This is a genomic window from Streptomyces sp. NBC_00358 (genome assembly GCF_036099295.1).
In the GTDB taxonomy this organism is placed as follows: domain Bacteria; phylum Actinomycetota; class Actinomycetes; order Streptomycetales; family Streptomycetaceae; genus Streptomyces.
In genome coordinates, this window is sequence record NZ_CP107976.1 from 3,680,501 (window position 1) to 3,738,050 (window position 57,550).

The window sequence follows — 57,550 nt, forward strand, 5'->3', positions numbered from 1 at the left end:
ATATCCACGGCATGGCCCGCTCAACACCGAATCTCCGAGATCATCTCACCGAAGGTGCGGGCGTGATCAACGGAGAGTAAGCCGGGTTCGAACAACTGAGGCTCCTTGCAAGGGCGTTGAAAACTCCACAGGTCTTGACAACCGGATTGGTCTGGACCAACTTGTATCCACCGGCGGTGGCCACCGTTCCGTTCCCCCTCCCCTCCCCCACCTCTCCCTGGAGGACCCAGTGGACCGCGTCACCCGTATGCCCGGACGGAGATGGGCGGGAGCCCTGGCCGCCGCCGTCACCGCGTCCGTCCTCTCCCTCACCGGTCTGGCCGGCCAGGCCCAGGCCGCCGACATCAACAACGCCAAGAACGGCGGCTTCGAGTCCGGCCTGAGCAACTGGACCTGTTCGGCGGGCAGTGGCACCACGGTCTCCTCACCGGTGCACAGCGGCTCGGCCGCCCTGAAGGCCACGCCCGCGGGGCAGGACTACGCCCAGTGCTCCCAGTCCGTCGCCGTCAAGCCCAACTCGACGTACACGCTGAGCGCCTGGGTGCAGGGCTCCTACACCTACCTCGGGGTGAGCGGCACGGGGACGACGGACGTGTCGACCTGGACGCCCAACACCACCTGGACGCAGCTCACGAACACCTTCACCACAGGCGCCTCGACGACGTCGGTGACGGTCTGGACGCACGGCTGGTACGGACAGCCCGCCTACTTCGCGGACGACGTCTCGGTGTTCGGCCCCGACGGCGGCGGTGGCGGCGACCCGGCCCCGACGGTCCCCGCCACCCCGGCGGGTCTCGCCGTGTCCGGCACGACCTCCTCGTCGGTCTCGCTGGCCTGGAACGCGGTGTCGGGCGCGACCGGCTACAACGTCTACCAGGGCGGCTCCAAGGTCCAGGCGGTGACCGGCTCCTCCGCGACCGTCTCGGGGCTCACCGCCTCCACCGCGTACTCCTTCCAGGTCACGGCGACCAACTCGGCGGGTGAGTCGGCGAAGTCGTCGGCGGTCACCGGCACGACGGCCGCCACCTCGGGCGGCGGGGGCGGCGGAACCGTGCCCGCGCACGCCGTGACGGGCTACTGGCAGAACTTCAACAACGGCGCGACCGTCCAGAAGATCTCCGCCGTGCAGTCCCAGTACGACATCATCGCCGTCGCCTTCGCCGACGCCACCAGCACGCCGGGCGCGGTGAGCTTCACGCTCGACTCCGCCGGGCTCGGCGGCTACACGGTCGACCAGTTCAAGGCCGACATCAAGGCCAAGCAGGCCGCGGGCAAGAAGGTCGTCATCTCGATCGGCGGCCAGAACGGCACGATCTCGGTGAGCGACTCGACGTCGGCCACGAACTTCGCCAACTCCGTCTACTCCCTGATGCAGACGTACGGCTTCGACGGCGTCGACATCGACCTGGAGAACGGCCTCAACGCGACCTACATGTCGCAGGCGCTGCGCTCCCTGTCCGCGAAGGCGGGCTCGTCGCTGGTCATCACGATGGCCCCGCAGACGATCGACATGCAGTCCACGTCGAACTCGTACTTCCAGACGGCCCTGAACATCAAGGACATCCTCACCGTCGTCAACATGCAGTACTACAACAGCGGTTCGATGCTCGGCTGCGACGGCAAGGTCTACTCGCAGGGTTCGGTCGACTTCCTGACCGCGCTCGCCTGCATCCAGCTCCAGGGCGGTCTCGACGCGTCCCAGGTCGGCCTCGGCCTCCCCGCCTCCACCAGCGGCGCGGGCAGCGGCTACGTCTCCCCGACGATCGTGAACAACGCCCTCGACTGCCTGACCAAGCTCACCAACTGCGGTTCCTTCAAGCCCTCCAAGGCCTACCCGGGCCTGCGCGGCGCGATGACCTGGTCGACCAACTGGGACGCCTCGGCCGGCAACGCCTGGTCGAACGCGGTGGGCCCGCACGTGCACGCGCTGTAGTTCGGCCCGCACTCCCTCGCCACCCCCTTCCAGACACTCCCCCTCGGGCCCCGTCCGTCGCAGTCGCGGCGGACGGGGCCCGAGCCGTTTCCACGGCCGATTCACGCCACCGGCCCTTTGTCGTCTCTTGACCTGCTCATGCCATGACCTTCACCATGAGCGCCACACCCGCACCAGGCACGTCGCCATGAGCCCACCCCCCGCTCCACTCCCCACCTTCCGGAGATCCCGGAAGTCCCGGAGAAACAAGGAGACTTCATGCGACTTCGCATCCGCGGCAGCGGCAGTACCGACGGCAGGGGCCGAGGCGGTCGGCGCACCGCCGCCCTCGCCGTCCTCGCGGCCCTCGCCCTCGCGGCTCCGCTCACCGCGACCGCAACCGACGCCACGGCGAGCGGCGCCAAGGCCCTCGCCCCGTCGTCCGACGACGTCAAGCAGTACGAGATCCACCAGAGCTCGACCCCCGTGTCCCGTACGGAGATCCAGCGGTCCGGGGTCACCGTGGACGAGTCCGACGAGGAGACCGTCGTCGTCTCGGGCCGCGCGGACCAGATCGCCACCCTTCGCCGACAGGGCTACGACGTCTCGCTGTTGGGCTCCGCGCCCGACCGTGCCGCCTCCGCCGGCGACGTCCGCCTCTTCGACTTCCCGACCGCGGACTCGAAGTACCACAACTACGCGGAGATGAACGCGGAGATCGACCAGCGGCTCGCGGCCTACCCGGGCATCATGAGCAAGAAGGTGATCGGCAAGTCCTACCAGGGCCGGGACATCGTCGCCATCAAGGTCAGCGACAACGTCGCGACCGACGAGAACGAGCCCGAGGTACTGCTCACCTTCCACCAGCACGCCCGCGAGCACCTCACGGTGGAGATGGCCCTGTATCTGCTGCGCGAACTCGGGGCCGGCTACGGCAGCGACTCCCGCGTCACCAGCATGGTGGACAACCGCGAGATCTGGATCGTCCCGGACCTCAACCCGGACGGCGGCGAGTACGACATCGCGAGCGGCTCCTACCGCTCGTGGCGCAAGAACCGTCAGCCCAACTCCGGTTCCTCGTACGTCGGTACGGACCTGAACCGCAACTGGAACTACAAGTTCGGCTGCTGCGGCGGCTCTTCGGGCTCCACGTCGTCCGAGACCTACCGGGGCGCGTCGGCCGAGTCGGCGCCCGAGGTGAAGGTGGTCGCCGACTTCGTGCGCGGCCGGGTCGTCGGCGGCAAGCAGCAGATCACCGCCGGGATCGACTTCCACACCTACAGCGAGCTGGTGCTGTGGCCGTTCGGGTACACCACCTCCGACACGGCGACGGGGATGACGGCGGACGACGCGAACGCCTTCAAGGCCGTCGGCCGGAAGATGGCCGCGAGCAACGGCTACACGGCCGAGCAGTCCAGTGATCTGTACATCACGGACGGCTCGATCGACGACTACCTCTGGGGCACCCAGAAGATCTTCGACTTCACCTTCGAGATGTATCCGACGTCCAGCTCCGGCGGCGGCTTCTACCCGCCCGACGAGGTCATCGAGCGCGAGACGTCCCGCAACCGGGACGCGGTGCTCCAACTCCTGGAGAACGCCGACTGCATGTACCGGTCCATCGGCAAGGCGGCCCAGTACTGCGCCTAGCGGGTGAGGGACCGGCCGCACCGGCCGGTGAGCGGGGATCCGCGCGCCCTTGGTGACCGGGCGCGTGGATCCCCGTACCGTTTACGGCTGTTCGGCCTTCTTCTCGTCCGGCTTCCCGGCTTCGTCCCGGTCCGCCTTCTCGGCGGCCTCGGACGTGACGGGCGCGTCGGATGCCTCCGCCGTGTCGGCCGACTCGGACTCCTCCGCCGTCTCCACCGCGTCCGACGCCTCGGACGTGCCGTCGTCGGCGCCCTCGGCGGACTCCGTGGCCTCCGTGACGTCGGTGGCCTCCGTGGCCTCGGCGTCCTCACCGTCCTCGAAGTAGGCGTCCAGGACGGCGTCGAGCTGCTCCTCCCACTCCTTGAAGCGTGCCCGGGCCGTCGCCTCGATCTCTATCGGATACCAGCGGCGCTCCGGCGTGTGCACCGTGATGGTGAACCGCTTGCCGAAGCGCGGCGACTCCGTCTCGACGGCGCTGATCTCGTCCCAGCGGAACTCCGCCTCCTGGTCGTCCAGGCGCAGCCGGACGCCGCTGAGGTCGGCCGTGATCGAGGCACGCCGGTCGGAGGCCTCGAAGACGGGGCCGTCGGGGGCGGGGCCGGATTCCGGAACGGTCCCGGATTCCGGTTCCGTCCCGGAGTCGGTCTCCTCCTCGGACACGGACTCCTTCGGGGTCCCGGCGGCGGGCGCCTCCTCGGACGCCGCGTCGTCGGAGACCGTCCCGCCGGAGACGGTGCCTTCGGCGGCTGCCTCCTCGGACTCCTCGACCGCGTCCTTCGGCTCCGCCGGCACGGGTGACGTAAGCCCGGGGATGTACGCCGGGTTCACCGCGGCGGCGTCCAGGGGCTGGCTCTTCGAACCTATGCGCTGCTCCACAGCGGGAAGTATGGTCGAAGATCCTGTGTCGGACACAGCCAGCCCCTACTTAGCTATGCCTCTGTTACACGAACAGAGGCATCCCGGCGGTACGAAGGCCCGCGGCGGTACGAGAACACCGGTGGCGCCTAGACGAAGACGCTGACCACGGCGGCCACGGCGAACCCCGTCACGGACAGCACCGATTCCAGGACGGTCCAGGTCCTGAGGGTGTCGCGCTCGCTGATCCCGAAGTACTTGGCCACCATCCAGAAGCCGCCGTCGTTGACGTGCGAGGCGAAGATGGAACCCGCCGAGATCGCCATGATGACCAGGGCGACGAAGGCCTGCGAGTGATGGCCCTCGACGAGCAGCGGCGCGACGATGCCGGCCGTGGTGACGATCGCGACCGTCGCCGAGCCCTGGGCGACCCGCAGGACCAGGGAGATCAGATAGGCCAGCACGATCACCGGGAGGCCGACGTCGTTGAAGGTGTCCGAGAGTGCCTGGGCGACTCCGCTCGCCTTCAGCACGGCGCCGAAGACACCGCCCGCGCCGACCACCAGCAGGATGTTGCCGACCGGCTTCAGCGACGAAGTCGACACCGTCTCCAGGGACTTGCGGGACCAGCCGCGCCGGATGCCGAGCAGGTAGTAGGCGAGGAGCAGCGCGATCGTGAGGGCGACGAAGGGGCTGCCGAAGAACTCGATGACCGAGCGCGGGGTGGAGGGGTCGAGGGCGATCGAGGAGAAGGTGGCGGCGAGGATCAGCACCAGGGGCGTACCGATGATGCCGAGGACCGTGCCGAGCGGTACGGGCTTCTCGTCCGGGTCCGCCACGTCCTGCGGGCCCTCGGCCCCGCTCGTCGAGAGGGCGCCCGTGCCCCGCTGTTCCTCGATGACGGCCCGCTTGGCCTCGGCCGCGGCCTCCACCATGTCCTGCGGTACGGGGACGAAGATCCGCTTCCCGATCCAGGCGGCGTAGACCCAGGCGGCCAGCACGGCGGGGATGCCGCAGACGATGCCCATGAGGATGACCCAGCCGAGCTGGACGTGCAGCAGGCCCGCCGCGGCGACCGGACCGGGGTGCGGCGGCAGGAAGGCGTGGGTCATCGACAGGCCGGCGAGCAGCGGCAGGCAGTAGAGCAGGATCGACTTGCCGGACCGCTTGGCGGCGGCGTAGACGAGCGGCGCGAGGACGAAGATGCCGACGTCGAAGAAGACCGGTATGCCGAAGATCAGGCCGGTCAGGCCCATGGCGAGCGGGGCCCGCTTCTCTCCGAAGAGGGTGAGCAGCCGGGAGGCCAACACCTCGGCGCCGCCGCTGACTTCGAGGATCGCGCCGAGCATCGTGCCGAGACCGATGATGATCGCGACATGGCCGAGGATGCCGCCCATGCCGGTCTCGACGACCGACACCGCGGTGGACCGCTGGACCGTGCCGAACAGCTCCGTGACCGAGAGTCCGGCGGCGAGGCCGACGGCTATGGAGACGGCGAGCAGGGCGACGAACGGCTGGAGCCTGACCTTGATGATCAGGACCAGGAGGAGCGCTATGCCGAGGGCGGCGACCGTGAGCAGTCCGGCCGTGCCGTCGATCAGGAGCAGGAGACCACCGGTGTGCGGTGGTGTCTCCGGGGCCGGGGCAGTGGCGGCGAGCGGATACGACGACATGGAGGGGGGCCTCGTTCTCGTGGGTCCACGGAGCATTCGGGCAGGGCGGATCGCGGTGCGGCACCCCGGGTTCTGCGGGTGCCGCACCGTGACGTCGTACGCGGTGCGGGAGTTGCGCGGGAGCTGTGCCGAGTCGCGCGGGAACCGGCCGGGCGCCGGTCCTGAGGAGGACGCCCGGAGGCAGGACGTCAGCCGAGAACGGCGAGGACGTCGATCTCGACGAGGAGTCCGGCCGGCAGGCCGACGTAGACCGTCGTGCGGGCGGCGGGAGGCGCGGTGAGGCCCTGCTCCTCGAAGTACTGGTTGTAGATGTCGTTCATCTCGGCGAAGTGGCCGGTGTCCGTGAGGTAGACGCGGATCATCATCGCGTCGTCCCAGCCGGAGCCGCCCTCTTCGAGGATGGCCTTGACGTTGGCGAGGGTCTGGAGCGTCTGCTCGCGCAGGGTCGGTCCCGCGGGCGTCGGGGGCCTGCCCTCCTCGGCGGGCAGGAAGCCGACCTGGCCGGCGACCTGGAGGATGTTCCCCTTCCGCACACCGTGCGAGAACTTCGCGGGCGGGGTGGTGTGGGTCGTGGGGGTGAGGGCGATCTTGTCGGTCATGCGGTGATCATTCCTTTGCGTCTTCCTTCGTGGGGGCTTTGCCGGAGTAGTCGCGGCTGATGGCGTCCGCCGTACGGCGTACCAGCGGGAGCAGGGTCAGCAGTTCCTCGGCGGTCACGACGACGTTGGGCGCGGAGACCGACATGGCGGCGGCGACGCGTCCGTCGGCGCCTCGGACGGGGGCGGCCACGCAGTTGATGGATTCCTCGTGGCCGCCGAGGTCGGTGGCCCAGCCCTGTTCGCGTACCGCCGCCAGTTCCTTCAGGAAGGCGGGGGCGTTGGGGGTCGAACGGGCCGTGTACATGGGGTAGTCGAGCCTGTCGGCGACGGCGCGGCGCTCGGTCTCGGGCAGGTCGGCGAGGAGGAGTTTGGCCACCGCCGCGACGGTGATGGCGACGGGTTTGCCGATCCGCGAGTACATGCGCACCGGGTAGCGGCTCTCCACCTTGTCGATGTAGAGCACCTCGTGCTCCTCGTACACGGCGAGGTGGACGGTGTGCCCGCAGTTCTCGTTGAGGCGGACGAGGTGGGGGTGGGCGATCTCGCGGACGTCGAGGTTCTCGACGGCCTCCTGGGCGAGGGCGAAGAGCCGGGCGCCGAGGCGGTAGCGCTGGTCGGACTGGCGGTACACCAGGCCGTGTTCGTTCAGGGTGCGCAGCAGGCGCAGCGCCGTGGACTTGTGGACGCCGAGGCGGTCGGCGACCTGTCCGAGGTCGGCGGGGCCCTCGGCGAGCAGCGGCAGGATGCTCAGCGCTCGGTCGACGGTCTGGCTCATGGCGTACGTACCTCCTCGGCGGCCCGTGCGTCGGCTGCGGTCCAGCCGGGGCCGAGACGAAGTGTCTCCCAGGCACGGTCGTCGAGAGCGGCCAGCCGGTCGGCGTGCCCCCGGGCGGGCGGCTCGGCGAGGTCGCCGGGCATGGTGAGGGCGGCGGCGGCCATCAGGTGGCCGTGGCGCAGCCGGTCGCGGACGGGAAGGCCGCGCAGGGTGGCGGAGAGGAACCCGGCGGCGAAGGCGTCACCGGCGCCGACGGCCGCGACGACGTCGACCCGCAGGGCTCGGGCGAAGGTGGCGGTGCCGGTGGCGTCCTCGGTCCTCTCGGGAACGTCGTCGTCGAACGCGACGGCTCCGCCCTTGCCGTACTTGACGACCAGGACGTCCGGTTCGGGCAGCGCGTCGCGGATCGCGCGCGCCCCGCGCAGCCCCCAGGCCTCGGCGGCCTCGTCGGCCCCGACGAAGACGATGTCGGCGCCGCGCGCGAGGTCGAGCAGGACGCGGGGTCCTTCGGGGTCGCGCCACAGCCCGGGGCGGTGGTTGACGTCGAAGGAGACGAGGGGGCGACCGGGGCGCGGGGCGGTCAGTTCACGCATCAGGGCCAGGCAGCCCTCGGACAGGGCGGCGGTGATGCCGGACAGGTGCAGCACGCGGCCGGACCGGGCGGCGGCCAGGTCCACGTTGTGCGCGGTCATCGCGGAAGCGGCCGATCCGGCCCGGTAGTAGGCGACTTCGTGGGCGTCGGTGGCCCGGTCGCCCGCGGTGCGGAAGTAGACGCCGGTCGGGCGGTCGGGGTCGCGGCGCACGGCGGAGGTGTCGACGCCGTACCCGGTGATCGCCTCCACCAGGTGGTCGCCGAACCCGTCGGCGCCGACCCTGCCGACCCAGCGGGCGGAGTGACCGGCGCGGGCGAGCACGCACGCCACGTTCGACTCGGCGCCGCCGATGCCCCGCTCGAACGAGGGCACGTCGGCGAGGCGTCCGGGCCTGCTGGGCAGAAAGGTGACCATGGACTCGCCGAGCGCCACCACGTCGACGGGGACGGCACCGATACCGATACCCGCGTCGGCGTCGGCGTCGGCGTCGGCGTCGAGGGACGCGGCACCTGCGGGTCCGTTGCTGGTCACGGTTGTCGGGGCTCCTCGCTCTGGCGGCCGACGGCGGTGAACGGCACCGTTGACCCTGCGTTGGCTGGGATGTTAGACAGCAGTAAGCGACATACGCAATGAGCGTTGCACATCATGCAACGCGGCACCGCAGCAGACAGATCAAGGAGGCCCCATGAGCGCCGACACCGCCGCCGCACCGCTGGCCGCTCTCGCGGCGGAACGCGTCGACCACCGTTTCAAGGGCCTGCCTCCGGACGTGGACGGCCTGAGCGTCGGCGAGTTGGCCGGCCGGCGCCTCAACCTCTTCACGGACGGCTTCACCACCCCCGTCCTCGCCCTCTCCGCCGAGCGCCTGACGCACAACCTCGAACTCATGGAGACGTACGCCACCCGGCACGGCCTCGCCTTCGCCCCGCACGGCAAGACGTCCATGGCGCCACGGCTGTTCTGGCGGCAGATCGAGCACGGCGCCTGGGGCATCACCCTCGCGGTCCCCCACCAGGTGCGGGTGGCACGGGAGTTCGGCATCGACCGGATCTTCCTCGCGAACGAACTCGTCGACCCGGCGGCCCTGCGCTGGATCGCCGCCGAGCTGGCCGCGGACCCGGACTTCCGGTTCGTCTGCTACGTCGACTCCGTGCGCGGTGTGGAGTTGATGGACGCCGCGCTGCGCGGGTGCGCCCGCCCGGTGGACGTCGTCGTCGAACTCGCCGCGGGCGCGGGCGCCCGTACCGGAGTGCGCACGGAGGCGGAGTGCGAGGCGGTCGCGGACGCGGTGGCGGCGACGGCGACGCTCCGGCTGGCCGGTGTCGCGGGCTACGAGGGCGAGGTCCCGGACGCGAACCCCGAGCGGGTGCACGCCTGGCTGCGGCGGCTGACCTCGCTCGCGGCGGCCTTCGACGGCGCCGGACGGTTCAAGGGCCTGGACACGATCGTCGTCAGCGCGGGAGGCAGCGCCTGGTTCGACGCGGTCGCCGACGTCTTCGCGGAGATCCCCGAACTCTCGCTGCCTGTCCTGAAGTTGCTGCGTTCGGGTGCGTACGTCTCGCACGACGACGGCCACTACCGGAAGCTGACCCCCTTCACCCGTGTCCCGGAGGAGGGCGCCCTGCACCCGGCGTTCCGCCTCTGGTCGCAGGTCGTCTCCCGGCCCTCTCCCGAGCAGGCCTTCACCAACGCGGGCAAGCGGGACGCGGCCTACGACCTCGGCCTGCCGTTCGCCCAGGTGGTGCGCCGGGACGGCGCGGAGCGCCCCGCGACCGGCATCGAGGTCAGCGGGCTCTCCGACCAGCACGCGTGGCTGCGTACGGCCCCGGGGGCGGATCTGGAGGTCGGCGACTGGGTCGGCATGGGCCTGTCCCATCCGTGCACGTCCTTCGACAAGTGGAAGCTGATCCCGCTGGTCGAGTCGGACGGCACGGTCGTCGACTACATCCGCACGTTCTTCTAGAGGCGGGAGACGCCCCATGGACCACGCCGATCTCGTCATCCAGGACGTGGACGTCGCCGACGGCAGCGGTGCCCCCGCGTACCGCGCCGACGTGGCCGTCAAGGGCGGCCGGATCGTCGCGATCGTCCAGGAGGCCGCGGCGGCCGGCTGCCAACGGCCGCGCGGGACAAGGGAGCTGGACGCCGAGGGTCTCGTCCTGGCCCCCGGCTTCATCGACATGCACGCGCACAGCGACCTCGCGCTGCTGCGGGACCCGGACCACAGCGCGAAGGCCGCCCAGGGCGTCACCCTCGAAGTCATCGGCCAGGACGGCCTGTCGTACGCCCCGGTCGACGACCGAACGCTCGCCGAGGTCCGGCGGACGATCACGGGCTGGAACGGCCACGGCGACGACATCGACTTCACCTGGCGTTCCGTGGGCGAGTATCTGGACCGGCTCGACCACGGCTTCGACGGCGAGGGCATCGCGGTGAACGCGGCCTACCTCGTCCCCCAGGGCACCGTCCGCATGCTCGCCGTCGGCTGGGAGGACCGCGAGGCGACCCCCCAGGAGCTGGACCGGATGCGGCAGTCGGTGGCGGACGGCCTGCGCGAGGGCGCGGTGGGGATGTCCTCCGGACTGACGTACACCCCCGGGATGTACGCCCGCGACGGCGAACTCACCGCACTGTGCCGGGTGGTGGCGCGGTACGGCGGCTACTACTGCCCGCACCACCGCTCGTACGGGGCGGGCGCCCTGGCGGCGTACGAGGAGATGGTGACCCTCGCCCGCGAGGCGGACTGCCCGCTCCATCTCGCCCACGCCACCATGAACTTCGGCGTGAACGAGGGGAAGGCGCCGGAACTCCTCGCCCTGCTGGACAAGGCGCTCGCGGACGGCGCGGACATCTCCCTCGACACGTATCCGTACACGCCCGGCTGCACCACTCTCGTGGCGATGCTGCCGAGTTGGGCGGGCGAGGGCGGACCGGAGGCGGTTCTCGCCCGGCTGCGGGACGACACGACGGCCGAGCGCGTCCGGCACCACATGGAGGTCGTGGGCGCGGACGGCTGCCACGGCGTGCCCATCGCGTGGGACACGATCGAGATCTCGGGGGTGAGCGACCCGGAGCTCGGCTCGTACGTCGGCCGCACCGTCCAGGAGTCCGCCGACCTGCGCGGCGAGGCCCCCTGGACCACCGCCCGGCGGCTGCTGGTGGAGGACCGGCTCGGCCCGACGATCCTGCAGCACGTCGGCCACGAGGAGAACGTCCGGGCGATCATGCGGCACCGGGTGCACACCGGCGGCTCCGACGGCATCCTGCGGGGCGACAAACCGCACCCGCGCGCGTACGGCACCTTCCCGCACTATCTCGGCCGCTACGTAAGGGAGTTGGGCGTCCTCTCACTGGAGGAGTGCGTCGCCCACCTGACCGGCCGCCCGGCCGCCCGGCTGCGGCTGCCCGACCGCGGTCTGGTCCGTGAGGGGTACCGCGCCGACCTGGTCCTCTTCGACCCGGCGACGGTCGCGGCGGGGTCGACGTTCGCGGCGCCGCGCACGCTGCCGACGGGTGTCCCGCACGTCCTGATCGACGGCCGGTTCGTCGTGGAGGACGGGCGCAGGACGGATGTCCTGGCGGGACGGGCGGTCCGCCGCACGGCGTGACCGCCCGCCCTCCCGCGCACTACGGCTTGGGCAGGACGCACCCGCTCGCGCTCAGGTTCAGCTTGTTTCCGGTCGTGAAGCAGGCCGGGATCTGGTAGGTCTCCTCGGCGTAGTTGGTGCCCTCGTGCACGGTGACGTTGCCGTTCGCGTCGACCTCGCACGGGTTGTCCACCGTGCAGGTCTCACCGTCCTCGTTGCCGGTGTTGTTGACGGCGACGACCTTGCCGGTGGACTGGTCGATGACCGGCGAGCCCGAGGTGCCGCCGATGGTCTGGCAGGCGGAGGTGTAGCGGACCGAGTCCTTCCAGGTCCAGTCGCCCTCCTTGAGGCGGTACACGAACCCGTCGATGCTGCAGTTGTAGAGGCGCTTCCAGTATCCGGAGGCCACCGTGATGGCGGTGCCGGCGGTCGGATGCGTGTCCTGCACGGTCAGCGCGCTGATGCCGTACGAGCTCTTGATGGTCGCGTACGTGCTGGTGAGCTGGTAGATCGTGATGTCCGTGTCGGTCATCGTCGAGTACGCGACCTTGCTCGCGCGCAGGGTCGCGACCTTGGTGCCGGCCGAGTTCAGCAGGCTGAAGGTCCGGCTGGACGACTGCCCGACGATCACCTCACCGGGGTCCGGGAAGCCGGTCTCCAGGCAGTGGCCGTTGGAGAGCACGAGCGCCGGGTCGGTGTCCGCCGAGTTGGGGAAGCGGATGACCGAGCCGGAGCAGTTGCTGAGCGCGACGGTCCCGGCGAGGCCGACGGCCTGGAGGGTGGGCGCCGACTTGGTGTCCGCCGTGTCGGCCGCGGCCGACACGTGCGCGGGGGCGGACTCGGGCGCGGGTGCCGCGACGGCGGGTGCCGCGCCCGCCCCGGCTATCACCAGGGCGAACAGAGCGGCGACGAGAGGCATTCTCATGTGGGGGTCCCCTCTTGCGACGTGGGGCGGCCGAAGGTCGTCCGGTCGCCTTCTGCTGACCGGAGGTCTTCCGGTCATCTTCTTGTCATGTGCATTCTGAGGGGGGAGGGAAAGGGGGACAAGGAGCCGTTTCCGGCCTAACGGGCGGCCGGTTCGTTGGCCTCCTCGGCGTAGCGGAAGAGCAGCGCGCCACTCGTGGCGACCCGCGCCCCGAGCGCCGCCGCCCGGGCCTCGCGGTTCGGCGTGGTGCGGCTGGTGAAGAAGACGGCGGGACCCGCGTACCGCCCGCTCTCCCGCCAGCGGCCCAGATCGTCGAGCCCCGCCTCCCGGTCGAGTCCGCGCTGCACGTCGGAGACGAGCAGGTCGATCCGGGTGGCGTCGAGGACCTGCTCGGCGCGGTCCCGGTCCGTGGCCACCTGGACGCGGGCGCCCTGCGCCTCCAGCAGCTCGACGAACCGGGTGTTGCGCTCGGGGTGGTCGTCGGTCCAGAGCACCTGCATGCCGGCGTACGGCATCCCGGCGTACGACGGGCCGGAGTACGCCGGGCCGGCGCCGCCCGGCCGCGCGGACGAACCGGGCTCCGGTGCCCCGTCCGCCGGATCCACCGCGAGCCGGGGTGCCCCCTGCTGCAACTGCCCCACCAGGTCGTCCACCTCGGCGAGCTCCATCAGCTCGTCGATGAGCCGGACGAAGTTCTGGTCCAGCGCCAACTCCGGGAATCCGGTGGGCAGATGCTCCTCCAGCCGGGCGAGCAGTACGCCCCGGTCCCCGGGCCGGTCCGGCTCCGGCGCGACCAGGCCGTACGCGAGCAGACAGTGCACCGCGCCCGGCCAGTCCTCGTCCGCGGGCTGGGCGAAGGGCTGACTCAGCACCCGCCGGGTCGCGCGGTAGCGGACGAACTCGCGGGCCGCGTGCACATCGGCGCCGTCGCGGGCGAGCAGCACCCGGTAGAAGTCGGGGTACAGCTGCTGGAGCAGCAGGACCCGGATGACCGCCTCCGCGCTGAACGACTCCCAGACGGGATTGAGCGCGCACTCCAGGCCGAAGCCGTTGATGAGCCGCTTGATCCGGCGCGGGTTGCGGGCGGAGCGCAGGGCGATCAGCTCGGCGAGGTGGTCGCCGAGCAGATCCTGGATGCCGGAGCGTTCCGCGCACCGGTCGACGTACGCGCGGACGTCGGCGACCGCCGGGACCGGCACCCGGTAGCTCGTCTGGAAGATCTTCTCCATGAACGCCGAGCCGGCCGGCGACAGATCCCGCAGCAGTCCGCTGGGGCCCAGCGCGGAGCGGTCGCACCCGATGACGAAGGCGAGCCCCGGCACGTCCAGGTACACCTTCACCGCCTCGCACACGGCGAGCACGGTCTCCTCGGAGCAGCGGTCGAGGTCGTCGACGAACACGACGAGCAGGCGCCGGGTGTCGAACGACGTGGACTGCGTCCACTCAGCGGCCAGTTGGCGCAGTGCGTCCCGCATGGCGTTGCGGGACCGGGCGTCGAGGGACAGGTCCCGCCAGAGCCGGTCGACGAGGGCGGCGACCCCGAACGGCGCGGCCCCGAGCGTCAGGACCGCCCGGACGAAACGGATGAGCGCGGGCTGCTCCGACACCCGGCGCAGCGCCCTGCGCAGTACCCGCCGGTCGAACCGCATCAGGACGGACTTGATCAGGCCTTCGAGGGCGTCCGCGCCCGTCGAGGTCCAGGCGTTGTACCAGACGGTGTGGACGCCGTCCCTGGTCCGCAACTCGGCGTCCACCAGCCGCATCAGGCTGCTCTTGCCCATCCCCCACCCGGCGTCCACCGCGAGGGTGAGCGGGGTGGCGGCACGCGAGTCGTGGAGCAGTTTGGCGAGTTCGCGGGCGGCCCGGCCGGTGCCCAGCAGATCGTCGCGCGGCCCGGCCACCGGCTCGTCGTTCAACAGCGAGAATTCCATGCCCTGCCTCCCCCTTGCGGCAGGGCCAACCTACTGGGGCCGGGACCTAGTTGGGCCCGTAGCCGCCGTGGCCGTGGCCGTGGTGGTGTCCGCCGCCGGAGCCGCTCGTCGCCGAGGCGGTCGGGGTCGGGGCCGCCGCCGAGGTCGTGGGGGCGGCGGAGGCGGTGGACGCGGTCGGGGCGGAGGGCGTGGGAGTGGGGGAAGCGCCCGCCGACGGGGCGGTGCCCGCGGTCGTGGTGGCACCCGGGGAGGCGGCGTCCACGCCGCCCGACGGGTCGGCCGGGGCGGCGGACGCCGAGGACGCCGAGGCGGTGGCCGGCGGGGCGGCCAGCGGCTGTGCGGAGGAGACCGCGGTGGACCCGGCGGCCGGCTTCGCGGATCCGGTGGCGAGGCGCACGGGACCGTTCGTCCGCAGGGGCGTGCCGTCCGGTACCCCGGCCGTGCCGGAGTCGAAGACCCCCGCGACGGCTATGCCGAGGACGACGACGCCCGCCGCACCCCCGGCGACGGCCAGCCGCCGGGTCAGCCTGGCCCTCCGGTGGCGTACCAGCCGCTCGCGCCGCCCCTCCGGGACGCCGGGCACGACGGCCAGGACCGTGGTGTCGTCACCGTCCGTGTACGCCTTCCGCCAGCCGTGCGCCTCGGCCGGATCGGCGTACGTCTCGTAGGCCAAAGGCGTCGACCCGTCGCTCTGCGGGAGGTACACCTTCGGCCGGGCTTCGGGATCTCCGGACTGCCAGGACATGATCGCGCATTGTAGGGACCACCAGGGCTTTCGTCGTAGTGGGCGGACAAAGGCGCTGGAACCGACACGTCTCACGTGGTGGAAAACACGCCCCGGCGCGCGTTACGCGGCCGTAAGCTCACGGACATGCAGGTGATCCAGTCCACGAAGCTCGCCAACGTCTGCTACGAGATCCGGGGTCCGGTTCTTGAGGAGGCGATGCGGCTCGAAGCGGCCGGTCACCGCATCCTCAAGCTCAACACGGGCAACCCGGCCGCCTTCGGGTTCGAGTGTCCGCCGGAGATCCTGGAGGACATCCTCCGCAACGTCTCCTCGGCGCACGGCTACGGCGACGCCAAGGGTCTGCTCGCCGCCCGCCGCGCGGTCGTGATGCACAACCAGACGCTCGGCATCGAGACGGACGTCGACCACGTCTTCGTCGGCAACGGCGTCTCCGAGCTCATCGTGATGGCGATGCAGGGCCTGCTGGACGACGGCGACGAGGTCCTCGTACCGGCCCCGGACTACCCCCTGTGGACCGCCGCGGTCTCCCTGTCCGGCGGCACGGCCGTGCACTACCGCTGCGACGAGCAGTCCGACTGGATGCCGGACCTCGCGGACGTGGAGCGGAAGGTCACCGACCGCACCAAGGCGATCGTCATCATCAACCCGAACAACCCGACCGGCGCGGTCTACGACGACGAGATGCTCCGGGGGCTCACCGACATCGCCCGGCGCCACAACCTGCTGGTCTGCTCCGACGAGATCTACGACAAGATCCTCTACGACGGTGCCACGCACACCGCGACCGCCAAGATCGCCCCCGATCTGCTCACCCTCACCTTCAACGGCATGTCGAAGGCGTACCGGGTGGCGGGCTACCGCGTCGGATGGATGTCCGTCTCGGGACCGCGCGCGCACGCCTCCTCCTACATCGAGGGACTGACGATCCTCGCGAACATGCGGCTGTGCGCGAACATGCCGGGGCAGCACGGCGTGGTGGCGGCGCTCAGCGGGCGGCAGACGATCAACGACCTGGTCCTGCCGGGCGGGCGGCTGAAGGAGCAGCGGGACGTCGCGCACGAGCTGCTGACGCAGATCCCGGGTGTGACCTGCGTGAAGCCGAAGGGGGCGCTGTATCTCTTCCCGCGCCTCGACCCCAAGGTCTTCAAGATCAAGGACGACCGGCAGATGGTGCTCGACCTGCTGCGCCGCGAGAAGATCATGGTCGTCCAGGGGACGGGCTTCAACTGGCCCGAGGCGGACCACTTCCGGGTGGTCACGCTGCCGACGGTCGCGGATCTGACCGACGCCGTGACCCGGATCGGCACGTTCCTGGACGGCTACGGCCAGCCGTGACGCCCGCGGGTGACAGGCGGTGCGCTCACCCTGCGTACGCGTCGGGCCCCATTCCGCGAACCGGCTCAACTTTAGACGAAATCCAAGCTAGGATGGCTTCCTGTCAGGCACAGGAGGCCATCCCCATGTACGAACCGATCCGCACGAAGTCGGTCCACACGATGGCCGGCACCCCCTCCCCCGACTTTCCGCACCGGTCGCGCGAGGAGGAGCTGGACATCCAGCTCGCCGGTCACCTCGCGGCCCTGCTCGCCGTCACCGACGAGATCCGCGCGCTCGCCCCGTCCGCCGACCTGGACGCCGGCGCCGAGCGGCTCACCGAACAGGTGACCCGGCTGCGCGGCGGCTCCGCCCCGGTCCGCGCCCCGGCCGTCGCGGCACCCCCCGCGCCCCGTCTCGTCACACTCCACCGGCGTGCCCACGCCCTCGCGGGCCGCGCCCTGGTCGTCGCGGCCTCCCGCGCCGACACGGCCGCGGCGATCCTGTCCGCCGAGCGCATGGACGCCCACGCACAGGCCGTCGAGCCCCGGGAGCTGGCCGCCCGCTGATCCCCCGGGCCCCTCGGGCCCGAGGCCCCGCACGGCCCCGGTCCGCGCGCTTCCGAAGCGACGCGCGGACCGGGTGCCACATCCGTCGCGTCCGCCCCGCACCCGGCTCCGCACTCCAGGGGCCGCACGACACCGCCCGGGGGCCGCTGCCGCTCGCGGTGACCGCGGCTCACGCGTTCGCGACGATCACCACCAGGATCACGACCACCAGGATCGCCAGCGCCACCTTCAGTCCCACGGGCCACGGCTCGCCCGGCACCGGTGGCTGCGCGGGCACGCCGGGCACGGGGGCGGCGACCGGGCTGTTGAACACGTCGTGCCCGGTGAGCGCCGCCCTGGTGCACCACGGGCACGAGGTCAGATGCGAGCCGAACGCGTGCAGCGGACGGGCCGGACACACCCGTACCAGCGCGCGCTCCTTGTCCAGGGCGCGCAGCCAGGCCTCCGCCGGGGGCCGGGTGGCGGGATCCTCCACTCCGGGGCCGAAGGCGGAGCGGGCCAGCGCGAGGAGTTCGGGCGGGAGCACGGAGGGGTCGATGGTGCCGCGCGGGATGACGACCCGCTCGGGGCGCACGACGTAGGAGCAGCTCGCGGCGATGTTGTCCTTGACCGTCGACTCGGAGTCGCTGTCGTGCGGGACACCGCCGAAGGGGTGGTTGCCCGCGGTCAGCAACTGGTAGACGAGGACGGCGAGGGCGAATTCGTCGGTGGCGCGGGTGGCGGGACCCCCGGCCTGCCGCTCGGGCGACGAGTAGTCGGTGGTGTGCATCAGGCAGGGGAACAGCTCCCCCGTCACCGGGTCGTTGAAGGCGATGGAGTCGCAGTCGAGGAAGGTGACGAAGCCGTTGGCGTCGACGACGACGTTGCTGCTGGAGAAGTCGCCGATGACGAGGTTGTCGTAGTGCATGCGTGCGGTCATGAAGGCCAGGTTCCACGCGACCCCGAGCAGGAAGCGCCAGTCGGCCCGGTCGGCGAAGAGCTTGAGGCGCTGGGCGCGGGTGAACAGGCCGATCAGCTGCACGTGCTGGGGCTCGCCGAAGCGGCGCATGGCGTAGCCCAGGAACTCGCCCTGCGAGCCACGGGCGAGCGCGGTCGGCCAGGCCAGCTCGGGCGGCTGGGAGGCGTCGGTGGGCCGGGTCACGAGCGGGGACATGGTCAGCATCCGCATCAGCCGCCGCTCCTGTTCGGGGCCCGGCGGTTCGCGGTACAGCTTGACGACGATGCCGGCGTCGCCGACGACCGGGAAGACGGCCGCCTGGCCGCCGCCCTTGAGGGGCAGTTCGGCGAGGGTGACCGGCTTGCCGTCCAGGAACACGGTCAGGCCGCTCATGGCCGCGCCTTGAGCACGGCCCGCAGCAGGGTCTTGTCGTCGGCGTTGAGAGCGGTGAGCCGGTCCGACCTGAGCAGGGTGCCCAGGCCCTCGTGGGCGCTCGCGGTCACCGGACCGGGAACGTCGAGGGAACGGAAGACGGCCTCGGCGAACGACGTGTTCGGGGACAGCGTGCCGCCCCCGGAACGGTTGAGGGCCGCCTGCGCCAGTCCGTCGGTGGACAGCAGCACCCCGTCGATCCCGTCGTCGGACACACAGTCGGTGTGCACCCAGCGCGCCGCTTCCGGCGAGGTGATGAACACCGTCTCGTTGCTGTACTCGCTGGCAGCCTTGGGCTGCGGCAGCAGATGGAACTGCCGCTCACCGTCCTCCGTACCGGCGCGCAGGACGACGAAGCCGTCGCCCACGGTCAGATGACCGAGCCAGCCCCGCGCGAGCACGACCACGGTGAGTGTGGTCGCGAAGTCCGCCGCGTCGGCGCCGGTGCGGTCCAGGAACACCTTGCAGACGTCGTGGAAGGCGTCCTCCAGCAGTTCGTGCACGGCCTGGCCGGGACGGTGGTCCGCCGCGTTGGCGGCCCGGCGCGCGAAGTGCTCGGTGGCCAGCTCCACCGCCAGCCGCGAACCCTCCTCGGAGCGCGGTCTGCTGCCCGCGCCGTCCGCCACGGCGAGGACCGCCACGGACGCCGACACCGTGTAGGCGCAGGCGTCCTGGCAGGGCAGCCCCTGCCGGCGGTGCCGGTATCCCTCGACACTCATTCCGTGGACGCGCCACGGCGTCTCCCGCTCGTCGACTCCGGTCATCAGTCAGGAACCCCATCCGGTCATCGGTCACGATTCCCAGGCCGGGCGCTGTGTCTTGAACTGGCTGAAGATCTTCTCGAAGACCTCGTCGCCCGCGCCCTTCTGTTCGGCGTTGGCACTCGCGGACATCATCTGGAGCAGCTCGCGGAACGGGAATCCCTGCAGTCGGGCGTTGAACTTCGGCGCGAACGACTGGAGCACCTGCTCGCCCCGGTCCGTGATGCCTCCGACGCCGATCGCGTACAGCCGGAAGCGGCGCGCCCGCTGCTCGTCGGCGAGCACCGGGATCAACCGATGCCAGGAGTCGGTGAGATGGCCCGTGGCGTCGGTCGGCAGTCCGTCGGTGACGAGGCAGATCTGCGGCCGGTAGTACTGGAGTCCCGAGGCGCGCAGCTCGGCCTTGCGGGCGGCGACGATGTGCATCGACAGTTCGAGGGCCTCGGTCATCAGGGTGACCCCGGCGGCGGCGAGCTGCGGCGGCTGGAACATGTGGGCGGGCACGAAGGGGCTCACCGGGGCGCGGGGGGCGAGGAGTTGGGGCCCGCGCCAGGCGGCGACGCCCTGGCCGCCGAAGGTGACCACGGCGACCTCGACGCTGTAGCTGAGGCTGACGTCGTCGTGCAGTTCCCGGGTCCACTCCGCGAGCGCGTTGTTGAGCGTCTGGATGGGCTGACCCGCCATGGAGCTGGAGATGTCGAGGCAGAGCACGAGCGGCAGCCGCTGCGCGTTGTTCTCGAACTCGATGTCGGCGTACTCCGCCGGCAGGGTGGGCGGGTATTCGCTGTGCATGGGGATCTCTCCTGGTCTCAGGGCCGGGTGGCCTTGGCATGGCGTCCGGCTGTCGGAGGGAAGGCGTAGAGGACGTCGGAGTCCCGCTCCCCCGCCTCGGTGACGTCGACGAGTCCGCCGGGCGCCGGCGGCGGGCGGCCCGGCTCGGCCCACACCGCCCGGTACAGCACATGACCGATCTCGACATAGCCCTGCGGTTGCAGTTCGGTGCGTACGACGGCGGGCCGGGCGGGGCCGGGTACGTTGCCCACGCGCCGCCCGTGGACGCGGGACGGCGGCGGGACCCTGAGGCGGGTGGTGGCCTCGTCGGGTGCCCGGGTGCGCGGGCGGGGCGCCGTGGCGCCGGGTACGGCGCCGATGCCGGGCGCGGCGAGCGTCCGCCGGGACAGGGTGCCGACGGCGACGGCACGGGCGGAGCGGCGGATCAGGAGGAGGAGCAGTCCGAGGAGGAGGACGAGCACCACGCAGAGGACGGCGAGCACCTGGGTGGCGGTGTCCCAGCCGGAGCCGGCGTCCGGGCCGGGACCGGTTCCCGGGTCGGGGGTGGCGATCTTCCCGGTGTCGCTGTTCCGGCCGTCCTTGCCGTCCTTGCCGTCCTTGCCGGAGGCGGAGGTGTCCGTGGGGGGCGGCGTGCCCCGTGAGGTGCCCGTGAGAGTGCTGGCGGCGTACGTGTGACCGGAGAGGTCGACCGCCAGACCGGAGGCGGAGAGGTCCGCGCCTTTGAGGGGGTGGCCCGCACGGAGCGGGGCGCAGAGGTCCTCGCCGTCCTTGTTCTTGCAGGCACCGGCGTCGTCCAGCTCGGACAGGACGTCCCGCGGCAGCGGGTCGATCGTGGCGTCCTTGGCGACGAGTCTCGCCTTCGGGTCCGCCAGCATGAGCAGTGCCGCTCCGCCCCGTCCGGTGTGGACACCCTTCGGGACCTCGACCACGAGTCTCGGGCGCTGGTCCAGCAGTTTCCGCTCGGAGTCCGTGCGGTGCTCGGTGCTGCCGTCGAACGGCAGCGCCTCGTCGAGGGTGATGCGCACCGTCCCTTTGCCGATCGAGTCGGACCAGCACCTGAGGTGCTCCCCGAAGGTCTCGCCGCACGGCTCGCCGGCCGCCGAGGGTCCCGCCGGCGCGAGCGCGACCAGGAGTCCGGAAAGCATGAGGAAGGAAAGCCGAAGCCGCATGAAGACCCCCCGTGGCCCTAAGAAAACACCCCCGTGGCCCTGAAAGGCACTCGCCCATAGTGGCGGAAAACGGCTGGCGTCCGAAAGGGTTTGAGAAACGCGGCGATTATCACTTCTACAACTCGAACACCTGATGGCATCGGGTGAACATCTGTCTCGCCCGCTCCACCCAATCACTGGCCAAAGCATCGAAATCTGTTTGCGTCATACGACAGGTCAGCGGAAGGTCGCACACCCCCGCGAGACAGGGGCGCGGCCCCCGTACGTCCCAGACGGACAGCATGGGGTGCAGTTGTTCGGTGTTCCACGCGTTCGCGGCGGCCGCCGCGACGGCCAGTTGGTCCTGGCGCAGGAAATGCCCGTCGGTCGCGAAAGCGACCATCAGTCTCTTGGTCGTCATGAAGCGCACGGTGACCATCCGACCCGTTTCCTCCAGGTCGAATCGCATGGAGACGGAAACGGTGTCGGTCGCCGTGTGGAAATTCCGCCTGGCCACCCAGTTCTGCACCAACCGCCGCCAGTGCGTGCCGATTTCGAGGATCTCGTGACCGCGGCCGGGAAAGGAGTCAGGCGTCGCCACGGCCCACCGCCTCGGCGACCATCGCGTCGGTCAGTCCGGCGTCGAGCAGTGCCTGGGCGTGCGACAGCAGACAGGAGGGTACGGACACGCTGGTGCTCTCCTTGCGGCGCTTCATCAGATCCTGGGTGCGCACCTCGATGGTGCGGGCCACCGTGGGCGGCGGCCAGGCGGCCTGCCGGGGTTCCTCCTCCAGCAACCCGGCCAGGAGCGCGCCCAGTCGAGGCCGGTCCTCGGGCCGCTTCGCCAGACAGCGAGCGACCAGTTCCCGCATCGGCCCGTGGATGCCGTCGAGTTCGGGTTCGGCGAGGACGACCCGGTAGCGCACCGCCTCTCCGCTGCCGTGCGGCGGCCGTCCGGTGAGCGCGTACACCAGGACCCCGCCGAGGGAGAAGACATCGCTCGGCGGGCCCACCGCGGCTCCCTTGATCTGCTCGGGCGACATGAACGGCGGGGTGCCGACGACGACACCGACCTGGGTGAGGCCCGGGGCACCGTCCACCCGGGAGATCCCGAAGTCGATGACCCGCGGCCCGTCGGAGGCGAGGAGAACGTTCGCCGGTTTGAGGTCCCGGTGCACCACACGTGCGCCATGGATGGCCTGGAGCGCCTCGACCAGGCCCGCTCCGAGCCGTCGCACCTGCGGCTCGGGCAGCGGCCCGTCGGCGTGGACCGCCTCGGCGAGCGAGGGGCCGGGCACGTACAGCGTTGCCAGCCAGGGCAGTTCGGCCTCGGGGTCGGCGTCGACGACGGCCGCGGTGTAGGCGCCGCTGACCACACGGGCCGCCGCGACCTCGCGCGCGAAGCGCTCCCGGAACTCGCTCTCCGCGGCCAGTTCGGGCCGCACCACCTTCACCGCGACCTCGCGGCCCGCGGGCGAGCGGCCGAGATACACCCATCCCATGCCGCCGGAGCCGAGCCGGCCCACGATGCGGTACGGGCCGATCTTCATGGGGTCGCTGACAGGCGTACGCACCCCGCCCACCTCATTTCGGGGTCCACTGCTGGATGTCAGGAGTGTCCCTCGAAATCCGCGCTTTTTCAGCCGTTCCGGTACGGGCGGGACGGAGCGGACGAAAAAAGCCGGGGCTCCGCACAGATGTGCGCGAGCCCCGGCTGGGTGCTGTCACCGCGGCCGACCTCCGCAACGGTCGCAGGTCAGGGCAACTCGGGTCGGCCGCGGAGCAACGAGGGGCCTCAGCCCAGGCGCTGCACCAGCGCGCGGTACTCGTCCCACAGTTCCGCCGGCGTGTGCTCACCGAAGGTGTTGAGGTGCTCGGGGACCAGTGCGGCCTCTTCGCGCCAGACCTCCTTGTCGACCGTGAGCAGGAAGTCGAGGTCGGCGTCGGCCAGTTCGAGACCGTCGGTGTCGAGGGCCTCCCTGGTCGGCAGGATGCCGATCGGGGTCTCGACGCCCTCGGCCTTGCCGTCGAGGCGCTCGACGATCCACTTCAGGACACGGCTGTTCTCGCCGAAGCCGGGCCACACGAACTTGCCCGCGTCGTTCTTGCGGAACCAGTTCACGTAGTAGATCTTCGGGAGCTTCGCCTGGTCCTTGTCCTTGGCGACGTCGACCCAGTGCCCCATGTAGTCGCCCATGTTGTAGCCGCAGAACGGCAGCATGGCGAAGGGGTCGCGGCGCAGCTCGCCGACCTTGCCCTCGGCGGCGGCGGTCTTCTCGGAGGCGACGTTCGCGCCGAGGAAGACACCGTGGTTCCAGTCGAAGGACTCCGTCACCAGCGGCACGGCGGACGCGCGGCGGCCGCCGAAGAGGATCGCCGAGATCGGCACACCCTTGGGGTCCTCCCACTCGGGCGCGATGATCGGGCACTGCGCGGCGGGCGTCGTGAAGCGGGCGTTGGGGTGCGCGGCGGGCGTCGCGGACTCCGGCGTCCAGTCGTTGCCCTTCCAGTCGGTCAGGTGTGCCGGAGTCTCCTCCGTCATGCCCTCCCACCAGATGTCGTTGTCGTCGGTGAGCGCGACGTTGGTGAAGACGGAGTTGCCCCACAGCGTCTTCATCGCGTTGGCGTTGGTGTGCTCACCGGTACCGGGCGCGACACCGAAGAAGCCGGCCTCGGGGTTGATCGCGTAGAGCTGGCCGTCCTCGCCGAACCGCATCCAGGCGATGTCGTCACCGATGGTCTCGACGGTCCAGCCCGAGATCGTGGGCTCCAGCATCGCGAGGTTGGTCTTGCCGCAGGCGCTCGGGAAGGCGGCGGCGACGTACCTGGACTCGCCGTGCGGCGGGGTCAGCTTCAGGATGAGCATGTGCTCGGCGAGCCAGCCCTCGTCGCGCGCCATCACGGACGCGATGCGCAGGGCGTAGCACTTCTTGCCGAGGAGCGCGTTGCCGCCGTAGCCCGAGCCGTACGACCAGATCTCGCGGGTCTCGGGGAAGTGCGAGATGTACTTCGTGGAGTTGCACGGCCACGGCACGTCCGCCTCGCCCTCGGCCAGCGGTGCTCCGAGCGTGTGCACTGCACGCACGAAGAATCCGTCGGTGCCGAGTTCGTCCAGGACGGGCTGTCCCATACGGGTCATGGTGCGCATGGAGACGGCGACGTAGGCGGAGTCGGTGATCTCGACGCCGATCGCGGAGAGGTCCGAGCCGAGCGGGCCCATGCAGAACGGGACGACGTACATCGTCCGGCCGCGCATCGAGCCGCGGAAGACGCCCTGCTCACCGGAGAAGATGTCCCGCATCTCGGAGGGCGCCTTCCAGTGGTTGGTCGGGCCCGCGTCCTCCTCCTTCTCGGAGCAGATGAACGTCCGGTCCTCGACCCGCGCGACATCGGTCGGGTCGGAAGCGGCGTAGTACGAGTTGGGGCGCTTGATCGGGTCGAGCTTCTTGAAGGTGCCCTTGCGGACGAGCTCCTCGCTCAGTCGCTCGTACTCGGCCTCGGATCCGTCACACCAGACCACACTGTCCGGCTCGGTCAGTTCGGCGATCTCGTTGACCCACGAGATCAGTTCTTTGTGGTTGGTCGGGACGGGAGCCGCGATGTCGCGCGCCACGATTGCTCCTAAATGAGGGGTTTTGTTGTCATGCCCCGTGGGGGCTGCGACCCGGATGCTTCATGGGAATTGGACCCCTGGCGCTCATCCGGTGCCGACCGCACTCATTTGATGATCCGACCGAGTCGCGCATATGTCCAGAGGGCCTCACACCTGAGCGGAGTGAGGATCACCACTCGCCGGAAGGTTTTCCCCCGCTCGCTCCGGGTTCACCGCGAGTACCCCCGACCCTCGGACCACTCGCGTGAGATCATGGCCACTATTGCGGTTCGCTTACGGTGTACTGACGCGTAACTTACGGTTCCGTAGGTACGATTCGGCGCATGACTGCGTCCGTCCCCGACGCGCCCACGGACTCGCCGACCGCCGGCTCCGTCTCTGTGGCGCACTCCCTGTCGGAAGAGATCAAGCCCAAGCTCCGCGGCTGGCTGCACCTCGGCATGTTCCCGGCCGCCCTCGTCTCCGGACTGGTCCTCACCGCCCTGGCGGACTCGACCCGCGGCCGTATCGCCTGCGGAGTCTTCGCCCTGACGGCCTGCCTCCTGTTCGGCGTGAGCGCCCTCTACCACCGCGGCGACTGGAGTCCGCGGATGGACGGCATCCTGCGCAGACTCGACCACGCGAACATCTTCCTGATCATCGCGGGCACCTACACGCCGCTGACCATGCTGCTGCTGCCGGAGGCCAAGGGGCAGTGGCTCCTGTGGAGCATCTGGGCCGCCGCGGCGGCGGGCATCGTCTTCCGGGTGTTCTGGGTCGGCGCGCCGCGCTGGCTCTACACGCCCTGCTACATCGCGATGGGCTGGGCGGCCGTCTTCTTCCTGCCCGACTTCATGCGCACGGGCGGCATCGCCGTCCTCGTCCTGGTGATCGTCGGCGGGCTGCTCTACAGCGCGGGCGGGGTGATCTACGGGATCAAGCGGCCCAACCCGTCACCGCGCTGGTTCGGATTCCACGAGGTCTTCCACTCCCTGACCCTGGCCGCGTTCATCGTGCACTACGTCGGCATCTCCCTGGTGGCCTACCAGCACGGCTGACACCTCCCCCGACTCCCCTTCTTCAGTGGCCGCGGCTCCCAAGCCGCGGCCACTGCGCGTTTCCCGGCACGACGACGGTCTGAAAGTCCCACTGAATTGACAGCAACCATCTTTTGAGAGTTACTCTCATTTCATGGCGACTCCCACGCAAGACAGCGCCGTTCGGCGCGACCCCCGCCGCTGGTGGGCCCTCGGGGCCCTGGTCGCGAGCATGCTCGTGCTCGGCTTCGACATGACGATCCTGAACGTGGCGCTGCCGACGATGGCCCGGGACCTCGGCGCGTCCACCGGTCAGCAGCAGTGGATGGCGGACGCCTACGTCGTCGTCTTCGCCTCGCTGATGCTCCCGGCGGGCCTGCTCGGCGACCGCTTCGGACGGCGCCGGATGCTCATCACGGGCCTCGGCGTATTCCTCGCCGGCTCGCTGGCCGGCTCCCTCGTCGACGACGTCACCTGGGTGATCGTCGCCCGAGCCCTGATGGGTGTCGGCGGCGCGCTGGTGATGCCGCTCGCGCTCGCCGTACTGCCCTCGCTGTTCGGACCCGACGAGCGCACCAAGGCGGTCGGGGCCGTCTCCGCCGCCTCGGCTCTCGGACTGCCCCTCGGCCCGATCATCGGCGGCTGGCTGCTGAACCACTTCTGGTGGGGCTCGGTCTTCCTGGTCAACGTGCCGATGGCCGCCATCGGCATCACCGCCTGCGTCCTCCTGCTCCCCGAGACCCGGGACCCCGCCTCTCCCCGGGTCGACGCCGTCTCCACCGCGCTCACCGCGGTCGGCCTCAGCGTCCTGGTCTACGCCATCATCGAGGCCCCGGCCCGCGGCTGGGGCGACCCGCTCGTCCTCGGCTGCTTCGCCGCCGCCGCCGTCCTGATCGCCCTGCTCGTCGTCCGCGAACGCCGCAGCCCCCGCCCGATGCTGGATCTGTCCCTGCTCGCCCAGCGCGGCTTCCTGCTCAACACGCTCGCCGCGACGCTCGTCATGTTCGTGCTGTCCGGTCTGATGTTCGTGCTGCCGCAGTACCTCCAGGCGGTACTCGGACACGACGCCCTCGCGACCGGCGTGCGGATGCTGCCGATGATGGGCGGGCTGCTGGTCGCCTCCCGGGGCGCTCAGCCGCTGGTCACCCGCTTCGGGGCGCGTGCGGTGATCAGCGCGGGTCTCGTCGTCCTCGCCTTCGCCGCGTTCCTCGGCAGCCGTACGAGCGTCGACGACGGGTACGGCGCCACCGCCCTGTGGCTGTCGGTCGCCGGGCTCGGCTTCGGCTTCGCCGTGGTGCCCGCGATGTCCACCGCCCTCGGCGCGCTCCCCCGCGACCGGGCCGGCAGCGGCTCCGGGCTGCTGATGACGGTGCGCCAGGTGGGCGGCGCGATCGGTATCGCCCTGCTCGGCTCCCTGCTGGCGAGCACGTACGCCGACCGCCTCGACACCTCCGCGCTGCCCCGCGCCGCCGCCGAGGTCGCCGGTGACTCGCTGGTCGGCGCGCATGTGGTCGCCGACCGGCTCGGCGACCACGCGCTCGCCGCCTCCGCGAACGCCGCGTACATCCACGGAATGGACCTGGTCCTGCTGGTCAGCGGGATCGCGGCCCTGGTCACCGCCCTGCTGGCGGCGGCGCTGCTGCCGAGCCCCCGGCGGGCCGCCCCGGTGCCGGAGGAGGACACCGCCATGGCCCCGGCCCCGGCGGATGCCGGACAATAGGAACCATGGCCGCCACCACACAGAGTTCCCCTCCCGCCGCGGAGCCCCAGCCGGGGCTCCGCGAACGGAAGAAGATCAAGACCCGCATCGCGATCCGCGAGGCGACGTACCGGCTGATCGAGGAGCAGGGGTACGACGCGACGACGATCGAGCAGATCGCGGAGGCGGCCGAGGTCTCCCCGTCCACGGTGTTCCGCTACTTCCCGACCAAGGAGGACATCGTCCTCACGGACGAGTACGACCCGCTCCTGGAGCAGGAACTGCGCGAGCGCCCCGCGGACGAGCCGTGGTTCGAGTCCCTGCGTCATGTGCTCAGGAGGGCCGTCAGCGTCGGCAACTCCGAGGACCCCGAGATCTCCCGGCTCCGGACACGGCTGATGGCCGAGGTCCCCGCGGTGCGTTCCCGGATGCTGGAGAGCCTGTCCGTCACCGGGCGGCTGCTGAGCCGGGCGATCGGGCAGCGCTCCGGCCTGGACCCGGACAGCCTGGAGGTCCGGGTCTTCGCGATGTCGCTCATCGGCGGCCTGGTGGAGACCTCCCTGTACTGGGCCGAGACCGGCCAGGGGGACGACCTGGCCGATCTGTTCGAGCGCACCATGAACGTCCTGGAGCACGGTCTGCCACCGCGAAACCCGGAGGACCGGGGCACACCCCGCATGACATCCTGACCGCGTGAACGGACCGGAGATCCACATCGAATTCGCCCCCGAACTGGGGCTGTTCGTCCCGCACGCCCGCCGCGCCGAAGCCACCCCCGTCGGCACCGACGGCACCTCCACCCTCGGTCATGTCGTCGAGTCGCTCGGCGTCCCGCTGACGGAGGTCGGCGCCCTGGTCGTGGACGGGCGCGAGGTGCCCTTCTCGCACATCCCGGCGGCGGACGAGTCCGTGCGGGTCCTCGCGGTCGAACGCCCGCAGCGAATCCCCGGCGCGCCCCTGCGCTTCCTCCTCGACGTGCACCTCGGCACCCTCGCCCGACGGATGCGACTGCTCGGCGTCGACACGGCGTACGAGTCCACCGACATCGGCGACCCGGCCCTCGCCGCCCGTTCGGCGGCCGAGCGGCGGGTGCTCCTCAGCCGCGACCGCGGACTGCTGCGGCGCCGCGAGCTGTGGGCGGGCGGCTTCGTCTACAGCACCCGGCCCGACGACCAACTCCGCGACGTCCTCGGCCGGTTCGCTCCCGAGCTGAAACCCTGGACGCGCTGCACCGCGTGCAACGGCCTGCTCCGGACAGCCACCAAGGAGCAGGTCGCGGACCAGTTGGAGAGCGGCACCGAGCGGTCGTACGACGTCTTCGCCCAGTGCGTCGAATGCGGGCGCGCCTACTGGAAGGGCGCGCACCACGACCGGCTGGAGACCGTCGTGGAGCGCGCCCTGGCGGAGTTCGGGACCTGAGACTTCTCGGGCCGACGAGTCGGCCCCGGATGGCGTCCGGGGCTCGACCGCGTACTTCTAACGCCTGATCAGATCCCTTGCCCCGCAGGCCAGTCCATCCCCGCTGGGGTCGAGTCCCAGAGGATCGTCCTTGCCGTTGATCCTGAGCCGTCCGTAGTCGTTCTTCTTCAGCCAGGCGCAGCGGGAGGCCGTCGTCCTCTTCACGCCGTCCGGGAAGACCGTCGGCACGCAGACGTTGATCGTGCCGTAGTGGCGGTCGCAGCCGGAGATGGTGGTGGACACCTTCTGCGAGGTCCGCTTCCTGCCCGCCCCGGTCACGGTTCCCGTCAGGGAGTCGGCGAAGGAGTGGACGTGCGCCGAGGCGGTGTCGGTGGCGAGCGCGGACGGGCCCTGGAGATGCACCCATTTGGCCACCGAGGGAACGCCGTTGGCGTCGACCGCGAAGAGCATGTACCAGCCGGGCGGCGCCATGTTGGGGTTGCTCGTCACATTGAGGTCGACGTTGTCGCCGTCCACGCTCAGCGGCAGGTCCACGAACCGCTGGTTGGGATCGGAGGAGTGCGTCACCGCGGCGGGCCGGATCAACTCCGCCTTCACGATGGGCCGGTCGACGGTGATGCGCTGGGTGTCCCCGTACACCCACTCGTCGTCGATCACCGAAGTGATCGCCGGGCGGGTGCCCTTGAGGAGGTACGGCGGGGTGTAGACGGACACGTCGTGGTTCCAGGTGCCGTTGCCCGGGTTGTCGCCGGTGGCCATCACCCGGCCGTCGGGCAGCAGGAACGCGGAGGAGTGGTAGCCGCGGGCCTCCGGGTCGGCGGCCACCGGGTCGAAGGTCGTGGTCGCGGGGTCGAAGATCGACGCCTCGTAGACGGGGTTGGCGCGGTTGTGCAGTGCTCCGCCCGTCTCCAGGACCTTGCCGTCGGGCAGCAGGACGGCGGAGACGTACATCTTGCCCTGGGCGCCGGTCTCGGCCACCTTGCCGTTGCCGAGGTCCACCGTGCCCTGCGGGATCTGCGGGCCGACCGTGTACGCCGGGTTGGCGGCCTTGAGGTCGATGATGTCGGTGAGCCGGTTGGCGTCGGGGTTCGAGTCGATGTTGCCGCCGCCGACGGTCAGGACCTTCTGGTCCTGCGCGGGAGGCAGCAGCACGCTCGCGGACTGGTCGCGCTGGTCCTTGTTCTGCAGGCCCGGGACCGCGGTCGTGGTGTTGGCGTCGTAGTCGTAGACCGCCGAGCCGGTGCCCGGGGTGCCGTTGCCGAAGACGTGGCTGCCCGAGTAGAAGAGTCGGCCGTCCTGCATCAGGATCATCGACGGGTACAGGCCCCAGAACGACCACGTCTGGTTGACCTGCCACAGCGGCAGCCACTGCTGCTGGGAGTTCGAGAAGCGCTCGGCGGTCACCGAACCCGACGAGTCCTCGCGCAGCCCGCCGAACGAGATGATGTCACCGTTGCCCAGCTCGGTGGCGGACGGATACCAGTGGCCGTCGTTGAGGTCGTTCGTCCTGCTGTACGTCTCGGTGGCCGGGTCGAAGATGTACGAGTCCTTGTACCCCTCGTACCCGTGGCCTCCCGCGACCGGGAACGCCTTGTTGCCGCTGAGCACCAGGACCCGCCCGTCGGCGAGCTGGACGTGCCCGGAGCAGAACATGTCCTTCGGCGTGGGGATCACCGTGTACGAGCCGGTCGCCGGGTCGTACACCGCCGACGTGAACGTGCCCGCGTCGAAGTTCTCCTCACTGTTCCCGGAGCCCGCGATCAAGAGCACCTTGCCGTTGTTCAGCACGACGGAGTGCATGGAGCGGACCGGGTTCTGCGTGGGCAGGACCGTCCACTTCCCGTTCGCGCACTCGTCGGCCGTTCCCGTGCAGGTGGCCGGCGGAATCGGGTCGGAGACCTGTTCCATCGTGTAGTCGTCGGTGGTCGCCGAACCCGTCCCGTACACGGAGACGCCCCAGGTGATGCGGTCGGTGCCCGCCGGGACGGCCGGGGTGCGCACCGTCGCCTGCGTCCAGGCCGCCGCCATGTCCAGGGTCTTGAGGTCGGTCCAGTACTGCCAGCCCGCCGTGGTGTCGTGCCGGAAGAGCGTGATCGCCGCGTCGGGCGTCGTCGTCCTGTAGTACAGCCCGAGGTCGTACTGTTTGCCCGCGGTGACCACCGGCGCGCACGCGGTGGACTCGGTGATCAGCGCCTTGCGGTCGCCGTCGACCCGGCGGGTCAGCGTGACCTTCATGGCCTTGGAGCCCGAGTGGGCGTCGGTCACGGTCGCGAAGCCGAAGTCGTTGTCGCCCCAGCCGGACTTCTCCCAGCAGGACGGCATGCCGTCCGTACCGGCGGTCTCGAAGCCCGGGTTCGTGACGAGGTTGGCGGCGGACGCGGGCTGCGGCGACACGAGCAGCAGCCCGGCGGCGAGGCCCGTCACGGCCAGCAGGGCGGTTCTCCGCCGTGGTCTCACCCGGATTCTCACGCGGTTCTCCTTGCGGTACGGCTCCCACGCCGGCCCTCGCTGCCGCGGCGCGGCAGATAGACCAGCGCTTCGGTCCCCACGAAGCGCAGGACGAAGGTCGTCACCAGGGCCAGTGCCGTGGCGGACAGGACACCCATGCCGAAGTGGTGGACGAAGAACGCGATCAGCGGGATGCGCAGCACCAGATCGGCGTTGGCCAGCAGCGCGAACCGGCCCACCCGGTCCCAGCGGCCCCGGTGCCTGCGGCGCTCACGGAACAGCAGCTGTTCGATGAGCAGGAAGTTCCAGGCCACGCCGAGCTGGTTGGCGAGGATCTCCGCCGGTACGTAGTGCAGTCCGGCGGCGGTGAGCGCGTACAGCCCGAGCAGGTTCGGCAGGAAGCCGGTGGCGCCGATCAGCCCGAAGACCACCATGCGGGCGACCGGCGAGGCGGTGCGCAGCCCGACGAGATGGCGCAGGAACCGGAACCCCTCCCGCGCACTCGACTTGGACTCGCCCGCGAAGCGGTCCTGGAAGACGAAGGGCACCTCGGTGACCTGGCGGGGACGGCTGCGCACGGCCAGTTCGAGGAGGATCTTGTAGCCGAGGGGCTGGAGGATGTCGGCGGTGACCGCGCTGCGGCGGATCGCGAAGAAGCCGCTCATCGGGTCGCTGATGCCCCGCAGCTTGCGCGGGAAGAGCGTCTTGGTCAGCCAGGTCGCGCCGCGCGACACGGCGATCCGGTAGCCGCCCGCGAGCCCCTCCCGGCTGCCGCCCTTGATGTACCGGCTGGCGACCACGAGGCCCGCGTTCACGCGCTCCCCCGAGGCGACCAACTCCGGTACGAGGGACGGCGGATGCTGGCAGTCGCCGTCCATGACGACGATCCACTGGGAGCTCGCCGCCTTCAGCCCCTCGACGACCGCGCCGCCGAGGCCGCCCTCGGGCACCTCGCGGTGCAGCAGGGTCACCGGGAACGGGCAGTCCCGCGCGGCCTCGGTGATCACCTCGGGGGTGTCGTCCGTGGAGTCGTCCACGAAGACGACCTCGCAGGGCAGCCGCGCCGGCACCGACTCGCTGATCTGGTGCAGCAACTCCCTTATGTTCGCGGACTCGTTGAAGGTCGGGACGACGATGGTGACGGCACCGGGTTCCGGTACCTCGACGGCGCGTACCGCCGGATCGCCCAGTTCGTCCGGGACAGTGCTCTCGAAGCTGCTCATCGACTGCCTCCGGAACGGGCTGTGTTGGTGGTGTAGGCGCCGGCGGTACCGGTGGTCGTGTCGTCGATCCGCCGGATCTCGATGCGGTCCGCGCCCGTTCCGAACGTGGCGACGGCCTTGGAGTGCTCGATCGCGGCCTTCACGTTGGGCAGGTCGACCGCGTCGCGCCGCACGGTCGGCGACGCGACGACGTAGTCGAGGTCCTTCCAGCCGCGCGGCAGCGTCTTGGTGACCGCGGGGTCGAGATCGGCCTTGTAGAACCAGATGGCGCCGAGGCCCGGCCGGTAGCCGTCGTGCACCAGGTCGAGCCAGAGCGCGTCGTCGACCAGGACCCGGGTGTCCTCGGGGTCCCGGACCTCGGTCCGCAGCCATGAAGAGGCCGCCCGGTAGGGGGCGTTGGCGTCGGCGGTCACGGCCGTGCGATCACCGTCGTACCACCGGGGCACGACCCAGGCACCGGCGGCCACCACCAGCACCACCGCCAGCCCGCGGCGCCCCCACGTCACATACGAGCGCTCCTCCTCGGTCCGCCGTCTGCGCAGCACGGCGTGGGCGACACTCGCGGTGCCTCCGGCGAGGACGAGAGCGAGGAAGGGAAGCGCCTGGATGACGTACATCGCGGGCAGGTAGCCGTTGGGACGCATGGCCACCAGGGCGAGGATCGCCACCGTGAGGGCGGGTCCGGCCAGGGCGCGCGCGGTCACCGACCAGCGGAAGGTGACCAGGAGCAGCAGGGCTCCCGCGAGTCCGCCGAGCGGCAGGACCCGGTCGTAGTACAGCCAGGAGTGGAGCACCCCGTACGAGCCGGTGCCCCGCTCCAGGATGAAGCCGGAGCCGGGGCGGCTCATCTGGTAGGTGATGCCCTCCCAGAGCGAGACATGGCCGCCGCCCGGCAGCAACTCGCCCTTGAGCAGGGCGAAGAGCGGGTAACCGGCGCCGATCAGCACGCAGGCCGTGACGGCTCCGGTCAGCGCGAACTTGCGGGTGTCGCGATGGCTGTGCCGCCACATCGTGACGAACAGCGCGGGCAGGACGACCAGCATCGTCTCCTTGGTCAGCACCGCGGTGGCGGCCGCGAGGCCCGCGGCGAAGTGGTGCCACAGGTGGCGGCTCGGCGACGCGGCCAGGCAGAACGCGAGCAGCGTCCACATCACCGCGATGTTGTCGAGGAAGATCTCCCGCTGGAGCACGACCGAGAGCGGGGACAGCCCGAAGAGGAGCATCGCGAGACCGGCGGCCCATCGCGGCAGCGACAGCCGGCGCGCGAGGACGTACAGCAGGACCGAGCTCACCGCGCTGACCACGAGCATCGCGAAGCGCATCGAGCCGACGGTCATCAGCGACGGTCTGACGTGCGCGGGGATCCAGGTCAGACCGGCTATCTGGATCCAGCCGAGCGGCGGATGGTCGTACCAGTAGGTGTAGTGGGCCAGGCCCTTGCCCTGCTGGACGGCCCAGGCCTGGGCGAGGTAGGTGCCCTCGTCGTCGCTGAGGGTCGGGTAGGCGGTGATGTTCCAGCCCTGCACGACGAGGATCGCCGCGAGCAGTACCGCGCACAGGATCAGGTCGGAGCGCGAGCCGCGAAAACGCGGTGCCGGAAGGGATGTCGGGATGATTTTGGGCGCACGAGGCCGCTGCGCGGGGACCGTGGGTGTGGTCGCCGCGGGAAGGGTGGAGGTCACGCAGGAACGTCCTCTCGGATCACGTCGGTGAGATGCGCGCCGACATGACTGGTCAACTCCCAGTCGTTGCGCCCCCGTTGTTCGCGCCATACGGCGCGCACGGCGGCACCCGCGAGCAGCACCTGATAGAAGGGACCGCCGACGACGAGCTTCAGGTAGTGCACGGGCCGAACGCGAAGCCCGTACTGCTTGCCGAAGTCGTGCAGTCCGACCAGCTCGAAGACGAAGGTGACCAGGGCGGTCACGGCCGGCAGGAACGTGATGAACGCGATCCCGACGGGGACGTCCAAGAAGAGCGCGACCGCCACGTTGAGCGGAATGATCACCCCGGAGATCGCCTGGAGATACGGCGTCATCAGTGTGTAGCGGGCGAGCAACCGCTGCCCGAAGCGCGGCAGTTGCTTCCAGTCGCGCTTGCGGTAGACCTGAAGGAAGCCCTGGTTCCACCGGGTGCGCTGCTTGAGCAGCGACATCAGGGAGCCGGGCGTCTCCTCCTTGGTCACCATGTCGGAGTCGTACGCGACGACGACCTTCTTGCCGGCGCTGGACAGCCGGACGCCCAGGTCGCAGTCCTCCGCCAGGCAGTCGGGATCCCAGCCGTCGGCCTCCCGCAGGACCGTCGTCCGTACGAAGACGGTGTTGCCGCCGAGCGGGATGAACCCCTTCAGCGCGTGCAGATGAAGGCGCGAGCGGAACCAGAAGAAGTACTCCAGGCAGTTGCGCAGGCTGTACCAGCTGGACTGGAAGTTGATGAGCTGCACCCCGCCCTGGACGACGTCCGCCCCGGTCGTGCGGAACGCGTGGTCGACGTGGGCGAGCAGCTCCGGATGGACCTGGTCCTCGGCGTCGAAGACCCCGACCACATCGCCGCGGCAGTGCGGCAGGGCCGTGTTCATGGCCTTCGGCTTGTTCTTCTTCTCGTGGTGGTCGACGACGACCCGGACGCGCGGATCGCGTGCCTCGGCACTCCGGGCCACCTCGGTGGTCTCCGGGTCGTCGTGCCCCACGATGACGATGATCTCGAAGTCGGCGTGGCTGGATTCCAGCAGCCGCTGAATGGTGCGGTCGAGCACGGCCTGTTCGTGCCGCGCGGGCAGCAGGAGCGAGAAGGACAGACCCTCACCCCCGTCCGGTCTGCTGAACCGGGTGGAGGCCAGCACTTCGGGCGTACGCCACGCGTGCATCTGCCACCACAGGGTGAAGGCAGCCATCCAGAAGAGCGCCAGAGAAACGGCAGCGATAAAGACAGACGTGAGCAACAGATCCCCCCAGATCCCAAAACCCCCAGTCGCGACAGGGTGTTACCCCCGTCGCGTCACCGGGGCGAGACTATGGGCGGTCTGTGAAGCGCACAGGTTCTTCCGGTGAAGGTCGTGTTTCGTCCCACTCTGCCGACTTGCTGAACAATCAGCGCTCTAGGGGTGTTTGAACCGGTTGGTAGTCACGGGTTTCGGCCGTTCAGAGCCGTGCGAAGTCGGCCGGGATCGGTCGTCGGGACATCGCACGCGAAGTTACGGCAGACGTACGCGGCCGGTTTGCCGTCCACCAGGGAGCGTCCGGACAGCAGCGGCAGCTCGTCACTCTCCGGAGCTCCCACCGCCACGACGGCACCCGGCGCGGTACCCAGAAGTGCCGCTCGCCGCAAGGCCGTTGTGGCCGGATCGGTCCCCTCCCCCACCACCGCGACCTCCCGGGGACCGTCGAGCAGCGCCTCGGTCACCGCGAGCCCCCACCCGATGAAACGGGGCGCGCGCGGCCCGAGGGTCTTCACGACGCCCAACGCCCGTTCGGCGGCGGTGCGATGGGGCTCCGCACCGGTCTGCGCGGCGTACGACAGCAGCGCCCCGGCCGCCGCGCTCCACCCCGAGGGCGTGGCGTTGTCGGTGGGATCCTGCGGCCGGCGGATCAGCCGCTCGGCGTCGGCCGCCGTGTCGTACAGGGCACCCGACCCGTCGTCCGTGAACTGCGCGAGGACATGGTCGAGCAGGAATCCGGCGAACTCCAGCCAGACGCCTTCCCCGGTCACGGACGTCAGCGCGAGGAAGCCCTCGGCGACGTCCGCGTAGTCCTCCAGCACCCCCGCGTGGGCGCCGACCCGGCCGTCCTTGCTGGTACGGGCGAGGCGCGCCCGGTCGTCCATGTGCAGCCGTACGAGGAGGTCGGCGGCACCGATCGCGGCCTCCACCAGATCGGGGCGGTCGAAGTAGGCGCCGGTCTCCGCGAGGGCGGCCACCGCGAGCCCGTTCCAGGCGGCGACGACCTTGTCGTCCCGCCCGGGGGCGGGCCGCCCCGCGCGCGCCGCGAGCAGCCGCGTCCGCACGGAGGCGATCTTCTCGGCGTCGAACACCTCTTCCTGCTGCGGAAGTTGGAGCACGGAGGCACCTTCCTCGAAGGTGCCCTCCTCGGTGACCCCGAAGTACCGGGCGGCGAGTTCCGCGTCCGCGTCCCCGAGCACCTCACGCAACTGCTCGGGAGTCCACACGTAGTACGCGCCCTCGACATGCCTGCCGGTGCCGTCGTCGCTGTCGGCGTCCAGAGCGGAGGCGAAACCGCCCTCGCTCGTGCGCAGTTCGCGCACCAGGAAGTCCGCGGTCTCCAGAGCGACCCGCCGGGCGAGCTCGGAGCCGGTGGAACGCCAGAGATGTGCGTAGACCCGGCAGAGGAGCGCGTTGTCGTAGAGCATCTTTTCGAAGTGCGGGATCACCCACTCCCGGTCGACGGAGTAGCGGGCGAAGCCGCCGCCGAGCTGGTCGTAGAGGCCACCGCGCGCCATGCGCTCGCAGGTGTCGACGGCCATCTGCAGAGCGCCCTCGGAGCCGGTCCGCGCGTGGTGGCGCAGCAGGAACTCGATCACCATGGACGGCGGGAACTTGGGAGCCCCGCCGAATCCGCCGCGCGCCGCGTCGTAGTCCCGGGTGAGTCCGAGCAGCGCGCCGGCCAGCTCCTCCTCGCCCGGCACCTGGCTGTCCCCGAAGGACAGCTCGCGCTCGGCGAGATCCCGCGTGATCTTCCCGGCGACCTCGGCGACCTCGTCCCGCCGGTCGGTCCAGGCGCCGGACACGCCCTCCAGCACCTGCCGGAAGGACGCCATGCCGTGGCGGGGCTCGGGCGGGAAGTAGGTGCCGAAGTAGAAGGGCTCGGCGTCCGGCGTGAGGAACACGGTCATCGGCCAGCCGCCCTGCCCGGTCGCCGCCTGCACCGCCTCCATGTAGACGGCGTCGACATCGGGCCGTTCCTCGCGGTCGACCTTGACGCTGACGAAGCGCTCGTTCAGATAGGCGGCCGTCGCCTCGTCCTCGAAGGACTCGTGGGCCATGACATGACACCAGTGGCAACTGCTGTACCCGACGCTCAGCAGAACGGGCCGGTTGCTTCTGCGGGCCTCGTCGAAGGCCTCGGCCGACCACGGCCACCAGTCGACGGGGTTGTCGGCGTGCTGGAGCAGATACGGGGACGTCTCATGGGCCAGTCGGTTCACCCTGCCACTCTCCCACGGTGTCCGGGACGGCGGAGAAGCGCGGGTACGCCGGGCGTGGCCCGGCCGGGGACAACTTCACGAGGTCGGCGTACCGGTCCGCGGGCGCCCGGTGTCCGCGCGCCAGGTACCGGAGCCGGAACCCGGGCCGCCGCCGGGGAGGGCTCCGGCACCGGGCACCCGCGATCACGGCCAATGATCGACGCCCCCTCGCGCTCGCGTCCTCCCCGAAGGACACTCATAGGCCAGGGAGTTGCTGCCGGAGGGGGACGTCACATGCGGGACAGCCATCGGGCGGAGGCCGAGCGGCTGTTGGTCCGGGCCGTCGAGGAGGAGGTACGACGCTCCGGGGGGCGCGTGGACGGGAGCGCGCTGCTGTCGCGGGCGCGGTCCGCGCTCGACGCGATGGCGGAGACGGCCGCCGAGGAGTACACGGCGTACACCCGGGCGCTGGACGAGTCGGAGGCGGGGCGGCAGACCTTCGGGCAGCGGTTCGCCCGCGAGGGATCCGGAACTCCCTTGCTGGTGGCGGCTGTCGGCGCCCTCGCGGCCGTCGTCGCCGACCTCGCCCTCGGTACCGGCGCGGGCACGGCCGTCGGCACCGGCGCGACGGTCGCGGTGGCGGGCGCCACCGCGACCGTCCTGAAGGTGACGGCCTCGCACGTGCCCGCCGCGAGCCGCCGGGCCGGGGCGCTGGGGCAGCCGGGCGGTCCCGAGCAACTGCGCCTGCAATGGCTCACCGCCCTTGAGGTGCGGGGCGTCCGCCCGTTCCTCGATCAGCAGCGGGTGCTCAACGCCTCCACCGGCGCCAAGAAGGGCGCGCCCCAGTTGCGGCGCACCGACAAGAGCGCGGCGGCCCGCCGGCGCAGCGTGCTGGAGCAGTCCTTCGGTCAACTGCCCGAGCAGGAAGGCCCGTTCACCGGCCGTCGGACCGAGCTGGCGCGGGTCGCGCAGTGGGTGCACGCGGCTCGGGCGAGTACGGAGACGAAACCGACGGTCGTGGTGCTGCACGGCGCGCCCGGCTCCGGCCGCAGCACGCTCGCGATCCGGGCGGCGCACGCGCTCAAGGACCAGTTCCGCGGCGCGTGCGTGGTCGACCTGCGGGGCGACAGCCCCGACGATCCGCCGCTCCCCACCCGCGACGCGCTGCTCCACCTGCTGAACCGGCTCGGCGCCCCGCGCGAACAGCTCCTCTTCCGTGAGCGCTCCTCGCAGGACCAGCAGGTCAGACGGTTGAGCGAGTTGTATCACCAGCACCTGACGGGTCTGCCCGTGACGATCGTGCTGGACGACGCGAGCGACGCCGAGCAGGTGCGCACGCTGGTACCCGAGCGCTCGGAGAGCCTGGTCCTGGTGACCGCGCGGGAGCCCCTCGACCTGCCCGCCGACCTCCCCGCCTGGGTGCACCAACTCCCCGTCGAGGCGCTGGACGCGGCGGGCTCCGAGGAACTGCTGACCGCGGCCGCTCAGGACGCCTCCGGTCCCTACGACGCCGAATCCACCGACCGGATAAGGGAGTTGTGCGGCGGTCTGCCGCTGGCCCTGCGTGTCGCGGGCTCCTCGCTCGGCCCGCGCACCCCGCGCGCGCTCGCCACCGACCTCTCGGCCTACGGCCCCGTGGGACCCGTCGAGCGGGTGCTGTGGCTGCGCTACACGGACCAGTCGGACATGGCGCGCCGGCTGCTACGCCGACTGGCCCTCGCCGGTCGGGCCTCACTGGGCGCGGCAGCGGCGGCGTCCCTCCTCGCGACGGACGAACCGGAGGCCGTCCGTCATCTGACCGCCCTGTCCCGGGCGGGCCTGATCGACCATGTGCGCGGCAGCCGATATCGCCTGCACGATCTCGTGCGGACCTTCGCCACGGCCCGTCTCCTCGACGAGGAGGAGCCCTCCGAGCGCACGGCGGCGCAGGAGCGCCTGATCGTGAACTACGCGGAGCTCGCCGACTCGGTGATCCGGCTGGTGGACGGCAAGACGTCGACGCGCGCCGACCAGTTCGGGCCGCACGGCTTCACCTCCCTGGACGCGGCGCTGCGCTGGCTGGACGACGAGTCGAGCTTCATCACGGCGGCCCTGCGGCACGCGGAGGGGGTGAACCAGGCGGCGGTGCTCAACCTGCTGGGCGCCCTGTGCGACTACTGCCTGCTGCGCGGCGACCTCTACCGGCTGGGCGAGATCAGCGAGCTGACCCAGGCCGTCGACCAGGGGCTCCTCGTCCGCTCGGTGCAGTGGCGCACCGGTATCGCGGCCCGCCAACTGGGCGAGCTGGACAAGGCACGGACGACGCTGGCCGCGGTCGTGGACCTCTATTTCGAGGCCCACCACGACGCCGGGGCCGCCAGGGCGCTGTGCTCGCTCGGCATCACGCTGCACCACCAGGGCAACCTGATCGAGGCGGCGGCCAAGCTCCAGGAGGCCATGGACCTCCAGGCCGCCCCCGAGCTGGCGGCCGACCGCGCCTGGACGATGCACGCGCTGGCGGCGGTGGAACGCGACCGGTCCCGGCTGGCGCAGGCTCTCGACCTCCTCACCGAGGCCCTGGTCCTGCACCTCGAGAGCGGCTCGGTGCACGGCGAGGCCTGGGCCCACTTCCAGCTCGGCCAGCTGGGGCTGCGCATGGGTGACGTGCCGCGCGCCGAGCGTGAACTGCGCGAGGCGCTCGATCTGTACGGCCGGACGCGCGACTCCCGTGGCGAGGCCTGGGCGCTCACCCAGCTGGCCCGCGCCCGGCTCGTCGAGGGCGACCCGTCCGCGGCGGTCGACGGGCTGCGCCAGGCGGTCTCCCGGCACCGCGAGAACGAGGACGCGCGCGGCGAGGCCTGGACGGTGTACTACCTGGGCCAGTCCCTGGAGGAGACCGGCGACCTGGACCAGGCGGTGCGTGAGCTGGAGCGCTCCCGGACGATGTTCTCCCGGATGCGGGACGTCTACGGTCTGGCGTGCGCCCGTCACCACTCGGCGAGGGTGACCCGTGACCAGCGGGCCGCGCAGACGGGCTCGCTGCGGAACTCGGGCTTCGCCCGCCAGCTCCTCGTCGACGCCCGCGCGGACTTCCTGCGCATCGGGGTGGCGCACGGCGAGGCGTGGACGTGTCTGGAGCTCGCCGTCGTCGACGCGGGCAACGCCCGCACCCAGCAGGCTCTGGCCCTGTGCGAGGAGGCCCTCGGGCTGTTCGTCTCCTACGGCGACCGTCGCGGGGAGGACTGGGCCCGTTTTCTGCGCTGCACCCTGCTGCCGTACGCGGCCCCGGGCGGCCACGAGGTGGGCGCGGCGGTGGCTCAGGAGGAGCTGTCGCAGCTCGCGCGCGCCGGCCACCCCACGCGGGACGGCAGGCTGGACGACTTCATCGAGGCGTACCAGCTGCTGCTGGAGCGGGGAGTGGACCTGGACGCCGGCTGGCAGGCCTGGCGCCTGGGCATGGTCCCGGGACGTCACGCCCGCGATGTGATGGGCGTGCCGGTGACGACGTGACAATGCCGACGTGACGGCACGGGGGCCGGAACGCCGACGGGCCCGGTGCCCCCGCGGGGCCCGGGCTTGCGTGGGTGCCCGGTCAGCCCTTCGCGGGCGCGGCCTTCCCGCCGGAGCCGGTGCCGGCCTTGGGTGTACCGGAGGCGGACCGTTCGGCGCGGCCGGAGCCCGCCGCCTTGTCCTCGGGGTCCTGCTCGAAGGTGACCTTGCCCATGTGGCGGTTCATGGACTTCATCAGGCCCCAGACGGCCAGGGCCATCACCGCGAAGACGATGAAGCCGAGGACGCCGGGGGTGACCTTGTTCTCGTCGACCTCCTTGGCGAGGGGGACGAGGTGCGTCAGTGCCAGGCTTGCGCTCATGTCAGGCATTGTCGCGGATGCCCGCAAAGAGGTCGTCCTCGGGGAGGGATGTATCGACGAGGGACTTCGCGAGCTCGTACTCCTCGGTCGGCCAGACCGACCGCTGGATCTCCATCGGGACCTTGAACCAGCCGCCGTCGGGGTCGATCTGCGTGGCGTGCGCGATCAGCGCCTTGTCACGGATCTCGAAGAAGTCCGCGCACGGAACGTGCGTGGTCAGCGTGCGCTCGGCGCGCTCGAACTCGCTCCAGCGCTTGAGCCAGTCCCCGTACGGCGACTCCAGACCGTGGTCCAGGAGCGCGTGGTGCAGCGCCTCGGTGCGCGGGCGGTTGAAGCCCTGGTTGTAGTAGAGCTTCTGCGGCTGGAACGCCGTCCCGAACTCGGACTCCGGGTACTTCTCCGTGTCCGTCGCCCCCTCGAACGCCACCATCGAGATCTTGTGGGTCATGATGTGGTCGGGGTGCGGGTAGCCACCGTTCTCGTCGTACGTGGTGATCACCTGCGGGCGGAACGAGCGGATCTGCTTGACCAGCTCGCCGGCCGCCTTGTCGAGGTCCTCCAGGGCGAAACAGCCCTCGGGGAGCGGCGGCAGCGGGTCGCCCTCGGGCAGGCCGGAGTCCACGAAGCCGAGCCACTCCTGCTGGACGCCGAGGATCTCGCGGGCCTCGTCCATCTCCTTCTTGCGTACCTCGTGGATGTTCTCCTCGATGTACTTGTCGCCCTGAAGCTTGGGATTGAGGATGGAGCCGCGCTCCCCGCCCGTGCAGGTCACGACCAGCACGTCCACCCCCTCGGACACGTACTTCGCCATGGTGGCCGCGCCCTTGCTCGACTCGTCGTCGGGGTGGGCGTGAACGGCCATCAGTCGCAGCTGGTCAGTCAAGACTCAATCCTCGGTCGGTCGGCTGTCGCCTGAGTGGGTCGGCTGTAGGCGCCCGGCGTGAATCAGCGTTTCGGGCGGCTTCTATAGTGACGGAATCGGGGGGCGAATAATTCCGGGGTCCTTCTCACGGGCCCCGGCCGAGAGGACGATCATGACTACGGCGAGCGCGCGGCTGCCCGAGGGCCGGTACGGCCGCTCCGCGGACGGGCGTGCCGACCGGAAGCTCAGGATCATCGCAAGTGTGCTGGGCGCCTCCCTGATCGTGCTGGTCGGCTGGCTCGGCTACGACTACATCGCCGGGACCAAGATCAGCGCCCAGGTGATCACCTTCGCGGCGGTCTCGGACAGCGCGGTCGAGGTGCACCTGGAGGTCCACAAGGACTCGGGCACACACGGCTACTGCACCCTGCGTTCGCAGAGCGCGGACGGCATCGAGGTCGGCCGCGCCGACTTCCGCTTCGACCAGGACTCCTCCCGCCTCGACAAGGTGGTTACCCTGCGTACGACGGCCCGGGGCTCCACCGCGGAACTCCTCGGCTGTCACGCGGGCTGAGCGGCACCGCCGCTCCTGGCCCTACGGCAGCGACACCGGTCGGCATCACCCTCAAGACAGATGGCTGACCTGCGTCGATGTAATTCTGATGTCTTATGTCCTCGCCTCCGAGCCGCTGAATTGTTAGGCTCGTGGTTTCGCCCACCCGTGAGAGAACATGCTTCTGGGTAGGGCGATGCTTTGTATTCCCAGTACCTACGAGGAGCACCTGTGACCCAGACCAGTGAGAACGTCACCTGGCTGACCCAGGAGGCGTACGACCAGCTCAGGGCCGAGCTGGAGTACCTGTCTGGTCCTGCGCGCACGGAGATCGCCGCCAAGATCGCGGCCGCGCGCGAGGAGGGCGACCTGCGCGAGAACGGCGGGTACCACGCGGCCAAGGAAGAGCAGGGCAAGCAGGAGCTCCGAGTCCGCCAGCTGACTCAGCTCCTGGAGAAGGCCAAGGTCGGCGAGGCTCCCGCGGCGGACGGCGCGGTCGCCCCGGGCATGGTCGTGACCATCGCCTTCGACGGCGACGAGGACGACACCCTGGACTTCCTGCTCGGCTCTCGCGAGTACGCGAACTCCGCCATCGAGACGTACTCCCCGCAGTCCCCGCTGGGCTCCGGCGTGAACGGCAAGAAGGTCGGCGAGGACGCCCGGTACGAGCTGCCGAACGGCAAGCTCGCCTCGGTGAAGATCCTCAAGGCCGTGCCGTACCAGGGCTGAGCCCAGGACCAGCGACGACGACGATGCCCCCGGCCACGGGCCGGGGGCATCGTCATGTCCTTCCCGGTGTCCGGGTCGTTCCCGGCGTCAGGCCGTGGCCGAGCGGTACTTGCGGACCGCGAGCGTCCGGAAGATCACCACGATCAGGACGGAGTAGATCAGCGAGGCCCGGATCGAGTGCTGCATGGGCCAGGCCTGGGAGGTCGACACCCCGGGATTGGCGAACAGCACACGGCACGCCTGCACGGTGGCGCTGAACGGGTTCCAGTCGGCGACGTGCCGCAGCCAGGGGGTCATGTTGCTGGTGTCGACGAACGCGTTCGAGATGAACGTGACCGGGAAGAGCCAGATCAGCCCGCCGGAGGTGGCCGCCTCGGGCGTCCGCACGGACAGGCCGATGAGGGCGCCGATCCAGGTGAACGCGTAACCCAGCAGGAGCAGCAGCCCGAAGGCGCCGAGCACGCGGAACGCGTCGGTGCTGCCGTTCGAGCCGACCCGCCAGCCGACCATCACGGCGACGATCGCGAGGACCAGCAGGGTCAGCGCGGTCTGCACGAGGTCGGCCAGCGTGCGGCCGGTGAGCACCGCGCCACGCGCCATGGGCAGCGACCGGAAGCGGTCGATGAGGCCCTTGTGCATGTCGTCGGCTATGCCGGCGCCCGCGCCCGCGGTGGCGAAGGTGACGGTCTGGGCGAAGATGCCCGCCATCAGGAAGTTCGTGTAGTCGGTGGCGCTGGTGCTGCCGCCGATCTTCATGGACCCGCCGAAGACGTAGGTGAACAGCACCACGAACATGATCGGCTGAATAAGCCCGAAGATGACCATTTCGGGAATCCGGGACATTCTGATCAGATTCCGTCTGGCGATGACCAGGGAATCCCGGACGGACTGGACGACGGGGTTCGAGGGCGCCGTGACCTGCACGGCGTCGTTGACGGCGCTCACTTCGTGGCCTCCTTCTCGCTCTTGCCCTTCCGGGCGTCCGCAGGCCGACCGTCCTCCCCGGCCTTCTCCTCGGCCACATGACCGGTGAGGGAGAGGAAGACGTCGTCGAGGGTGGGGCGGCGCAGGCCGATGTCGTCGATCTCGATGCCCCGGGTGTCCAGCTCGCGGATGACCTCCGCGAGGAGCTTCGCGCCTCCGCTGACGGGCACGGTGAGCTTGCGGGTGTGCTCCTCGACCGTGGTCTCGCCCTTGCCGAAGCCGCGCAGCACCTCGGCGGCGGTCGCCATGTGCGCGCGCTCGTGCACCACGACCTCGACGCGCTCGCCGCCGGTCTGCGCCTTGAGCTCGTCGGCCGTGCCGCGGGCGATGACGCGGCCGTGGTCGACCACGCAGATGTCGTGCGCGAGGTGGTCGGCCTCTTCGAGGTACTGGGTGGTCAGCAGCAGCGTCGTACCGCCGGAGACGAGCTGCTTGATGACGTCCCACAACTGCTGGCGGTTGCGCGGATCGAGGCCGGTCGTCGGCTCGTCCATGAACATCACCGGGGGCGACACCACCAGGGCCGCCGCCAGGTCGAGGCGGCGCCGCATGCCGCCCGAATACGTCTTCGCGGTGCGGTCGGCGGCGTCGGCGAGGTTGAACTGCTCCAGGAGCTCGACCGCGCGGACCTTCGCGGCCTTCGCGCGCATCTGGTAGAGCTGTCCGACCATCTGGAGGTTCTCGCGGCCGGTCAGATACTCGTCGACCGCCGCGAACTGCCCGGAGAGGCCGACCCTGCGCCGTACGGCGTCGGGGTCCTTGACCACGTCGATGCCCGCGACGACCGCCCTGCCGCTGTCGGGCCGCAGCAGGGTCGTCAGACAGCGGACCGCGGTCGTCTTGCCCGCGCCGTTCGGCCCGAGCAGACCGAGCACGGTGCCTTCGGGAACATCGAGGTCGACGCCGTCCAGAGCCCTTACGTCACCGAAGGTCTTCACCAGGCCTTCGGCGTATATGGCGCCCGGCATGAGAGTTCTCCACGTCGTTGGGGATCATTCGGTCATGTGCGCGGTGCGGTTGGTCGCGATGGGAACAGTCTCCGGCCCGACGCCACCCGGCGCCGCTCCGGACGCGCACACGATAACGCGATGTATCGCGTCGCTCAACGGGATTTCTCCCGTCCGCCACGACCGGACCGACCGGGCGGACGGCTCCGACCTCAGTCGATGACCGTGTACCCCGCCTCGCGCAGCGCGCGATTCACCTCGGCGCAGTGGTCGTGCCCCTTCGTCTCCAGGTGCAGTTCGACCTCCACCTCGGTGAGACCCAGCCGCGGATCGGTCCGTACGTGGCTCACGTCCAGGACGTTGGCGTCGGCCACCGACAACACCCCGAGCAGCGTGGCCAGGGCGCCGGGCCGGTCCGTGAGCCGCAGCGTGACCGCCAGATAGCGGCCTCCCGCCGCCATGCCGTGCCGCAGGATGCGCTGCATCAGCAGGGGATCCACGTTCCCGCCCGACAGCAGCGCCACCACCGGGCCCTCGAAGGCCCCGGGATCGGCCAGCAGCGCGGCGACGGAACTCGCGCCGGCCGGCTCGACCACCAGCTTGGCGCGCTCCAGGCACAGCAGCAGCGCGCTGGACAGGTGGTTCTCGGAGACCGTACGGACCTCGTCGACCAGTTCCTCGACCAGGCGGAACGGCACGTCCCCGGGACGGCCGACCTTGATGCCGTCGGCCATCGTGGCCGGGTTCTCGATCGACACGGGCCGTCCGGCGGCCAGCGAGGGCGGGTACGCCGCCGCGCCCTCCGCCTGCACCCCGATGATCCGTACGTCGGGACGCAGCGACTTCACCGCGAGGGCCACACCGGCCGCCAGCCCGCCGCCGCCGACCCCCAGCACGATCGTGCGCACCTCGGGACACTGGTCCAGGATCTCCAGGCCGACCGTGCCCTGGCCCGCGATGATGTCGGGGTGGTCGAAGGGGTGGATGAACACGGCGCCCGTCTGCCGGGCGTACTCCTGCGCGGCGGCCAGCGTCTCGTCGACCACCTGCCCGTGCAGCCTCACCTCGGCGCCGTAGTCACGGGTGGCCGCGACCTTCGGCAGCGGCGCCCCGGTCGGCATGAACACGGTGGACCGCACCCCGAGCAGCGAGGAGGCGAGCGCCACGCCCTGCGCGTGGTTGCCCGCGCTCGCGGCGACGACCCCCGCGGCGCGCTCCTCCGGAAGCAGGCCCGCGATCCGCACGTAAGCGCCGCGCAGCTTGAACGATCCTGTCCGCTGGAGGTTCTCGCACTTGAACTGCACCGGCGCGCCCACGAGCTGGGACAAATACCTGCTGCCCTCCATCGCCGTAACCCGCGACACGCCCGTGAGCATCTTCTGCGCGCCGCGCACGTCGTCGAGAGTCACGCCGGGAAAGGAGTCAGCCGTGCTGTAGCTCATGACCGCCAGTCTCGCAGTTCACGCGGGCGCACTCCCGTCGTGACCACGCTCCGAGACTCGGTTTGCGCAGCCCCGGTACGGCCCGCGCCCCGGCCGCGTAACCTGTCCCCCAACCCAGCTCCCCACGCATGAATTGAGCCCCCGGCCATGCCCACAACACCAGAGATGTCGATGGACATGACGACCGTCGGTGACACCGGTCTTCTCGAAGCCCTGCAGCACGAGGTCGCGGTCTTCGCGCGCCGTGCGGAACAGACCCGGCTCGGCGGGGTGGGGCAGGTGCGCAACTCCATGGACCGTGCCGCTTACCTGCTGCTCAACCGTCTCGACAAGGAAGGGCCGATGGGCGTCAAGGCGCTCGCGGCGAGCATGGGGATCGACTCCTCGACGGTCACCCGGCAGGTCGCCCCGCTGGTCGACACCGGGCTCGTCAAGCGCACCTCGCACCCCGAGGACGGGCGGGCCGTGGTGCTCCAGCTGTCCCCGCGCGGCCAGGCCCGGCTCGACGAAGTGCGCACTTCCCGCCGTCAGTTGATGGCCGAGCTGACACACGAATGGGCGCCGGAGGAGCGTGAGGTGTTCTGCGCGCTCCTCACACGCTTCAACACCGCGCTCTCCGCCCGCCAGGCGTCCCAGGGCATGCCCGCGCCGGAGTCCGAGCCGAACTCCTGATCCGCGGGGCGAACGCTCGCCGTCCCGGGTGCTCCTGGACCCTCGTGTCCCGTCACGCGCGCGTGCATGTGCGCCGCACTCTTGACCGGAAGGCGCCACCTGGCCTCATATGAGACCGGGTCCTCGTCGTACACGGTGCGGCGGGTCGCACGCGGCCGCGGGCCCATCCTCAGGGTCGCCCTCAGGCGGGAGGCGTGTTGCGAGATCGGCGTGCGTCCCAAGGCGCCCGCCGGGCCCGGGAGTTCGAGGCGTTCGTCGCGGGCGCGGCAGGGCGGCTGCTGCATGCCGCCACGTTGCTCACGGCGGAACCCCGGGACGCCAACCCGCGCGCGCGGCGACTGCTGACACTGACCCTCGCCCATACGTACGCCTCCTGGGACAGGCTGCACGGCGAGGATCCCTACGACAGCGCCCGCCGGCAACTGGCCGGGCGCTTCCAGCGCGCCGCCTGGTACCAGTACGGGAGCTTCGGGCGGCACCGCCCCTCCCCCGACACCGTCCTGGCCCGGCTCACGCCCCAGGAACGGCTGGTCCTCGTCCTCAGGCTGTACGAGGGGGTCGCCGAGGAACAGGCCGCGGCCCTGCTCGGGCTCCCCACGGAACGTGTCCGGACGATCTGCGCCCGCGCCATGGCGACGCTGCTGCACCCGCCCCGCGGCCCCGCGCCGGCCCGGGTGGAGGTGGCGCCGTCATGAACCTGCCGGAGCGAGAGGCGACCGTACGGCGGATGCTGGAGCAGGCACCGCCGCCCCCGGTACCGCCGGACCTGTACGGCGAGGCCCTGCGCCGCGGAGGGCGCATGCTGCGCCGCAGGACGGTGGCCCGGCGACTGCTGTGGCTGCTGCTGCTCGCGGCGACGGTGGCCTTCTGCGTCTGGGCCGCGACGGCCCGTCCGTGGGTGGACCCGCCGTCGGAGACGACACCACCCCTGACCGGCTGGTGACCCGGCTCCACCACCGCCGGGCCGGTCGCCCGCCGGACGGACGGGGCTTCCGCGAGGCCGGTGGCCCGCGGAAGCCGTGCCCTTCCGGCCGGAGGGCGCCTCTCGGCTAGCCCAGGGCCTGCTGCAGGTCCTGGAGCAGGTCGTCGATGTTCTCGATGCCCACGGAGATGCGGACGAGGTCGGCGGGGACCTCCAGCGCCGAACCGGCCGCCGAGGCGTGCGTCATGCGTCCCGGGTGCTCGATCAGGGACTCCACACCGCCCAGCGACTCACCGAGCGTGAACACCTTGGCGCGGTTGCAGACCTCGACGGCCGCCTCCTCGCCGCCCGCGACCTGGAAGGAGACCATGCCGCCGAACGCCCTCATCTGCTTGGCGGCGATCTCGTGACCGGGGTGATCCGGGAGGCCCGGGTAGAGAACGCGCGTCACGCGCGCGTGCCGGGTCAGCATCTCCGCGACCCGGCCGGCGTTCTCGCTGTGCCGGTCCATGCGCACGGAGAGCGTCTTGGTGCCGCGCAGCACCAGCCAGGAGTCGAAGGGCCCGGCGACCGCGCCCATCGCGTTCTGGTGGTACGCCAGCTCCTCGCCGAGTTCCTGGTCCCCGGTGATCAGGGCGCCGCCGACGACGTCCGAGTGGCCGCCCATGTACTTGGTCAGGGAGTGCACGACGACGTCCGCGCCGAGCGCGAGCGGCTGCTGGAGGTAGGGCGTCGCGAAGGTGTTGTCGACGACGAGCCGGGCGCCCGCCTCGCGCGCGATCTGCGCGACCACGGCGATGTCCGTGATGCCGAGGAGGGGGTTGGAGGGTGTCTCGACCCAGATCGCCCTGGTCTTCGGGGTGAGGGCGGCCCGTACCGAGTCGGGGTCGCTGGTGTCGGCCACCGACCACTCCACGCCCCACCGGGAGACGACCTTCGCGAAGAGGCGGAAGGTACCGCCGTAGGCGTCGTTGGGGATCACCACGTGGTCGCCGGGGCTGAGCAGCGTACGCAACAGGCAGTCCTCCGCCGCCAGTCCCGACGCGAACGCGAGGCCGCGGCGACCGCCCTCCAGGGCGGCGAGGTTCTCCTCCAGGGCGGTCCTGGTCGGGTTGGCGCTGCGGCTGTACTCGTAGCCGCCGCGCAGACCGCCGACGCCGTCCTGCTTGTAGGTCGAGACCTGGTAGATCGGCGGGACGACCGCGCCGGTCAGGGGATCGGCGGTGTTGCCCGCGTGGATCGCGAGGGTCTCGAAATGCTGACTGATGTGCCTGTCGCTCATGAGTCACGAGCGTAGTGCTCCCCCGGGGTTCATGACGTGACGGAGCGGCGAAGGAGCCGATACCCGGGTCGGTGGCGGCCTGGAGACGGGTCGCGGACGGGGCTCGGACAGGCCGGAGACGGGCCGCGGACGGGCCAAAAGGGCCGGTGACAGGCCCGCGGACGGGACCTTCGCGGGCGGGTGACGGGACCGGGTTGGCCAATTGTCGGACCCGTCTGGTTCGCTTGAGCCATGCAGATTCTCTGGGTCCTGATGGCGCTGGCGATGTTCAGCCTGGTCCTGCTGCCGGTGTTCCGGCGCAGGCGCACCGGTGTACAGCTGGTCTCGCCCGGCGACCCGGACGCCGCGGACCCGGCGAACTACGGGTTCCTGCGCCAGGAGGAGCTGGACATCCGCATGCCGGGTCCGGACGCGGATCTGCTGAACGTCCTGGACGTGGTGCAGCGGACCCATGACTACCGCGCGGCCTCGCAGCTGCTGGCCGGCACGGAGACCGACGGCGAGACCCGCTGGCAGCGGGTGCAGGCCTTCGCGGGTGCCGCGTCGCTGGAACTCCAGCAGCGCCCCGGCGGGGTCAGCGAGACCCCCGGCGGCCAGTGGCTGCGGGTGTGGCGTGCCGAGACCCCCAAGGACGCGGGCGGCGCGGCGGTGCACGCCGAGTTCCTGGTGCAGCAGGCATGGCGGACCTCGACGCCGGGGACCGACGACTTCCGGATCATCATGGAGGAGGCACGGGCCGCGTGCGGCGACGCGGCACTGCTGTCCCCCGGCGACCCGGTCCCGTACATCATCGAGCTGTCGGTGGCCCGCGGACTCGCCTACTCCCAGCCGGAGTTCGAGAATCTCTGGCTGAAGATCCTGGACCGCGCGCCCACCCACATGGGCGCGCATCTGGCGGCCCTGCACTACTGGTGCGAGAAGTGGCACGGCTCGCGGGAGACGGCGTACGCGTTCGCGGAGGCCGCCGCGGCCCGCGCGCCGCAGGGCTCCCTGCTCGCGGCGATGCCGCTCTTCGCGGTCTTCGAGCACCTCCCCGAGGTGAACCTGGTCCGCAGCTTCTACCAGAGCGAGGTCGTGACCAAGGCCGTCCACGGCGCCCTGTACGCGGTCCACGCGGCCCGCCCCGACGACCCGATGCTCGCCCACGTCCGCCACCTGCTGGTCCTCTTCCTGGTCCGCGGCGAACGCTGGTCCGAGGCCATGAACCAGCTCGTGCACGTCGACGGCCATGTCGGCGCCCTGCCCTGGACCCTGACCGCCGACCCGGCCGCGGACTACGCGATATACCGGGCCCTGGCGGTGGCGGGCTACGAGGCGAACGGCGGAACCCCGGCGACGCTCTCGCACTGACGGCGGCCGTACCGATCCGCGACCGTGAGGCCCGGGTCGGCCGAGGTCTCGGCGGGTGTGCAGCAGGCGCCGACACCGCAGCACGCGGCGGCCGACCCGGCGGTCTCGCGGGATGCCGGTGTGTGAGCACGGCCTGACATGGATCGTCATGCCGCGTTCGCAGCCTCTTCCGGCTGCGGGCAGTTACCGCCCGAGGCTGCTCTGCTCCACGTCGATGCCGTCTCCTGGCAGACGTGCGCAGGGCCGGGCGTCCGGGCCGGCGGCCGCCGTTCGGATCACCCGAGGCAGCCCTTCAGGTGACTGCCGTACGCCTCATGAGCCAGGCAGTCGTCGCACGGGTACGACGTCTCAGCAGAGAGCGAACCCACAACGCCGTGAGGAGCTTGGCGATGTACGCAGCAGTCCGCCGGTACGAAGGGGTGACCGATTCGGCCGAGGCGGCTCGTCTCGTGAACGAGGGGTTCGTGGCGCTCATGCGCCAGGTCTCCGGCTTCGTGGCCTACTACTGGATCGACGCAGGGGACGGAGTGATGGTCTCGACCAGCGTCTTCCAGGACCGGGCCGGTGCCGAGGAATCGGTCTCAAGGGCCGCGGACTTCGTGCGGGACAACCTTGCGTCGCTGCTCCCCAACCCTCCCCAGGTCATGGCCGGCGAGGTGGTGGCTTCCGCATGACAGCGTTCGGTTCGCTTCAGCCCGAGCCGTGGAGACAGATACGAGCTGCCGCCGAAGTGGCGGGGCAACGGCCGCCGAACGAGGTCTACCTGGTCGCCGAGGTCAACGCGGGGGTCGCGGAACAAAGCCGCATCAGGCGGCGCGACTGTCCGGGCCGTCCGCCCGCAACTTCATTCGGCCCAAGGTCTTCGACGGGCTCGCGGGCATGGTCCACCAGCGCCTCGTCGAGTCCGGATACGCGAAACCGGACATCGCCTGGTCGGGGCAGCCTGGACTCATTCTGCCCGAGTCCTGGGAGAAGGGCATGGACGACGCCATCGACGCCGCCGTCGCCGACACGCCCGACACCGCCCCGCTGCGCGCCCTGCTCGTGAGCCCCCGCTGCGTTTCCGCGTAGTCGCCTGTTCGACCCGGCGGCCGGTCACGATCGCCGATCGACGGTCGACGGAACGATCAAGTCCGCTTCAGCCCGACGAACGGCTGCGCCCCATGGGGCACGCGGCAGCACGGACTTGCCTGGCCCCGTCATCGTCGGGGTGGTGCCGCGGCCGAGTCGTCCGGGCCGGTTCGGGCAAGCGGGGAGGGGACGGCCGTGAACACGCGCCATGGCGACTCCCGCCGAAGCGCCTTCGCCGGCCTGCGTCACGGAGTGGTCCCGAGCCGTCGCCACCTCCTTCCCTGCGGGCGTTAGCCCGCACACGCCGAGCGCCGCGATGTCACTCCTGTCGAACCGCCGAGCCGAGAGGAACGGGAGAGTCGCGGACGGAGACCGGGAGGAGGACCATCGGAGTCACGTCGACAAAAGGGGTGGTTATGGGGACGCCCTCGATGCATTTCAGTGAGAGTCCGGAGGATCCGTTCGCCCTGGGGCATGCCGCTTCGGCCGTGCTCGACGATCACGGCACAGTGGTCGGCTGGAGCGCACGGGCGCGGGAACTGCTGGGCTACCGCGCCAAGGAAGTGCTCGGACGGGCGTGGCGGGACCTCCTGGTCGACACCCGTGACCTGCCCGTCGCGCGGTCCGTCGTCGTGGACGCCATGAGGGCAGGGGGCTGGTTCGGAGTCCTGCCCGTCCGGCACCACGACGGACGGCGCGTGGAGATGGGTTTCCGGGCCCGCGCGATCACCCGCGACGGAGATCGTCAGGAGTGGTTCCTGGTCGGTGCCCCCGCCGCGGAAATCGTCGCCTGGCAGCGGGACCGCGCGCTGCTGGACGGCCTGTACCACCGGTCCCCGATCGGCCTGGCCATCCACGGCCCGGACAGGAAGGTCATCCGGGTCAACCGTGCGATCGAAAAGGCGAGCGGCATCACGGCCGAAGCGCCGGTGGGCCGTCGTTCCGGTGAGTTCCTGGTCGACGAGGACGCGGGTCCGGCCGAGGAACGGGTACGCCACGTCCTGGAGACCGGCGAGCCGTTGATCTTCACAGAGCAGTCGGCGCGCACACGCCATGCTCCTGGGCAGGAACGGATGGTGTCCGTCTCCGCGTTCCGGATGGAGGACTCCTCGGGCCGGGTTCTCGGCGTGGCGGAGACGATCGAGGACGTGACCCAGCGCCACCGAGCGCGCCGCAGGCTCACTCTGCTGAACGAGGCCAGCGCCCGGATCGGAACCTCACTGGACGTGACGCAGACGGCCCGGGAACTGGCCGAGGTGGCCGTCTCCGGCTTGGCCGACTACTGCTCGGTGGACCTCCTGAAACCGGTGGCACTGGGTGACGAACTACCCATGGACATGGCAGGTGTGCTCCTGAGAGTGGCCCTTTCGCCCCCGGAACCACAGGTCCCGCTGCAGGAGGGCGACGTGGTCCCGCTCCTTCCGGAGTCCCCGCAGGCGCGGTGCCTGGCCGAGCGTCGCCCGATTCTCGAACGGCCGCTGTCCCTCCGCCCCGAGTGGTACGGCATGGACCGGCGGCGGATCGAGGGCGCCCTGGCTCTCGGCGCTCATACCCTGATCGCGGTGCCCCTGATGGCACGCGGCCGGGTACTGGGCGTAGTGAGCCTGTGGCGCGTGCGCCATTCGGAGCCTTTCGAGGACGACGATGCCGCGGTGGCCCATGAGTTTTCCTCGCGTGCGGCCGTCTGTATAGACAACGCGCGCCGCTTCACCCAGCAGCAGAGCGCCGCTCTGACCCTGCAGCGCAGTCTCCTGCCGGGCACGGTGTCCGACCTTCCCGCCGTCGAGGTGGCCTGCCGGTACCTCCCGGCGAGCGGTGAACCGGGCATCGGTGGTGACTGGTTCGACGTGATCCCGTTGTCGGGGGCCCGAGTCGCCCTCGTCGTGGGAGACGTGGTCGGCCACGGAATCCACGCCGCGGCCTCGATGGGGCGCCTGCGCGCCGCGGTGCGCACCCTGGCCAGCCTCGACCTGGAACCGGACGAGGTGGTGGCCCGGCTGGACGATCTGGTCAGTCTGCTGGCCGCCGAGGTGGAGACGGGCGCCGAGGACAATCAGTCGTCGATCGAGCAGGTGGTCGGGGCCACGTGCGTCTACGCCGTCTACGATCCGGTCTCCCGCCAATGCTCCCTGGCTCGCGCCGGCCACCCGGCACCCATGGTGTCCACACCGGACGGCCAGGTGACCGTGCTCGACCTGCCCGCGGGTCCACCGCTCGGCCTGGGGGGACTGCCGTTCGAGATGTATCACCTGGACCTCCCCGAGGGCAGCCTGCTCGCGCTCTACACGGACGGCCTCCTGGAGGCGCGCGACGGGGACATCGATGCCGCGCTGGAGAACCTGGAGGGATGTCTCGCCCACAGTGCCGACGCTCTGGAGCGCACGTGCGACGGGGTGCTCGAAGCGCTACTGCCCACGAACCGCCGCCCCACCGACGACATCGCGCTGCTCATGGCCCGTACCCGGGTACTGCCGCCGGAGAACTTCGCCACCTGGCACCTGCCTCTGGAAGCGACCGCCGCCGGCCGCGCCAGGGAGCTGACCACGGCGAAACTGGCCGAATGGGGGCTGTCGGAAATGGCCTTCACCACCGAGCTGGTCGCCAGCGAGCTCGTCACCAACGCCTACCGGTACGCGGACGGCCCCGTCACCCTGCGCCTCATCCGCACACACTGTCTGATCTGTGAGGTGTCCGACGCCAGCCACACGTCCCCCCACCTGCGAAGGGCCCTCAGCACGGACGAGGGCGGACGAGGGCTCTTCCTGGTCGCGCAGCTCACGGAGCGGTGGGGCACCCGCTACACCCACGACGGCAAGACAGTCTGGACGGAGCAGCCTCTGTTGCCCTCCTGACCACCCACGACTTCCACGTCTCCCCCGGCCACGGCCCACCGCGACAGCCGGCCGGCCGACGGGAGGATTTCGCCGCCCGGCCCGTACTGCCGGTGGTGTCTCTCTGTCGTTCGGAGCGTGTGGCCCCGAGGGCGACGGCATCGATCGATCACGACTCGCTACCCGCCCTGGACAGGCAGGCGGGGGCGGCGCATCCCCTTTGAGAGCTACAGGGACTGTCCCTGTGGGGGTGACTCGCGGAAGTCGGCGCGTCCCTAGCGTGGTTGTCAGGTCGCCACCGGTGCGACCACCACCACAGGGGGAGGCCACGATGGACACGACGTCCACCGCACCGCACGAAACAGGCTCCGGCCCGGACGAGGAGGGCGACGGCCGGATCGGCCGGATCGTTCGGTCTCCGCTCGGCTGGATGCTGACGGGCATGGTCGGTGTCGGCCTCGTCTCGGGCCTGACCGCCACGGGCCCCGGTCCGGTGCCGGCGCTGGGAGCGGCAGCCGCGGTGGCCGTGTACTGGGCGGTCATGCGCTTCGTCGCACGACGTTCCACGCCGGAGATAGCCCGGCGCGGGGCCGCCCGGGAGGCATTGCTCGGCGGCGGGATCGGTCTGGGCTTCATCCTCGTGTCCGCACTCCTGATCACGGCTTTCGGGGGCTACTCCTTCTCCTGGGCGGGCAACGGCTTCGTGTCGGTCGTGTGGTCCGCGGTCATGGTGCAGATCGGCGCCTCGGTCACCGAGGAACTGTTGTTCCGCGGTCTCGCCCTGCAGGCTCTGGAGCAGTTGTGGGGCAGCCGGGCCGCTGTCGCGATCACCGCGTTGTTCTTCGGCATCGCCCACCTGGGGGCTCCGGGAGCCAGTGGGCGGAGCGTGGTGGCGATCGCTCTGGAGGCGGGCGTCATGCTCGGTGCCGCGTTCCTGTGGCGGCGTAGCATCTGGTTCGTCGTGGGACTGCACTTCGCCTGGAACACTGTCGAGCAGTTGCTCGGTGTCCCGGTCTCCGGACACACCCCCGAGGCTCTGTACACCGTCGACGTCCATGGTTCCACCCTGCTGACCGGCGACGGCTTCGGCCTGGAGACGTCGATCGTGCCCATCGTCCTCGGTGTGCTGATCACCGTCCCGATGGCCGTCCTCGCCCACCGGAACGGCCGGCTGCTGCCCCGGCGGCGGGCCCGGCACTGAGACAGGCCGACTGGAGGAAACGGAAGTGATGTCCCGTCAGGCGCTCTGGAGTCCCCCGCCCGTTCGGGCATTACGTGACTGGTGGAGCGGACGGGACGCCTCCGTCAAGGACGGCGTCCTTGCTCTGGTGCTCACCCTGCTGGCCTTCGTACCGACCCTGTCGAACATCGGGGGGCAGATCGGCGATCTGCCCGAGCGGCCGGCGAACGCGCTGAGCATCGGACTGACCCTGGCTCAGACCCTGCCGCTGGCGGCGCGCCGCAGGTGGCCCGCGGCCTGTCTGGCCGTCGTCGGGGGCGCGTTCGCCGTGCACCAGTCGCTGGGCTTCGCGACGACGTTCGGGAGTGTGGGGCTGTATCTCGCCCTGTACTCCGCCGGGGCCCACCAGGTCGGCCTGCGCCGCGCTGTGAGGGTCGCGGCGAGTGCGGCCTACGCCGTACTGGCCGTGGTCCTGCACCGCCTCGGCTCACCACAGGAAATCCCGGACTATCTCGCGTTCTATCTGACTCTGGCCGCGATCTGGCTGGTGGGGAGTGCCGTACGCATGCGGCGAGGGGAAGAGGCGGAGCGGCGGCGGCTGGCCGCCGAGGTGGCCACGGCCGCCGAGCGGGCACGGATCGCCCGCGAACTGCACGACGTGGTCACCCACCATGTGACGGCCATGGTGGTCCAGTCCGACGCGACGCAGTTCCTGCTCACGTCCGCGCCGGAACGGGCCGGGGAGGGACTGGCGGCCGTCAGCCACACCGGCCGTCGGGCTCTGACGGAACTGCGGTACCTGCTCGGTGTGCTGGAGGCGACCGGTGAGTCCGCGGTCGACGACCCGGCGCGTGCGGACCGGGCCCCGACCCTGGGACGGGTGGTCGACCTGGTCGAACAGGCCCGCAGGTCGGGTCAGTCGGTCGAGTTCAGCGAGCAGGGCGAGCGGCGGGCGCGGTCCGTGGACGTGGAGCTGGCCGCGTACCGCGTGGTGCAGGAGGCGCTCACCAACGCGATGAAGCACGCGTCCGGGCAGCCGGCACACGTCCTGGTCCGGCACCGCGAGGAGCACGTCGAGATCAAGGTGACGACCGGCGCGCCCGCCGCCGCCCCGGCG

At 70.8% G+C, this 57,550-nt stretch carries 48 protein-coding genes (1 of these 48 only partly in view); 22 read left to right on the forward strand and 26 right to left on the reverse strand.

Annotated elements, in window-relative coordinates; genetic code table 11:
- The first annotated feature begins 247 nt into the window (after positions 1-247).
- Both OHT01_RS15305 and OHT01_RS15310 read left to right on the forward strand, forming a co-directional pair.
- The gene (locus OHT01_RS15305; protein WP_328553712.1) at positions 248-1,933 is read left to right on the forward strand and encodes a chitinase; all 1,686 of its coding nucleotides are present in this window, start codon (positions 248-250) and stop codon (positions 1,931-1,933) included.
- A 258-nt stretch (positions 1,934-2,191) separates the two neighbouring features.
- Complete coding sequence (locus OHT01_RS15310) at positions 2,192-3,562, forward strand: M14 family metallopeptidase (protein WP_328553713.1); 1,371 nt, start codon at positions 2,192-2,194, stop codon at positions 3,560-3,562.
- An 81-nt stretch (positions 3,563-3,643) separates the two neighbouring features.
- On the opposite strand, the gene OHT01_RS15315 is transcribed toward OHT01_RS15310, so the two are convergent.
- The 5 genes from OHT01_RS15315 to OHT01_RS15335 all read right to left on the reverse strand — a co-directional run bounded on the left by OHT01_RS15315 (position 3,644) and on the right by OHT01_RS15335 (position 8,519).
- Positions 3,644-4,438, reverse strand: coding sequence for a hypothetical protein (locus tag OHT01_RS15315; protein ID WP_328553714.1), 795 nt, complete (start codon positions 4,436-4,438; stop codon positions 3,644-3,646).
- Between the two features lie 128 nt (positions 4,439-4,566).
- Complete coding sequence (locus OHT01_RS15320) at positions 4,567-6,090, reverse strand: GntP family permease (protein WP_328553715.1); 1,524 nt, start codon at positions 6,088-6,090, stop codon at positions 4,567-4,569.
- A 188-nt stretch (positions 6,091-6,278) separates the two neighbouring features.
- Positions 6,279-6,689, reverse strand: coding sequence for a RidA family protein (locus OHT01_RS15325; RefSeq protein ID WP_328553716.1), 411 nt, complete (start codon positions 6,687-6,689; stop codon positions 6,279-6,281).
- A 7-nt stretch (positions 6,690-6,696) separates the two neighbouring features.
- Positions 6,697-7,464: an IclR family transcriptional regulator gene (locus tag OHT01_RS15330; RefSeq protein ID WP_328553717.1), complete on the reverse strand. Its 768-nt coding sequence runs from the start codon at positions 7,462-7,464 to the stop codon at positions 6,697-6,699.
- Positions 7,461-8,519 carry a sugar kinase gene (locus tag OHT01_RS15335; RefSeq protein WP_328558128.1) on the reverse strand — a complete coding sequence of 353 codons (1,059 nt, stop codon included), beginning with the start codon at positions 8,517-8,519 and terminating at the stop codon, positions 7,461-7,463. Before OHT01_RS15335 ends, OHT01_RS15330 begins: the two co-directional genes overlap by 4 nt.
- Before the next feature lie 223 nt (positions 8,520-8,742).
- Between OHT01_RS15335 and OHT01_RS15340 the strand changes: the two genes are divergently transcribed.
- Both OHT01_RS15340 and OHT01_RS15345 read left to right on the forward strand, forming a co-directional pair.
- Positions 8,743-10,020: an amino acid deaminase gene (locus OHT01_RS15340; RefSeq protein WP_328553718.1), complete on the forward strand. Its 1,278-nt coding sequence runs from the start codon at positions 8,743-8,745 to the stop codon at positions 10,018-10,020.
- 16 nt (positions 10,021-10,036) lie between these two features.
- Positions 10,037-11,665 (forward strand): N-acyl-D-amino-acid deacylase family protein, encoded by a 1,629-nt coding sequence (locus OHT01_RS15345; protein WP_328553719.1) that lies wholly within the window; start codon positions 10,037-10,039, stop codon positions 11,663-11,665.
- Between the two features lie 19 nt (positions 11,666-11,684).
- Here OHT01_RS15345 and OHT01_RS15350 read toward each other — a convergent pair whose 3' ends face one another.
- The 3 genes from OHT01_RS15350 to OHT01_RS15360 form a co-directional block, all read right to left on the reverse strand.
- The gene (locus OHT01_RS15350) at positions 11,685-12,569 is read right to left on the reverse strand and encodes a S1 family peptidase (RefSeq protein WP_328553720.1); all 885 of its coding nucleotides are present in this window, start codon (positions 12,567-12,569) and stop codon (positions 11,685-11,687) included.
- Between the two features lie 137 nt (positions 12,570-12,706).
- Positions 12,707-14,500, reverse strand: a complete 1,794-nt coding sequence (locus tag OHT01_RS15355) for a P-loop NTPase fold protein (RefSeq protein WP_328553721.1) — start codon at positions 14,498-14,500, stop codon at positions 12,707-12,709.
- 46 nt (positions 14,501-14,546) lie between these two features.
- On the reverse strand, positions 14,547-15,245 hold the full coding sequence (locus OHT01_RS15360) for a hypothetical protein (protein ID WP_328553722.1): 699 nt from the start codon (positions 15,243-15,245) through the stop codon (positions 14,547-14,549).
- A gap of 126 nt (positions 15,246-15,371) precedes the next feature.
- Between OHT01_RS15360 and OHT01_RS15365 the strand changes: the two genes are divergently transcribed.
- Both OHT01_RS15365 and OHT01_RS15370 read left to right on the forward strand, forming a co-directional pair.
- Positions 15,372-16,583, forward strand: a complete 1,212-nt coding sequence (locus OHT01_RS15365) for a pyridoxal phosphate-dependent aminotransferase (protein WP_328553723.1) — start codon at positions 15,372-15,374, stop codon at positions 16,581-16,583.
- Positions 16,584-16,708: 125 nt separating this feature from the next.
- Positions 16,709-17,131 (forward strand): SCO4983 family protein, encoded by a 423-nt coding sequence (locus tag OHT01_RS15370; RefSeq protein WP_328553724.1) that lies wholly within the window; start codon positions 16,709-16,711, stop codon positions 17,129-17,131.
- Between the two features lie 169 nt (positions 17,132-17,300).
- Here OHT01_RS15370 and OHT01_RS15375 read toward each other — a convergent pair whose 3' ends face one another.
- From OHT01_RS15375 to OHT01_RS15405, 7 genes are all read right to left on the reverse strand, one after another.
- The gene (locus tag OHT01_RS15375) at positions 17,301-18,461 is read right to left on the reverse strand and encodes a hypothetical protein (RefSeq protein WP_328553725.1); all 1,161 of its coding nucleotides are present in this window, start codon (positions 18,459-18,461) and stop codon (positions 17,301-17,303) included.
- Positions 18,458-19,264 carry a PP2C family serine/threonine-protein phosphatase gene (locus OHT01_RS15380; RefSeq protein ID WP_328553726.1) on the reverse strand — a complete coding sequence of 269 codons (807 nt, stop codon included), beginning with the start codon at positions 19,262-19,264 and terminating at the stop codon, positions 18,458-18,460. Before OHT01_RS15380 ends, OHT01_RS15375 begins: the two co-directional genes overlap by 4 nt.
- Before the next feature lie 27 nt (positions 19,265-19,291).
- Positions 19,292-20,053 carry a vWA domain-containing protein gene (locus OHT01_RS15385; protein WP_328553727.1) on the reverse strand — a complete coding sequence of 254 codons (762 nt, stop codon included), beginning with the start codon at positions 20,051-20,053 and terminating at the stop codon, positions 19,292-19,294.
- Between the two features lie 17 nt (positions 20,054-20,070).
- Positions 20,071-21,222: a hypothetical protein gene (locus OHT01_RS15390; RefSeq protein ID WP_328553728.1), complete on the reverse strand. Its 1,152-nt coding sequence runs from the start codon at positions 21,220-21,222 to the stop codon at positions 20,071-20,073.
- A 115-nt stretch (positions 21,223-21,337) separates the two neighbouring features.
- Positions 21,338-21,802, reverse strand: coding sequence for a hypothetical protein (locus OHT01_RS15395; protein WP_328553729.1), 465 nt, complete (start codon positions 21,800-21,802; stop codon positions 21,338-21,340).
- Complete coding sequence (locus OHT01_RS15400) at positions 21,789-22,775, reverse strand: serine/threonine-protein kinase (protein ID WP_328553730.1); 987 nt, start codon at positions 22,773-22,775, stop codon at positions 21,789-21,791. Before OHT01_RS15400 ends, OHT01_RS15395 begins: the two co-directional genes overlap by 14 nt.
- Before the next feature lie 221 nt (positions 22,776-22,996).
- On the reverse strand, positions 22,997-24,814 hold the full coding sequence (locus tag OHT01_RS15405) for a phosphoenolpyruvate carboxykinase (GTP) (protein WP_328553731.1): 1,818 nt from the start codon (positions 24,812-24,814) through the stop codon (positions 22,997-22,999).
- Positions 24,815-25,137: 323 nt separating this feature from the next.
- Here OHT01_RS15405 and trhA point away from each other — a divergent pair, with 323 nt between their 5' ends.
- The 4 genes from trhA (at position 25,138) to OHT01_RS15425 (ending at position 28,948) form a co-directional block, all read left to right on the forward strand.
- On the forward strand, positions 25,138-25,851 hold the full coding sequence (gene trhA, locus OHT01_RS15410) for a PAQR family membrane homeostasis protein TrhA (RefSeq protein ID WP_328553732.1): 714 nt from the start codon (positions 25,138-25,140) through the stop codon (positions 25,849-25,851).
- Between the two features lie 133 nt (positions 25,852-25,984).
- Positions 25,985-27,550 (forward strand): MFS transporter, encoded by a 1,566-nt coding sequence (locus OHT01_RS15415; protein WP_328553733.1) that lies wholly within the window; start codon positions 25,985-25,987, stop codon positions 27,548-27,550.
- A 5-nt stretch (positions 27,551-27,555) separates the two neighbouring features.
- The gene (locus tag OHT01_RS15420) at positions 27,556-28,218 is read left to right on the forward strand and encodes a TetR/AcrR family transcriptional regulator (RefSeq protein ID WP_328553734.1); all 663 of its coding nucleotides are present in this window, start codon (positions 27,556-27,558) and stop codon (positions 28,216-28,218) included.
- Between the two features lie 4 nt (positions 28,219-28,222).
- A complete protein-coding gene (locus OHT01_RS15425; protein WP_328553735.1) occupies positions 28,223-28,948 on the forward strand; it encodes a Mut7-C RNAse domain-containing protein in 726 nt (241 codons plus the stop codon).
- Between the two features lie 57 nt (positions 28,949-29,005).
- Here OHT01_RS15425 and OHT01_RS15430 read toward each other — a convergent pair whose 3' ends face one another.
- From OHT01_RS15430 to OHT01_RS15450, 5 genes are all read right to left on the reverse strand, one after another.
- Complete coding sequence (locus OHT01_RS15430; protein WP_328558129.1) at positions 29,006-31,270, reverse strand: galactose oxidase early set domain-containing protein; 2,265 nt, start codon at positions 31,268-31,270, stop codon at positions 29,006-29,008.
- Positions 31,271-31,413: 143 nt separating this feature from the next.
- Positions 31,414-32,619 carry a glycosyltransferase family 2 protein gene (locus OHT01_RS15435; RefSeq protein ID WP_328553736.1) on the reverse strand — a complete coding sequence of 402 codons (1,206 nt, stop codon included), beginning with the start codon at positions 32,617-32,619 and terminating at the stop codon, positions 31,414-31,416.
- Entirely contained in the window at positions 32,616-34,301 is a 1,686-nt protein-coding gene (locus tag OHT01_RS15440) for an ArnT family glycosyltransferase (protein ID WP_328553737.1), read from the reverse strand. The genes OHT01_RS15435 and OHT01_RS15440 overlap by 4 nt, the downstream gene beginning before the upstream one ends.
- Positions 34,298-35,560, reverse strand: a complete 1,263-nt coding sequence (locus OHT01_RS15445; protein ID WP_328553738.1) for a glycosyltransferase — start codon at positions 35,558-35,560, stop codon at positions 34,298-34,300. Before OHT01_RS15445 ends, OHT01_RS15440 begins: the two co-directional genes overlap by 4 nt.
- A gap of 182 nt (positions 35,561-35,742) precedes the next feature.
- A complete protein-coding gene (locus OHT01_RS15450; protein WP_328553739.1) occupies positions 35,743-37,779 on the reverse strand; it encodes a thioredoxin domain-containing protein in 2,037 nt (678 codons plus the stop codon).
- A 273-nt stretch (positions 37,780-38,052) separates the two neighbouring features.
- Between OHT01_RS15450 and OHT01_RS15455 the strand changes: the two genes are divergently transcribed.
- Positions 38,053-41,247, forward strand: coding sequence for a tetratricopeptide repeat protein (locus OHT01_RS15455; protein ID WP_328553740.1), 3,195 nt, complete (start codon positions 38,053-38,055; stop codon positions 41,245-41,247).
- Positions 41,248-41,329: 82 nt separating this feature from the next.
- On the opposite strand, the gene OHT01_RS15460 is transcribed toward OHT01_RS15455, so the two are convergent.
- Together OHT01_RS15460 and mca are read right to left on the reverse strand one after the other, a co-directional pair.
- Positions 41,330-41,608, reverse strand: coding sequence for a hypothetical protein (locus tag OHT01_RS15460; RefSeq protein WP_443043399.1), 279 nt, complete (start codon positions 41,606-41,608; stop codon positions 41,330-41,332).
- Between the two features lies 1 nt (position 41,609).
- On the reverse strand, positions 41,610-42,470 hold the full coding sequence (gene mca, locus OHT01_RS15465) for a mycothiol conjugate amidase Mca (protein ID WP_328558130.1): 861 nt from the start codon (positions 42,468-42,470) through the stop codon (positions 41,610-41,612).
- Between the two features lie 172 nt (positions 42,471-42,642).
- Between mca and OHT01_RS15470 the strand changes: the two genes are divergently transcribed.
- Both OHT01_RS15470 and greA read left to right on the forward strand, forming a co-directional pair.
- A complete protein-coding gene (locus tag OHT01_RS15470; protein ID WP_328553742.1) occupies positions 42,643-43,044 on the forward strand; it encodes a DUF4307 domain-containing protein in 402 nt (133 codons plus the stop codon).
- Positions 43,045-43,254: 210 nt separating this feature from the next.
- Positions 43,255-43,752 carry a transcription elongation factor GreA gene (gene greA, locus OHT01_RS15475; protein WP_328553743.1) on the forward strand — a complete coding sequence of 166 codons (498 nt, stop codon included), beginning with the start codon at positions 43,255-43,257 and terminating at the stop codon, positions 43,750-43,752.
- An 87-nt stretch (positions 43,753-43,839) separates the two neighbouring features.
- Here the strand turns inward: greA and OHT01_RS15480 are convergent, their stop codons facing one another.
- From OHT01_RS15480 to ilvA, 3 genes are all read right to left on the reverse strand, one after another.
- Positions 43,840-44,697: an ABC transporter permease gene (locus tag OHT01_RS15480; protein ID WP_328553744.1), complete on the reverse strand. Its 858-nt coding sequence runs from the start codon at positions 44,695-44,697 to the stop codon at positions 43,840-43,842.
- Positions 44,694-45,704 carry an ATP-binding cassette domain-containing protein gene (locus tag OHT01_RS15485; protein ID WP_328553745.1) on the reverse strand — a complete coding sequence of 337 codons (1,011 nt, stop codon included), beginning with the start codon at positions 45,702-45,704 and terminating at the stop codon, positions 44,694-44,696. Before OHT01_RS15485 ends, OHT01_RS15480 begins: the two co-directional genes overlap by 4 nt.
- A 191-nt stretch (positions 45,705-45,895) precedes the next feature.
- On the reverse strand, positions 45,896-47,125 hold the full coding sequence (gene ilvA, locus OHT01_RS15490) for a threonine ammonia-lyase (protein ID WP_328553746.1): 1,230 nt from the start codon (positions 47,123-47,125) through the stop codon (positions 45,896-45,898).
- 165 nt (positions 47,126-47,290) lie between these two features.
- On the opposite strand from ilvA, the gene OHT01_RS15495 reads away from it, so the two are divergent.
- The 3 genes from OHT01_RS15495 (at position 47,291) to OHT01_RS15505 (ending at position 48,740) form a co-directional block, all read left to right on the forward strand.
- Positions 47,291-47,797 (forward strand): MarR family winged helix-turn-helix transcriptional regulator, encoded by a 507-nt coding sequence (locus OHT01_RS15495; protein WP_405918446.1) that lies wholly within the window; start codon positions 47,291-47,293, stop codon positions 47,795-47,797.
- Positions 47,798-47,994: 197 nt separating this feature from the next.
- Positions 47,995-48,492, forward strand: coding sequence for a sigma factor-like helix-turn-helix DNA-binding protein (locus tag OHT01_RS15500; RefSeq protein ID WP_328553748.1), 498 nt, complete (start codon positions 47,995-47,997; stop codon positions 48,490-48,492).
- Positions 48,489-48,740: a hypothetical protein gene (locus OHT01_RS15505; RefSeq protein WP_328553749.1), complete on the forward strand. Its 252-nt coding sequence runs from the start codon at positions 48,489-48,491 to the stop codon at positions 48,738-48,740. The genes OHT01_RS15500 and OHT01_RS15505 overlap by 4 nt, the downstream gene beginning before the upstream one ends.
- Positions 48,741-48,846: 106 nt before the next feature.
- Here the strand turns inward: OHT01_RS15505 and OHT01_RS15510 are convergent, their stop codons facing one another.
- Entirely contained in the window at positions 48,847-50,001 is a 1,155-nt protein-coding gene (locus tag OHT01_RS15510; RefSeq protein ID WP_328553750.1) for a cystathionine gamma-synthase, read from the reverse strand.
- Between the two features lie 231 nt (positions 50,002-50,232).
- On the opposite strand from OHT01_RS15510, the gene OHT01_RS15515 reads away from it, so the two are divergent.
- The 6 genes from OHT01_RS15515 to OHT01_RS15540 form a co-directional block, all read left to right on the forward strand.
- On the forward strand, positions 50,233-51,351 hold the full coding sequence (locus tag OHT01_RS15515; protein WP_328553751.1) for a hypothetical protein: 1,119 nt from the start codon (positions 50,233-50,235) through the stop codon (positions 51,349-51,351).
- Between the two features lie 389 nt (positions 51,352-51,740).
- Positions 51,741-52,025 carry a hypothetical protein gene (locus OHT01_RS15520; RefSeq protein WP_328553752.1) on the forward strand — a complete coding sequence of 95 codons (285 nt, stop codon included), beginning with the start codon at positions 51,741-51,743 and terminating at the stop codon, positions 52,023-52,025.
- Between the two features lie 205 nt (positions 52,026-52,230).
- Positions 52,231-52,422 carry a hypothetical protein gene (locus OHT01_RS15525; RefSeq protein WP_328553753.1) on the forward strand — a complete coding sequence of 64 codons (192 nt, stop codon included), beginning with the start codon at positions 52,231-52,233 and terminating at the stop codon, positions 52,420-52,422.
- A gap of 431 nt (positions 52,423-52,853) precedes the next feature.
- Positions 52,854-55,274 (forward strand): SpoIIE family protein phosphatase, encoded by a 2,421-nt coding sequence (locus OHT01_RS15530; protein ID WP_328553754.1) that lies wholly within the window; start codon positions 52,854-52,856, stop codon positions 55,272-55,274.
- Between the two features lie 310 nt (positions 55,275-55,584).
- Complete coding sequence (locus tag OHT01_RS15535; RefSeq protein ID WP_328553755.1) at positions 55,585-56,454, forward strand: CPBP family intramembrane glutamic endopeptidase; 870 nt, start codon at positions 55,585-55,587, stop codon at positions 56,452-56,454.
- A gap of 25 nt (positions 56,455-56,479) precedes the next feature.
- Positions 56,480-57,550 carry the 5' portion of a sensor histidine kinase gene (locus OHT01_RS15540; protein WP_443043400.1) on the forward strand. It continues 162 nt past the right edge of the window, so 1,071 of the gene's 1,233 nt are visible here — the first part of the coding sequence; its start codon is at positions 56,480-56,482; the stop codon falls past the right edge of the window.

Excerpts from the sequence above, each read along its gene's own strand:
- OHT01_RS15380 (WP_328553726.1), bottom strand. The coding sequence starts at position 19,264 with ATGACCGGAGTCGACGAGCGGGAGACGCCGTGGCGCGTCCACGGAATG.
- OHT01_RS15420 (WP_328553734.1), top strand. The coding sequence starts at position 27,556 with ATGGCCGCCACCACACAGAGTTCCCCTCCCGCCGCGGAGCCCCAGCCG.
- OHT01_RS15485 (WP_328553745.1), bottom strand. The coding sequence starts at position 45,704 with ATGCCGGGCGCCATATACGCCGAAGGCCTGGTGAAGACCTTCGGTGAC.
- OHT01_RS15430 (WP_328558129.1), bottom strand. The coding sequence starts at position 31,270 with ATGCCGTCCTGCTGGGAGAAGTCCGGCTGGGGCGACAACGACTTCGGC.
- OHT01_RS15375 (WP_328553725.1), bottom strand. The coding sequence starts at position 18,461 with ATGAGCGGCCTGACCGTGTTCCTGGACGGCAAGCCGGTCACCCTCGCC.
- OHT01_RS15365 (WP_328553723.1), top strand. The coding sequence starts at position 15,372 with ATGCAGGTGATCCAGTCCACGAAGCTCGCCAACGTCTGCTACGAGATC.
- OHT01_RS15305 (WP_328553712.1), top strand. The coding sequence starts at position 248 with ATGCCCGGACGGAGATGGGCGGGAGCCCTGGCCGCCGCCGTCACCGCG.
- OHT01_RS15530 (WP_328553754.1), top strand. The coding sequence starts at position 52,854 with ATGCATTTCAGTGAGAGTCCGGAGGATCCGTTCGCCCTGGGGCATGCC.
- OHT01_RS15515 (WP_328553751.1), top strand. The coding sequence starts at position 50,233 with ATGCAGATTCTCTGGGTCCTGATGGCGCTGGCGATGTTCAGCCTGGTC.
- OHT01_RS15360 (WP_328553722.1), bottom strand. The coding sequence starts at position 15,245 with ATGTCCTGGCAGTCCGGAGATCCCGAAGCCCGGCCGAAGGTGTACCTC.
- OHT01_RS15385 (WP_328553727.1), bottom strand. The coding sequence starts at position 20,053 with ATGCACAGCGAATACCCGCCCACCCTGCCGGCGGAGTACGCCGACATC.
- OHT01_RS15325 (WP_328553716.1), bottom strand. The coding sequence starts at position 6,689 with ATGACCGACAAGATCGCCCTCACCCCCACGACCCACACCACCCCGCCC.
- OHT01_RS15510 (WP_328553750.1), bottom strand. The coding sequence starts at position 50,001 with ATGAGCGACAGGCACATCAGTCAGCATTTCGAGACCCTCGCGATCCAC.
- OHT01_RS15310 (WP_328553713.1), top strand. The coding sequence starts at position 2,192 with ATGCGACTTCGCATCCGCGGCAGCGGCAGTACCGACGGCAGGGGCCGA.
- OHT01_RS15320 (WP_328553715.1), bottom strand. The coding sequence starts at position 6,090 with ATGTCGTCGTATCCGCTCGCCGCCACTGCCCCGGCCCCGGAGACACCA.
- OHT01_RS15355 (WP_328553721.1), bottom strand. The coding sequence starts at position 14,500 with ATGGAATTCTCGCTGTTGAACGACGAGCCGGTGGCCGGGCCGCGCGAC.
- ilvA (WP_328553746.1), bottom strand. The coding sequence starts at position 47,125 with ATGAGCTACAGCACGGCTGACTCCTTTCCCGGCGTGACTCTCGACGAC.
- OHT01_RS15435 (WP_328553736.1), bottom strand. The coding sequence starts at position 32,619 with ATGAGCAGCTTCGAGAGCACTGTCCCGGACGAACTGGGCGATCCGGCG.
- OHT01_RS15390 (WP_328553728.1), bottom strand. The coding sequence starts at position 21,222 with ATGCGGCTTCGGCTTTCCTTCCTCATGCTTTCCGGACTCCTGGTCGCG.
- OHT01_RS15370 (WP_328553724.1), top strand. The coding sequence starts at position 16,709 with ATGTACGAACCGATCCGCACGAAGTCGGTCCACACGATGGCCGGCACC.
- mca (WP_328558130.1), bottom strand. The coding sequence starts at position 42,470 with ATGGCCGTTCACGCCCACCCCGACGACGAGTCGAGCAAGGGCGCGGCC.
- OHT01_RS15495 (WP_405918446.1), top strand. The coding sequence starts at position 47,291 with ATGTCGATGGACATGACGACCGTCGGTGACACCGGTCTTCTCGAAGCC.
- OHT01_RS15340 (WP_328553718.1), top strand. The coding sequence starts at position 8,743 with ATGAGCGCCGACACCGCCGCCGCACCGCTGGCCGCTCTCGCGGCGGAA.
- OHT01_RS15525 (WP_328553753.1), top strand. The coding sequence starts at position 52,231 with ATGGTCCACCAGCGCCTCGTCGAGTCCGGATACGCGAAACCGGACATC.
- OHT01_RS15415 (WP_328553733.1), top strand. The coding sequence starts at position 25,985 with ATGGCGACTCCCACGCAAGACAGCGCCGTTCGGCGCGACCCCCGCCGC.
- OHT01_RS15345 (WP_328553719.1), top strand. The coding sequence starts at position 10,037 with ATGGACCACGCCGATCTCGTCATCCAGGACGTGGACGTCGCCGACGGC.
- OHT01_RS15350 (WP_328553720.1), bottom strand. The coding sequence starts at position 12,569 with ATGAGAATGCCTCTCGTCGCCGCTCTGTTCGCCCTGGTGATAGCCGGG.
- trhA (WP_328553732.1), top strand. The coding sequence starts at position 25,138 with ATGACTGCGTCCGTCCCCGACGCGCCCACGGACTCGCCGACCGCCGGC.
- OHT01_RS15505 (WP_328553749.1), top strand. The coding sequence starts at position 48,489 with ATGAACCTGCCGGAGCGAGAGGCGACCGTACGGCGGATGCTGGAGCAG.
- OHT01_RS15330 (WP_328553717.1), bottom strand. The coding sequence starts at position 7,464 with ATGAGCCAGACCGTCGACCGAGCGCTGAGCATCCTGCCGCTGCTCGCC.
- OHT01_RS15470 (WP_328553742.1), top strand. The coding sequence starts at position 42,643 with ATGACTACGGCGAGCGCGCGGCTGCCCGAGGGCCGGTACGGCCGCTCC.
- OHT01_RS15455 (WP_328553740.1), top strand. The coding sequence starts at position 38,053 with ATGCGGGACAGCCATCGGGCGGAGGCCGAGCGGCTGTTGGTCCGGGCC.
- OHT01_RS15520 (WP_328553752.1), top strand. The coding sequence starts at position 51,741 with ATGTACGCAGCAGTCCGCCGGTACGAAGGGGTGACCGATTCGGCCGAG.
- OHT01_RS15460 (WP_443043399.1), bottom strand. The coding sequence starts at position 41,608 with ATGAGCGCAAGCCTGGCACTGACGCACCTCGTCCCCCTCGCCAAGGAG.
- OHT01_RS15535 (WP_328553755.1), top strand. The coding sequence starts at position 55,585 with ATGGACACGACGTCCACCGCACCGCACGAAACAGGCTCCGGCCCGGAC.